This is a genomic window from Brenneria uluponensis, assembly GCF_032395385.1.
GTDB classification, from domain to species: Bacteria; Pseudomonadota; Gammaproteobacteria; order Enterobacterales; family Enterobacteriaceae; genus Prodigiosinella; species Prodigiosinella aquatilis.
Map to the genome: position 1 here is coordinate 1,668,100 of NZ_CP135917.1, position 57,671 is coordinate 1,725,770.

The window sequence follows — 57,671 nt, forward strand, 5'->3', positions numbered from 1 at the left end:
GCCGCGTTTTCACCAATACCACCGGTGAAGACAACTGCATCAAGCCGGCCTTCCATCAGCGCACTGTATGCCCCGATGTATTTAGCCAGACGATGGCAGTAAACGTTCATGGCGCGTTTGGCATTCTCTTTGGTGGTGTAGTTGTCTTCTACATAACGGCAGTCGCTAGTGACTTCTGTCAGACCCAGCAGACCTGATTCTTTGGTCAGCATTTTATTGATATCAGCAACGCTCATGCCCAGAGAGTCATACAGATGGAAAACCACTGCCGGATCGATATCACCGCTGCGGGTGCCCATAACCAGACCTTCCAATGGAGTCAAACCCATGGAGGTATCTACACACTTGCCGTTGAGGATAGCGGAAACTGAACCACCGTTACCCAGATGGCAGGTAATGACGTTCAATTCATCAACAGGTTTGTTAAGTACTTTAGCCGCTTCTTGCGTAACATAGAAATGGCTGGTGCCGTGAGCGCCATAACGACGAATATGATGTTCTGTATATAATTTGTACGGCAGGGCATACAGATAAGCTTCTTCCGGCATGGTCTGATGGAATGCGGTGTCAAAAACAACAACATTCTTGTCAACCAGTTTCGGGAAGGATTTCAACGCTTCGTCGATACCAATCAGATGCGCCGGATTATGAAGGGGTGCAAATGGGATGGCATCTTTGATACCCTGCAAAACGTCAGCATTGATAATAGCAGAATGAGTGAATTTCTCACCGCCATGCACGATACGGTGACCAATCGCAACCAGTTGAGCAGAAAGCTCCGGTTTCTGGCCGAGAATGGTGTTAACGATGAAGCTCAGTGCTTCGCTATGGGCAGCTCCTGCACCCAGCGCCGCTTCCTGTTTGCCACCATCCATTTTCCATTTGATTCGTGCTTCAGGAAGGTGGAAACATTCGGCTAGGCCAGACAGGTACTCGTCCCCGTTAACTGCATCAATGATGGCGAACTTCAGGGATGAACTACCACAGTTAAGAACCAGTACTAACTTACTCGACATGGAAGTACCTACTTGTTATACATGGTTAAAAAATGTCATACAGCACTCAGCATAGCGTACAAGGCGGTTGACATTTATGATTAACATCATGGCTTGGTAGAATTTACCAGTCATGACATGAAAAGTGCCGTTGCTTAGGTATCTTCTGACGCACGGAACGCCGATGAATGGCTGGCATCAACACTCTAAAACCTTCGATTGTTGAATGAGAACTGACTACTGCATATTTAGTATGGAGTAAAGAACGTGCCTTTACTCGGCATATAGTCATACTACGTTAGTATATCAGGGCCAATTAAGGCCGGATTAGAATACCGATAGCGAACATCAAACACAAAATATATTTTAAGGTTGTCAATTGAAGTTGGTTGTTTATACAAAAATTTTATTTTTTATATGTGAAGTTGAGGTTTGACAATGACGACAAAACCCACCGGCAAAATTGGCTGGTTACAGTTATTCCAGCGAGGCCAGCACTACATGAAAACCTGGCCGGCAGATAAGCGCCTGGGCCCTCTGTTCCCGGAAAACCGCGTCGTTCGCGTCACTCGTCATGGTATTCGTTTTATGCCGCCACTGGCGGTATTTACGCTGACATGGCAAATCGCTCTTGGTGGCCAGATAGGACCATCTGTTGCCACAGCGCTGTTTGCCTTGAGTCTACCCCTACAAGGGTTATGGTGGTTGGGACGCCGTTCTATTACACCGCTCCCACCTTCTTTATTGCATTGGTTTCATGAAATTCGTAGTAAATTATTGGAATCAGGCATATCGCTGGCTCCGCTAGAGGATAAACCTACCTATCAAATGCTGGCCGATGTGCTGAAAAGAGCCTTTAAACAGCTGGATAAAACGTTTTTTGACGACCTTTGATCTGGACTGGGTTTTTGCTTTGGATATTGGAATATTTTTCCATCCAATTCTGTTTTAAATCAATAAACCGGATGCTATTGCTACCGTGGCAACATCCAGTATGCGATTCTGCCGTCAATGTAATTTAGGCCGGAATGTGATTCAGGAGAGCACCATGGAAATGACAAATGCCCAGAGATTAATCCTTTCAAATCAATATAAAATGATGACGATGTTGGATCCGGATAACGCTGAGCGGTATCGTCGATTACAAACGATCATTGAACGTGGTTATGGCTTGCAGATGCGGGAATTGGATCGTGAATTTGGCGATCTAAGCGAAGAGGTTTGCCGCACGATTATTAATGTTATGGAAATGCATCATGCTTTGCAGGTGTCCTGGGCGAACCTGAAAGAAAAATCGGATCTGGATGAGCGTCGTCTGGCCTTCCTCGGTTTTGATGCGGCTACAGAAGCCCGTTATCTGGGATTCGTGCGTTTTATGGTGCATGTGGAAGGGCGCTACCCGCATTTCGATTCAGGAACACATGGATTTAACTCGCAGACCAAAATGTGGGATAAATACAACCGTATGCTGGCAGTGTGGCAATCCTGTCCTCGTCAATATCATTTGAGCGCAGTGGAAATCGCTCAGATTATCAATGCCTGAACATTAAAGGGGATGTCTGTGGAGTGTAAAGGTTTTCTGTTTGATCTGGATGGTACGTTGGTTGATTCATTACCCGCAGTGGAACGCGCCTGGAGTAATTGGGCAAAGGATCATGACATAGAACCACAAGAAGTTCTTGATTTTATCCACGGTAAACAGGCAATTACGTCATTGCGTCATTTTCTTGCCGGGAAAAGTGAGGCAGAAATTCAGCGTGAGTTTGTCGCGCTGGAAAACGTGGAAGCAGCGGATACCAAAGGGGTGACAGCGATGCCGGGTGCCATGGCATTACTGGAGCGTCTGAATGCATTGAATATTCCCTGGGCGATTGTCACTTCAGGCACGATACCGATTGCCCATGCCCGTCACCGTGCGGCAGGGTTACCACAGCCAGCGGTTTTTATTACTGCCGAGCAGGTGGCAAAGGGTAAACCAAACCCTGATGCCTATCTACTAGGTGCGGAGAAACTGGGATTCCTGCCTGCTGACTGTGTCGTGGTAGAAGATGCGCCCGCTGGTGTACTGTCTGGTCTGTCTGCCGGATGTCAAGTGGTTGCTGTCAACACCCCGGCCGATACACCTAAGCTGGAACAGGTCAGTCTGATATTACATTCTCTGTCATCACTGCGTGTTGAGCCCACAGCCGACGGTGTGAGTGTTATCGCATTTCCCTGAGTACAGCAAAGTGTAATGAAATATGATCAAAACCCTGCTTTGACAGGGTTTTTTTATGCCATGCTGAACCTATTCCATAAAAATTGTCCGCGTCAAGGTGGAGTATGCTGAATAGCGAACTTCTCTGGGTCTTATCCCTTTTGTTTATCACCATTGTGCTTTTTGCCACCAACAAGCTACGTATGGATGTGGTGGCGTTATTGGTGATTATTACTTTTGTGCTGAGTGGCACGTTAACGTTGCAGGATGCATTAGTTGGTTTCAGCGATCCGAATGTGATTCTCATTGCTGCCTTGTTTGTCGTCGGTGAAGGACTGGTCCGTACCGGGATAGCCTACCAGGTCGGAGATTGGCTGATGCATGTTGCCGGCCACAGTGAAATACGCATGCTGGTTTTACTGATGTTTACCGTTACCTGCCTGGGCGCGGTAATGAGTTCCACAGGCGTCGTGGCGATTTTTATCCCCGTGGTTTTAAACGTTTCGACGCGGATGAAAATCGCACCAGCACGGTTGATGATGCCTCTGAGTTTTGCCGGCCTGATCAGCGGTATGATGACGTTGGTGGCAACACCGCCGAACATGGTCGTCAGCAGTGAACTGATGCGTAATGGTATGGAAGGATTTCGTTTTTTCAGTGTCACGCCAATTGGTGTTGTCGTGTTGCTGATGGGGATTGTTTACATGTCCGTTGCCCGGTATTGGCTGGGTAATACTGAAAGTGATTCCCATAAAAAAATATGGAAAAGAAAAACCTTCCGGGATTTGATCCGTGATTACAAACTGACGGGCAGAGCCCGACGTTTAGCGATTAGGTCCGGTTCATCGTTTATTGGTCAGCGTCTGGATGACCTACGATTACGCCAGCGTTATGGGGCGAATGTGGTAGGAATCGAACGTTGGTGGAAATTCAGACGAGTAATGGTCAGTGTGGCTGGCAACACGGAACTGAACCTTAATGATGTTTTACTGATTGATATGTCGGCTTCTGACATGGATTTACGGGAATTTTGTACCTCTCAGCGCCTCGAACCGATGGTGTTGCGTGGGGAATATTTCTCTGCACAGGCGCGTGATGTCGGGATGGCCGAAGTATCACTTCTTCCTGATTCAGAACTGGTGGGTAAAACCTTGCATGAAGTGGCATTCCGCAGCCGTTATGGTTTGACCGTAGTCGGGATCCGTCGTAATGGGGAGGTCATGGAAGGCGTGCTGGCAGATGAACCCTTAAAATTGGGGGATATCCTGCTGGTGATCGGTGACTGGAAAAATATCCGTCAATTACATCAGCAAAAGTACGATTTTATCGTGCTTAATCTTCCTGCCGAAGTCGATGAAGTGGCCCCAGCGGCCAGCCAGGCACCGCACGCGTTATTCTGTCTGGCATTGATGATTGCCATGATGCTGACTGATGAAATCCCGAATGCAGTGGCAGCATTAATTGCCTGTTTATTGATGGGGCAGTTTCGTTGTATTGACATGGAAAGTGCTTACCGAGCGGTGCACTGGCCGAGCTTGATTCTTATCGTCGGCATGATGCCATTCGCACTGGCATTACAGCAAACCGGTGGTGTGGCATTGATTGTCCAGGGATTGATGGACGTCGCGGGGGATTCCGGGCCGCAAGTGATGCTGGCATGCCTGTTTCTTCTGTGCTCCGTGACGGGGTTGTTCATTTCCAATACCGCAACAGCCGTATTAATGGCACCGATAGCGATAGCCGCCGCTGGGCAAATGCATGTTTCTCCTTATCCCTTTGCCATGATTATTGCGATTGCGGCCTCAGCGGCTTTCATGACACCGGTATCATCGCCAGTGAATACGCTGGTATTGGCGCCTGGTGGTTATCGATTCGGGGATTTTGTGCGCATCGGCGTTCCTTTTACGCTGTTAGTGATGATTGTCAGCGTGATAATGGTGCCCTGGATCTATCCTTTTTAGCTGACGTCGCCTAGAGCGGTGAGTCCTGACTGATTTCATCCAGCGACAAACTGAAACTGGGAATGAATATCGTCACAAAATAATCCATCTCGGGACTTTGACGCTGTTGAAGCGTCTTTTCCAGACGCGCTTTCGCCATCAGGAATTCATTATTTCCAGCAGAAAGCTCTTCCAGACATTTCAGGTAAGCGCACAACGTATCCGCCTGCTTGACGATAGCGTGCTCATCTTCACTGGTAAATTTATCATCCAGCAACATGCTGTAATCTTGCTGTAGTTCTGCGGGCAGCATTTCGATTAACTTTTGCTGGGCGATTTTCTCTATTTTTTTATATTCGTGGGCAATCTGTGCGTTGTAATACTTGATCGGCGTAGGCATGTCGCCAGTGAGAACTTCACTGGCATCATGATACATCGCCAGCAAGGCAATCCTTTCTGCATTGAGATTACCATTGAATTTACGGTTTTTGATGACGGCCAGCGCGTGGGCGACAAACGCTACTTGCAGACTATGCTCTGAAACGTTTTCCATCCGTACATTACGCATCAAAGGCCAGCGGACAATCAGTTTCAGGCGGGATAAGTGAGCGAAAAAGTGACTCTGAACCATAAACAATCTCTCAGATAACAACAGGGAGGACTTCTATTGTGAGCGTCTGATGGTGAATAAGCAAATCAGTCACTGAACGGCCGAAGTGTCATAAAAGCAAGCCTGGGGTCAGGTCCGAGCTTGCTTTAAGGCATTAGATATTTTCTGGCTTATTGGCTAAAAAATTACTGATGGTAGCCTTCCAGGAAGCGCCCCAGTTTATGTATCGCCATATCCAGTTCATCAATTCGTGGCAATGTGACAATGCGAACATGATCCGGTTCCGGCCAATTGAAGGCCGAGCCTTGCACCAACAACACTTTTTCTTGCAGGAGTAAATCGAGAACCAGCTTTTGATCGTCGTGGATGTTAAAGCGTTTGGCATCAATGCGCGGGAACATGTACAAAGCGCCATCGGGTTTTACGCAAGAGACGCCAGGAATCTGGTTGATAAGTTCCCAGGCTCGGTTGCGTTGCTCATATAGTCTCCCTCCGGGATGAATAAATTCGCTGATACTTTGGTAGCCACCCAGCGCTGTCTGAATGGCATGTTGCATTGGCACATTGGCACACAAGCGCATCGAGGCCAGCATTTCCAATCCTTCAATATATCCCTGGGCGTGTTTTTTCGGGCCATTAAGCACCATCCATCCCTGGCGGAATCCTGCAACACGATAGGTTTTGGATAAACCATTGAAGGTAACCGTCAATAAATCCGGCGCCAGTGTGGCGATCGAGTGATGTTGAGCATCATCGTAGAGGATCTTGTCGTAAATCTCGTCCGCAAAAATAATCAGATTATGCTGGCGGGCGATGTCCACGATTTCCAGCAGTAGCGCTTTGCTATATACGGCTCCTGTCGGATTATTGGGATTAATAATAACTATGCCACGGGTATGGGGGGTGATCTTGTTGCGGATATCATCCAGGTCAGGGAACCATCCTGCTTCTTCATCGCATCTATAGTGAACCGCATTGCCACTCGATAACGAAACTGCTGCCGTCCACAGTGGATAGTCTGGTGCGGGCACCAGCATTTCATCACCCGTATTTAATAATGCTTGCATTGATTGAACAATTAACTCAGACACGCCATTGCCGATGTAGACATCTTCAACGGTCATATCACGCATATCACGAGCTTGGTAATGTTGCACAATCGCTTTGCGTGCTGAATAGAGCCCCTTTGAGTCACAGTAGCCTTGGGCTGTCGGTAAATTACGGATAACATCAACCAAAATTTCATCAGGCGCATCAAAGCCAAAGGGAGCCGGGTTTCCGATATTGAGCTTAAGTACCTTGTTTCCTTCTTCTTCCAATCGTTTTGCTTCTTTCAGTACCGGACCACGAATGTCATAACAAACATTTTCCAGCTTTTGGGATTTTTCTATCGGGGACATATACCAAGCCTTTTGCAGAGAACGCCTATTTTTCAGGTGGAGTAGCATAAGCGGCTTAATGTACTCCTCCTGTAGATACTTTTGAAGAATGATTCTTGGTTATGTCCGACATAGACAAAGTAATTATCTGCGTGGTTAAAAGTACCGCCATGGATACTAAATTAGGTTTTTATCACTATAAAAAGTCTTTTGTATTCATCATTAATGATAAATCTATGCATTAAAATAGAGATTTATTCGATGCTGACTTTGAGGGCTGTACCACGTTTCGGTTATGTGAATAATTTATGCTAATCACTCAAAAACGAATATTTCAAAAGTAAAACGATGCCACTATAAGCTAGAAAAGAGACTGTAACCGGTATCAGTAAATAGAAAATTGAACTTTTATAGTTTTTGCGCTCATTTATTTCTGTTGAAAGCAGCCATGTGGATGAAATGTTTTTTTTTAGTGAAAAGTTCATATGACTAATGCTAAACGTGTAAATTTGTTATGGACCAGGTAATAGAAAAGGGCCTTTTCTCCAATAGTGAAGACAAATCAGCCGACGAATAATAGCAGCTGCTAAAATTTTATTTCCCTCGAAACTATTTCATACGGGCTAAATTTGGATGAATGCAGAGTATTGAGTGAAATTTATGGAAATGAAAAACCTATGCCTGTTTGTTAGTTTGATGATGAAATCGGATATCGGTTCGCATTAAAAAAACTGTTTTAGAACGTCTGATTGATCTGCATTCAGTTGGTGTTTATTAATGTATTGCGTTGAAATATTGGTGTAACTATCTGATTGTGCTGAAAAAAAGATATTTCGTAACTGAGTGTCATTAATCTGTCCAATTGATTTTGTCAGAGATTTTATGGGTTAATATGAAATGAAGTTTCAATTCATGCAATGATTGGCTCGTGCATTAATCATGAAAAATGCCATCTCTTTCCTTTGTTTCTAAGCGATTATCGATTTCGGGATGCACAAAATATGTGTAAAAAGGTAAAAATAAGAAATGCTTGTATATTAATAAGGTAGGAAAACAGTAAACGAATGCGCAGTCAAAATCTTATATCATGACCCTTCACTTTTTTATGACAGAAGTGTGGTCTGGCATTCTGAAGGCTTTTATTTTATGATCTAAAACAAATAAAAAAGGTTCTTTTTACAGGATTAATAGCATAATAAGATAATCAATAAGGAGGTCGAGAGTAAAAAGGCGATTATGGTAACGAAGTATAAGTATTTTTTTGCCCTGATCGTTCGTCTGCGATATTGTCTTTCATTGTGTCGGACCTTACCGATGCAACGTATCAACACCAGGTATGTTTTGTTAAAAATTAAAATAGATAAGTGAAGAACCGTATGACAAATGCAAATCGCCCAGTACTTAATCTGGATCTAGATCTGTTGAGAACGTTTGTCGCTGTTGCAGATTTGAATACCTTTGCGGCAGCTGCCGTTGCGGTGTGCAGAACGCAATCGGCGGTCAGTCAACAAATGCAACGACTAGAGCAACTCATTGGCAAAGAACTCTTTGCTCGCCATGGGAGAAATAAACTACTTACAGAACATGGTATCCAGTTTTTGAATTACGCCAGAAAAATTCTGCAGTTTAACGATGAAGCCTGTGCATCTCTTATGTACAGCGATATTCAGGGCGTGCTGACTATCGGGGCCTCGGATGATACAGCGGATACTATTCTGCCTTTTATTTTGCAGCGTGTGACAACCGTGTTTCCCAAATTATCTGTTGAGGTAAGCATTAAACGCGGCACGGAAATGATGGATATGTTACAGGAAGGAAAAATTGACCTGATCATAACTACGGTCAACAATACTGATTTGCCACATGTCCTGTTAAGAACTTCACCAACTTTATGGTATTGCGCTGCTGATTATCAGTTTCAGCCAGGTGAGACGGTGTCGTTGGTGTTACTTGATGAGCCGAGCCCATTCCGTTCACTGGCATTAGAGCAACTTACGGCAGCGGGTATTCCTTGGAAAATATCCTACGTTGCCTCTACGTTATCTGCTGTCCGTGCTGCGGTAAAAGCAGGTTTGGGCATCACTGTTCGTTCGGTCGAAATGATGAGCCCGGAATTGCGTGTACTTGGTGAAGAAGAAGGATTGCCGAGATTGCCTGATACTCGTTATTACCTATGTAAAAATCCACAGCATGAAAACGAGTTGAGTACCGCGCTTTTTAATGCTATTGAGTCTGGTGCACGTTCTCATCTTCTTCCTGTCGGGATGTTACCGAATAATGATGTACGGGAACCACCTTTAGAGTAATGGTCGAAGGCGTGGCCTGACAGGGAAAATCGTGTTACCCCGATATGGAAAACATCGTTAATACGGATGGTGTGTTTTACTCTGTCACCATCCGTATTTTATCTGTCGGTCTCGGTTTTCCGCTTTTAATGAAACAAAGGTTCTTTTTTTTTAAATCTTTGTTACCAAAGAGTAAGCGTTAACATTAGCGTACTCATTTTGGTTTTTTTAATAACATAAAGGAGGAAAATGTGTTCTGGATCAAAAAATAACCCTATTAACCCTACGGGGGGAACGGTATTCGCTGCGAAAATGATATAGTGTTCATGCAAATAGACGTTTTTTGTCTTTAAAATTTGTTAACATGTGGTATCACTGACTCGATTTAGCTTAATAGCAGCACACAAAATGTTAACGAAAACCGCGTGCATGTGAAGTAATGTACTGTTAGTTTTAAAGAGGTTGAGAAAAGGTTACAAAACAAGGAATCAAACCATATTTTTATACCCACTTAACCCCATAAGTTGTGGTTCTTGATGTGGTGAAAAATCCTCCCTTTTAATCGATGTGGCGCATTAACTGCCGACAAAAGAGCAGGTGTACAGGCCACTTTTGATGAGTAAGCAAAGAGTATGTCAACAACTACTGAAGTTCTCGCCCACCATTGGGCTTTTGCACTATTCCTTATCGTTGCCGTAGGTCTCTGCGGTTTAATGCTGACCGGTGGGTTCTTGCTGGGTGGCCGTGCCAGAGGAAGATCTAAAAACGTTCCTTATGAGTCCGGGATCGATTCTGTAGGTTCAGCTCGTTTGCGTCTGTCCGCCAAATTCTATCTGGTCGCCATGTTTTTCGTCATTTTTGATGTTGAAGCCTTGTACCTTTATGCCTGGGCCGTTTCTATCAGAGAAAGTGGCTGGGTGGGTTTTATCGAGGCCACTATCTTCATTTTGGTGCTGTTGGCTGGTTTGGTCTATCTGGTGCGTATCGGCGCGTTGGACTGGACACCTGTGCGTTCCAAAAGACAGGTTATTAAATCAGACATTATGATCAACACCACCAACAATCATCAGCAGTAATAGCGAGGCATTAATAAAATGGACTATACGCTCACCCGCATAGACCCGGACGGTGAGAACGACCGTTATCCCCTTCAGAAGCAGGAAAGCGCCAGCGATCCTCTTGAACAGCATGTTCACCGCAGCGTATTCATGGGTAATCTGGAGCATGCTTTACATGATATGGTGAACTGGGGGAGAGGTAATTCCCTGTGGCCTTTTAACTTTGGCCTTTCCTGCTGTTATGTCGAAATGGTTACTTCGTTTACTGCGGTACATGATGTAGCCCGTTTTGGTTCCGAAGTATTACGTGCCTCGCCGCGTCAAGCCGACTTCATGGTGGTCGCCGGTACGCCGTTCTTGAAAATGGCACCTGTTATCCAGCGCTTATATGATCAGATGCTGGAGCCAAAGTGGGTGATTTCCATGGGCGCTTGTGCTAATTCCGGCGGGATGTATGACATTTATTCTGTTGTACAGGGTGTGGATAAATTTTTGCCGGTAGATGTTTACATTCCCGGCTGTCCGCCTCGTCCCGAAGCTTACATGCAGGCACTCTTGTTGCTTAAGGAATCAATTGGGAAAGAACGCCGCCCTCTGTCATGGGTGGTTGGCGATCAGGGTGTTTACCGTGCCAATATGCAGTCCGAACGGGAACGTAAACGTGGAGAGCGTATTGCAGTAACCAATTTGCGCTCTCCCGATGAGATTTGACCTGTGAATGATAAACCAGTAGTGGCTGCGTAATATTATGATAATAGTGTGTAGCCATTATCAGTCACAGAAATAGCACATTTACTGTGGTGACATAACTTATGACAGATTTAACGACGCAGGACCTCGCACTGCCTGCATGGCAAACTCGCGATCATCTTGACGATCCGGTGGTAGGCGAACTGTGTAACCGTTTTGGTCCAGAAGCGTTTACTTTTCAGGCGACCCGTACAGGAATACCAGTTGTTTGGGTAAAGCGTGAGCAGTTACTGGAAGTTCTCTCCTTTTTGAAAAAGCAACCAAAGCCTTATGTCATGCTATTTGACTTGCATGGTATGGATGAGCGGTTACGTACTCACCGTGAAGGTTTGCCATCAGCGGATTTTTCCGTTTTCTACCACATCATTTCCATCGAGCGTAACCGTGACATTATGGTGAAGGTTGCGCTGAGCGAAAATGATCTGTATTTGCCGACGATAACCAAACTCTTCCCTAACGCTAACTGGTATGAGCGTGAAACATGGGAAATGTTTGGTACTGTTTTTAATGGCCACCCGCATTTGACGCGCATCATGATGCCGCAGTCCTGGGAAGGACATCCATTGCGCAAGGATTATCCGGCGCGTGCGACCGAATTTGATCCTTTTGTTCTGACCAAACAAAGGGAAGATTTGGAAATGGAATCGCTCAAGTTCAAACCTGAAGACTGGGGTATGAAACGAGGTACAGAAAATGAAGATTTCATGTTTCTGAACTTAGGGCCAAACCATCCATCATCGCACGGTGCTTTTCGTATCATTCTGCAGTTGAATGGTGAGGAAATTGTAGACTGTATTCCTGATGTCGGTTACCACCATCGTGGCGCTGAGAAAATGGGAGAACGTCAATCCTGGCACAGTTACATTCCTTACACCGATCGTGTCGAGTATCTCGGCGGTTGTGTAAACGAAATGCCGTATGTGCTGGCGGTTGAAAAACTGGCGGGCATTGAGGTGCCGGAACGCGTCAAAACTATTCGCGTTATGCTGTCTGAGCTATTCCGTATCAATAGCCATCTGCTCTTTATCAGTACATTTATTCAGGATGTTGGTGCTATGACACCGGTGTTCTTTGCTTTTACCGATCGTCAAAAAATTTATGATCTGGTAGAAGCCATTACCGGTTTCCGCATGCATCCTGCCTGGTTCCGTATCGGCGGTGTTGCCCATGATCTACCGCGTGGCTGGGAGCGTCTGCTACGTGAATTCCTCGACTGGATGCCGGCACGTCTTGACACCTATGTGAAAGCTGCTTTGAAAAACACCATTTTAAAAGGGCGTTCCCAAGGTGTGGCAGCCTATAACGCGAAAGAAGCGTTGGAGTGGGGTGTAACCGGCGCCGGTCTGAGGGCAACGGGTATTGGTTTTGATGTGCGTAAATGGCGTCCATATTCCGGTTATGAAAACTTTGACTTTGAAGTGCCAGTTGGCGACGGCATTAGTGATTGTTATAGCCGTGTCATGCTGAAAGTCGAAGAGCTGCGTCAGAGTTTGCGAATTCTGGATCAGTGTCTGAAGAATATGCCGGAAGGCCCGTTCAAGGCTGATCATCCTCTGACCACGCCACCACCTAAAGAACGGACACTGCAGCATATCGAAACCCTGATTAACCATTTTTTACAGGTTTCCTGGGGGCCGATCATGCCCGCCAACGAATCATTCCAGATGATTGAGGGAACCAAGGGAATCAACAGCTATTACCTGACCAGTGATAACAGCACCATGAGTTACCGAACTCGTATCCGTACGCCGAGCTTCGCGCATCTCCAGCAGATTCCTTCAGTCATTCGAGGGTGCCTGGTATCCGATTTGATCGTGTACCTTGGCAGTATTGATTTTGTCATGTCAGATGTGGACCGTTAATTATGCATGATCATAACAACACTCAGGATCATATTGATGCGCAGGGGCAACCTGCTGTTGCGAATACGACGACGGGAAAGGATGTTTTTGTGTTAAGCGATGCTGAGCGCGATGCGATAGAGCACGAAAAACACCATTATGAAGATGCCCGCGCCGCTTCTATTGAAGCGTTGAAAATTGTGCAGAAGCGGCGTGGATGGGTGCCTGATGGCGCTATTAATGCCATTGCGGACATCTTGGGTATCCCAGCCAGCGATGTGGAAGGCGTGGCGACGTTTTATAGCCAAATTTTCCGCCAGCCGGTTGGCCGCCACATTATCCGGTATTGCGACAGCGTAGTTTGTCACATTACCGGCTATCAGGGGATTCAGGCCGCACTGGAGAAAAAATTGGCGATTAAACCAGGACAGACCACATTTGATGGCCGTTTTACGCTATTGCCGACGTGTTGCCTGGGTAACTGTGATAAAGGGCCGACGATGATGATCGACGAAGATACCCACAGTAAGCTAAAGCCTGAAGATATCGATTCGTTATTGGAGCAGTATCAATGAGTAAAAACATTGTTCTGACTGCTGAGCAACACCCTCTTACCTGGCGTCTGCGCGCAGATAAACAACCAGTATGGTTAGACGAGTACCGGAGTAAGAACGGTTATTCCGGAGCCCGGAAAGCACTGGGTGGAATGGCCCAGAATGACGTTGTTTCTCTGGTCAAAGATGCAGGACTGAAAGGGCGTGGCGGTGCTGGTTTTTCCACTGGGCTGAAATGGAGTTTGATGCCGAAAGACGAAAGTATGAACATCCGCTATCTGTTGTGTAATGCAGATGAAATGGAACCGGGTACATACAAAGACCGTCTGCTAATGGAACAACTGCCACATCTGCTGATTGAAGGCATGCTGATTGGCGCTTATGCACTCAAAGCCTACCGCGGATATATTTTCCTGCGTGGTGAATACATAGAGGCGGCGGCAAATCTGCGCCGGGCAATTGCTGAGGCAACGGAAGCCGGGCTGCTCGGTAAAAACATTATGGGCAGCGGTTTTGATTTAGAGCTGTTTGTTCATACCGGTGCCGGGCGTTACATTTGCGGTGAAGAAACCGCATTGATTAATTCACTGGAAGGGCGCCGTGCTAACCCGCGTTCCAAACCACCATTCCCGGCATCTGCTGGGGCATGGGGTAAGCCTACTTGCGTAAATAACGTAGAAACTCTGTGTAATGTTCCAGCCATTATCGAGCACGGCGTGGAGTGGTATCAGGGGATTTCTGCTGGTAAGAGCAAGGATGCGGGTACCAAATTAATGGGCTTCTCCGGCCGGGTTAATAATCCGGGATTGTGGGAGTTACCTTTTGGTACGACGGCGCGTGAGATTCTGGAAGATTACGCCGGTGGCATGCGTGATGGATTAAAACTGAAAGCTTGGCAGCCTGGTGGTGCGGGAACCGATTTTCTGACCGGTGATCATCTTGACTTACCGATGGATTTTGAGCACATCGGTAAAGCGGGCAGTCGTTTGGGAACAGCGTTGGCGATGGCAGTCGATAACGAAATCAATATGGTATCACTGACGCGTAATCTGGAAGAGTTCTTTTCCCGTGAGTCCTGTGGCTGGTGTACACCATGCCGGGATGGTTTGCCCTGGAGCGTGGAAATATTGCGTGCTCTGGAACATGGCGAAGGCCAACCGGGTGATATCGAAACGCTGGAACAGTTATGCCGCTTCCTTGGCCCAGGCAACACTTTCTGCGCGCATGCGCCGGGTGCCGTTGAGCCACTGCAGAGTGCAATAAAATATTTCCGGGAAGAGTTTGAAGCGGGAATCGCTCAAAAAACCAGCAACAATGCTAAACCCATTCGTGGAATTCAACCGAATCTGCTGAAGGCGCGTTGGTAGTTGGTCGGTAGCACGAGTGCTAAAACTCTCGTGTCGGGCGAGCTTGACTCTTATTCTGGTAGACAGAATTTTTTGATTAGTGCCTGCTATTAAGCGGGCCATTATGGAAGCATGCTGACTATGGCAACGATTCATGTAGACGGCAAAGAATATGAAGTGGACGGAGCAGACAACCTACTGGAGGCGTGTCTTTCTCTGGGACTTGATATTCCCTACTTTTGCTGGCACCCGGCGCTGGGGAGCGTCGGTGCTTGCCGCCTGTGTGCGGTTAAGCAATACCAGAACGCGGAAGATACCCGCGGTCGTCTGGTAATGTCCTGTATGACGCCTGCGACTGATGGCGCTTATATTGCTATCGAGGATAGCGAAGCCAAACAGTTCCGTAAAACCGTGGTGGAGTTTCTGATGACTAACCATCCCCACGATTGCCCGGTTTGTGAGGAAGGGGGGAACTGTCATTTGCAGGATATGACGGTAATGACTGGGCATAATACCCGTCGCTACCGTTTCACCAAACGTACTCACCATAACCAAGATCTGGGGCCGTTCATCTCTCATGAAATGAACCGCTGTATTGCCTGTTACCGTTGTGTGCGTTATTACAAAGACTATGCGGGCGGTACTGATCTGGGTGTTTATGGCGCGCATAACAATGTCTATTTTGGCCGTGCGGAAGATGGCGCATTGGAGAGTGAATTCTCCGGTAACCTGGTGGAAGTTTGTCCCACTGGCGTGTTTACTGATAAAACACACTCTGAACGCTATAACCGTAAATGGGATATGCAGTTTGCGCCCAGCATTTGTCAACAATGCAGCGTCGGTTGTAATACCAGCCCGGGTGAGCGTTATGGCGAACTGCGGCGTATCGAGAATCGATACAATGGTAGCGTTAACCACTATTTCCTATGTGACCGAGGTCGTTTTGGTTATGGTTACGTCAATCTGAAAGATCGTCCGCGCCAGCCGTTACAGCGTCGTGGTGATGACTGGATCGCACTGAATGCTGATCAGGCTCTTCAAGGGGCGGCAGATGTATTGCGTCAGGCGAAGAAAGTCATTGGTATCGGTTCTCCTCGCGCCAGTGTGGAAAGTAATTTCGCGTTACGTGAGCTGGTCGGCGCCGAGAATTTTTACACGGGTATTGCCCAGAGTGAGCAGAACCGGCTACAACTGATTCTTAAAGTATTGCGTGAAAGCGGTGTACACAGCCCATCCTTGCGAGAAATCGAAAGCTATGATGCCGTTCTGATATTGGGTGAAGATCTTACCCAAACCGGTGCCCGTATTGCACTCTCAGTCCGTCAGGCGGTAAAAGGCAAAGCCCGTGAAATGGCCGCCGCCCAGAAAGTAGCTGACTGGCAGATTGCCGCTATTCTGAATATCGGTCAGCATGCCAAGCATCCCCTGTTCATTACGAATGTAGACAGCACCCGCTTGGATGATATCGCTGCATGGCATTATCGTGCCCCGGTTGTCGATCAGGCTCGCCTCGGTTTTGCCATTGCTCATGCATTGGATAACGCCGCACCAGCAGTTACCGATCTGGCTCCAGATTTGGAGCAAAAAATAGATGTTATCGTGCAGGCGCTGGCTGGCGCGAAAAAACCGCTGATCATTTCCGGTACCAATGCGGGTAGCGAAGAAATCATCGCGGCGGCTGCCAATGTGGCGAAAGCGCTGAAAGGGCGTGGTGCTGATGTTGGTCTTACGTATGTGGCGACGGAGGCAAACAGTATTGGCCTCGCCATGGTGGGCGGCTATTCGCTGGATGAAGCATTGACCCAACTAGAGAGTGGCGACGCTGATAGTGTTGTGGTCCTTGAGAATGATTTGTACCGTCATGCGCCAGCGGCTCGGATAGATGCCGCCTTGGTGAAAGTAACCAACCTGCTGGTATTGGATCATCAACATACTGATGTTATGGACAAAGCCAGTCTTATCCTGTCATCAGCCAGTTTTGCCGAAAGCGATGGTACGGTAATTAATCAGGAAGGTCGCGCGCAACGCTTCTTCCAGGTATATGACCCCACTTACTATGATAACAACGTAGTGATGCTGGAAAGCTGGCGTTGGTTGCACGCATTGTATATTACTTACCATAGTCGTCAGGTTGACTGGACACAGCTCGATCATGTCATTGATGCTTGTGTTAGCGCACTGCCTCAACTGGCTGCGATCAAACAGGCTGCACCTGACGCATCCTTCCGCATCCATGGACAAAAACTGGCTCGCTCCCCTAATCGGTCCAGTGGCCGTACTGCAATGCGTGCCAACATCAGCGTGCACGAACCACGGCAGCCCCAAGATAAAGACACCATGTTCGCTTTTTCAATGGAAGGGAATAATAGTCCAACCTCCGATCGTCAGGAGATTCCATTTGCGTGGGCTCCAGGTTGGAACTCACCTCAAGCCTGGAACAAATTCCAGAATGAAGTGGGCGGACAGTTGCGTCATGGTGATCCGGGTGTACGTCTTATTGAAGCGGGTGACGATACCCTGGGATATTTTGACCATATTCCGGCACCGTTTGTGGTTCAGTCCGGGCAGTGGTGTGTCGTACCTTACTATCACTTGTTCGGCAGCGAAGAGATGTCTCAGCGTTCAGCTGTGATTCAGCAACGCATGCCACAACCTTATGTGATGGTGAATTCCGCTGATGCGGCTCAGTTGGGGGTTAATCCCGGGACCTTGCTGGAGATTATCTGTAATGGTCAAACGTTACGTTTACCTTTACGGGTGAGTGAAGAATTAGGTCAAGGGCAAGTCGGTTTGCCGTTAGGCTTCCCGGGTATCGCCCCGGTGCTGGCGGGTGCGACTGTTGAGAAGATGCAGGAGGCCGCGCAATGAGCTGGTTAACACCGGAAACAATGGATATTTTGATCGCTGTAGGTAAGGCAATTGTTATCCTGCTGGTTGTGGTGACGTGTGGAGCATTCATGAGCATGGGCGAACGCCGTCTGCTTGGATTGTTTCAGGGACGCTATGGGCCGAACCGGGTTGGTTGGGCTGGCTCATTACAATTGGTCGCTGATATGATCAAAATGTTCTTCAAGGAAGATTGGGTACCAAAATTTGCTGATCGGGTGATTTTCACCTTGGCACCGATGATTGCCTTTACCGCATTATTACTGTCCTTTGCCATCGTTCCGGTAAGTCCTACCTGGATGGTGTCAGACTTGAATATCGGATTACTGTTCTTTCTGATGATGGCCGGGCTCGCGGTTTATGCCGTGCTTTTCGCCGGCTGGTCCAGTAACAATAAATATTCGTTGTTGGGCGCGATGCGTGCATCGGCGCAAACCCTGAGTTATGAGGTATTTTTGGGGTTGTCGCTGATGGGGGTGGTCGCTCGGGCAGGATCCTTCAATATGGGGGTTATCGTTGATTCGCAAGCCCACTTATGGAATATCATTCCTCAGTTTTTTGGCTTCCTTACTTTTGCTATCGCGGGTGTTGCAGTCTGTCACCGTCATCCGTTTGACCAGCCAGAAGCCGAACAGGAACTGGCCGATGGGTATCATATTGAATACTCAGGTATGAAGTTCGGTCTGTTCTTCGTGGGCGAGTACATTGGTATTGTTACGGTTTCCGCATTGATCGTCACGCTGTTCTTCGGTGGCTGGCATGGCCCGTTCCTGCCGCCATTTATATGGTTCGCATTGAAAACGGCCTTTTTCATGATGATGTTTATCCTGATTCGTGCTTCTTTACCCCGTCCGCGTTATGACCAGGTGATGGCCTTCGGATGGAAAATCTGTTTGCCATTAACGCTCCTTAATCTGTTGGCGACAGCCGCGGTCGTTTTGTATAACGCTTAACAAGGGTGAATAAACCATGACATTGAAAGAGCTAGTGATTGGTTTCGGCACCCAGATTCGCAGTATCTGCATGGTGGGTTCCAACGCGTTCAAAAAACGTGAAACCAAGATGTATCCAGAAGAGCCAGTTAATCCGCCACCACGTTATCGTGGACGTATTGTACTGACGCGTGATCCCGATGGTCAGGAGCGGTGTGTTGCCTGCAACCTGTGTGCTGTAGCTTGCCCAGTGGGCTGTATTTCTTTACAGAAGGCGGAAATGACGGATGGGCGCTGGTATCCGGAATTTTTCCGCATTAACTTTTCACGCTGTATTTTCTGCGGGATGTGTGAAGAAGCCTGTCCAACCACGGCAATACAGTTGACGCCTGATTTCGAAATGGGTGAATTCAAACGTCAGGATCTGGTGTACGAAAAAGAAGATCTGCTGATCTCGGGGCCGGGTAAGTATCCGGAATATAACTTTTACCGGATGGCCGGCATGGCAGTTAATGGGAAAGGAAAAGGCGAAGCAGAAAACGAAGCCAAACCCATTGATGTCAAAGGCCTGCTGCCTTAAGGAGCCAAGCATGGAATTCGCTTTTTATGCAGCTGCGATAATTGCGGTATTGGCGACATTACGTGTCATTACTCATACCAATCCAGTACATGCACTACTTTATCTGATTGTTTCATTGTTAGCCGTAGCTGGTGTTTTCTTTTCATTGGGCGCCTACTTTGCCGGTGCATTGGAAATCATCGTTTATGCTGGTGCCATCATGGTGCTGTTCGTCTTCGTTGTAATGATGCTCAACTTGGGTAATTCCGTGGTAGAGCAGGAAAAAATATGGCTGAAACCCGGTGTCTGGATCGGCCCTGGCATATTGTCGCTGCTGCTGCTCGGTGTGATTGTCAAAGGTATCTTCAGCGTTACCGATCAAGGTATCGCGGGCAATATGGTCGATGCCAAGACTGTCGGTATCAGCCTGTTCGGACCTTATGTACTGGCCGTTGAGCTAGCATCTATGCTGCTGTTAGCCGGGCTAGTTGTGGCTTTCCATATCGGACGTGAAGACAAACATGGTGAATTGATCAGTAAAGAATCGGTGAATCAGGATGTTGATAAAAAAATAACGGGGGAACGGGCATGATTCCGCTACAGCATGGTTTGCTTCTGGCTGCCATCCTCTTCATTTTAGGGCTGACCGGACTGATTATCCGTCGCAACTTGCTGTTCATGTTGATCAGCCTTGAAATCATGATTAACTCGGCCGCGCTGGCTTTTGTTGTCGCCGGTAGCTACTGGGGACAGCCAGATGGTCAGATTATGTATATTCTGGCGATTACTCTAGCAGCCGCAGAGGCCAGTATCGGTCTGGCGATGTTGCTGCAGTTGTATCGTCGTCGTCATACTCTGAATATTGATACAGTCAGTGAGATGCGCGGATGAACTTACTCTATTTAACTATTTTATTTCCGCTAATTGGATTTCTGTTGCTGGCATTTTCTCGTGGTCGCTGGTCGGAAAATTTTTCCGCCACGATAGGTGTCGGATCCGTTGGTCTAGCGGCATTAGTGACGTGTTATATCGCTGCCGACTTCATTAGCCATCAGCATGGCGGCGGTGTTGTATTTTTCAATCAGCATCTGTGGACCTGGATGGCAGTCGGGAATTTTGACATCAGCGTTAACCTAACGCTGGATGGATTGTCTCTGACCATGTTGTCGGTTGTCACTGGCGTCGGTTTCTTCATTCACCTGTTTGCCTCTTGGTATATGCGTGGTGAAGAGGGGTATTCCCGCTTCTTTGCCTATACCAACCTGTTTATTGCCAGCATGGTAATACTGGTGCTGGCCGATAATCTGATGCTGATGTATCTCGGTTGGGAAGGTGTAGGGTTGTGTAGTTATCTGCTTATTGGTTTCTACTATTTGAACCCAAGCAATGGTGCTGCGGCGATGAAAGCTTTCATCGTAACCCGTATCGGGGATGTGTTTCTGGCGATTGCACTGTTCATCCTTTACAAAGAGCTGGGTACGTTGAACTTCCGTGAGCTGATGGTGCTTGCACCGCAGCGACTGGCAGAAGGTTCTTCGGTCATTACCTGGGCAACCTTAATGCTGTTGGGTGGCGCGGTTGGTAAGTCGGCTCAGTTGCCATTACAGACTTGGCTGGCTGATGCGATGGCTGGCCCGACCCCGGTATCTGCGTTAATCCACGCCGCGACTATGGTAACCGCCGGTGTTTATCTGATAGCCCGTACTAATGGTTTGTTCCTGATGGCGCCGGAGGTGTTGAATCTGGTCGCCTTGGTAGGTGCTGCCACCTTATTGCTGGCTGGCTTTGCGGCTTTGGTGCAGACCGATATTAAACGCGTACTTGCCTATTCCACCATGAGTCAGATTGGCTATATGTTTCTGGCGCTGGGTGTACAGGCGTGGGATGCCGCTATTTTTCATCTGATGACGCATGCATTCTTTAAAGCATTACTCTTCTTATCTTCCGGTTCGGTCATTCTGGCTTGTCATCATGAACAGAACATTTTCAAAATGGGTGGGTTACGTAAAACCATCCCACTGGTCTATGTCTGTTTCCTGGTGGGTGGCGCGGCATTGTCCGCGTTGCCATTATTGACGGCCGGCTTCTTTAGTAAAGATGAAATCCTTGCAGGTGCCTGGGCTAATGGCCATGTCAATTTAATGTTTGCCGGTTTGGTAGGGGCCTTTATGACCTCGTTATATACCTTCCGCATGATTTTCATTGTGTTCCATGGTGAAGCAAAGATAAAAGCACATGCTGGAAAAGGCCTTTCTCATCATCTTCCACTGTTGACCTTGTTGATATTATCCACCTTTGTCGGAGCATTGATCGTTCCACCGTTACAAGGTGTGTTGCCTGAAACGACTCATCTTGGACACAGTCAGGTACTGAGGCTGGAGATAACATCAGGTATCGTGGCGATTGTGGGTATTCTGGTGGCAGCGGCACTGTGGTTAGGGAAGCGTCAGTTGGTCAACAGTGTGGCAAACAGCGCACTGGGACGGTTCTTTACCATCTGGTGGTTCTATGCCTGGGGCTTTGACTGGTTGTATGACAAGATTTTTGTCAAACCGTATCTGGCTATCGGGAAGCTGTTGCGGCGCGATCCGTTGAATTCACTGATGAATATCCCGGCGGTGTTTGCCCGTTGGGGCAACCATAGCTTGATCGTCAGTGAAAATGGCCAATTGCGCTGGTATGTCGCTTCCATGAGTTTAGGCGCAGTTGTCGTGCTGGCGTTGTTGTTGCTGGTATAAACGGTGACGTGGTGATGTGAAGGGCGGGTTATCCCTGCAGGAATAACCCGCGGCAGCAAGTTTTCAGTTTTCTTTAATTTAGGGACACAAAACGCCATGCTACTACCTTGGCTAATTCTTATCCCCTTTATCGGCGGTCTGCTGTGTTGGCAGTTCGAGCGTTTCGGTACTAAAGTGCCGCGCTGGATCGCGCTGATTTCAATGGGATTGACACTGGCACTGTCTCTGCAGTTATGGCTGCAGGGGGGATACTCACTGGCGGTACCAACCGGTCTGCCACAATGGCAATCTGAATTTGATATGCCGTGGATACCGCGTTTTGGTATTTCAATTCACCTGGCATTAGATGGCCTATCACTGTTGATGGTGGTACTGACCGGCTTGCTGGGTGTGCTGGCTATTCTGTGCTCATGGCGTGAGATTCAGCGCTATCAGGGCTTTTTCCATCTGAACTTGCTTTGGATCCTCGGTGGTGTAATCGGTGTGTTCCTGGCTATCGACATGTTCCTGTTCTTCTTTTTCTGGGAAATGATGTTGGTGCCCATGTACTTCCTGATTGCCTTGTGGGGGCACAAAGGTTCTGACGGTAAAACACGTATTGCAGCGGCAACGAAATTCTTTATTTATACCCAGGCCAGTGGTCTGGTGATGTTGATTTCCATTCTGGCGCTGGTGTTTGTGCACTACAATGCGACTGGCGTCTGGACATTCAACTATGCGAATTTGTTGCATACCAAAATGTCTCACGGTGTCGAATACCTGTTAATGCTGGGATTCTTCATCGCGTTTGCGGTCAAAATGCCGGTGGTGCCGTTACATGGCTGGTTGCCGGATGCACATAGCCAGGCGCCAACAGCCGGTTCTGTTGACCTGGCAGGGATTTTGCTGAAAACCGCGGCTTACGGTCTATTGCGTTTTAGTCTGCCTCTGTTCCCGTATGCTTCACATGAGTTTGCACCTATCGCCATGTGGTTAGGTGTCGTCGGTATCTTCTATGGTGCCTGGATGGCATTTAAGCAGACCGATATCAAGCGTTTGATCGCTTATACCTCTGTCTCCCATATGGGATTCGTGATGATTGCCATTTATTCCGGCAGTCAACTGGCCTATCAAGGGGCCGTTATCCAGATGATTGCACATGGCTTGTCTGCTGCCGGTCTGTTTATTATCTGTGGCCAATTATATGAGCGTCTGCATACCCGTGACATGCGTCAGATGGGTGGATTATGGGCACGTATCAAATACCTGCCGGCGTTGTCTCTGTTCTTTGCTTTGGCCACATTAGGGATGCCGGGCACCGGTAACTTTGTCGGTGAATTCATGATCCTGTTCGGCAGCTATCAGATTGTGCCAATGATTACGGTTATTTCGACCTTTGGCTTGGTGTTTGCGTCTATCTACGCATTGGTCATGATGCAGCGTGCTTTTTATGGCTCTCCAAAATCTGATGAGCCGTTGCAAGCCATGAGCATACGTGAACTGTCGCTCATTATGCTACTGGTTGTTTTGCTGGTGCTATTGGGTATATACCCACAGCCGATTCTGGATACGTCCAGCGCAGCGATGACCAATATTCAGCATTGGTTCATGTCATCGGTCCCGGGTTCAATAATTTCAACAACAAGGCTGTAATTCGCCATGACAATAACTCCTCAACAACTGATCGCGCTATCGCCGCTGTTAATCGTTGGATTGACAGTAGTGGTTGTGATGCTGTGCATTGCGTGGCGACGCAACCATTTTGTCAACGCAACACTTACGGTTATTGGCCTGAATATCGCGTTGTTTTCCCTTTATCTGGTTAGTCAGGTAGGGCCAACAGACGTTACTCCACTGATTCGGGTTGATGGCTTTTCCATGTTCTATACCGGGCTGGTGTTGTTAGCCAGTCTGGCAACCAGTACTTTTGCCTATTCATGGCTGGAAGGCTATCCAGACAATCGTGATGAATTTTACTTGCTGGTTCTGATTGCAACGATGGGGGGCCTTTTGCTCGCCACCGCCAATCATCTGGCTTCATTGTTCATTGGTATTGAGCTTATCTCGCTGCCGTTGTTTGGTTTGGTGGGATATGCTTTCCGTCAGAAACGGTCACTGGAAGCAGGCATCAAGTACATGCTGCTCTCTGCTTCAGCATCGTCTTTCCTGCTGTTTGGTATGGCACTGATATACGCGGAGTCTGGCGATCTGAGTTTTGTCAGTCTGGGCAAAAGCCTGAGTGATCACCAACTACATGAACCGGTGCTGATGGTCGGGCTGGGTATGATGCTGGTGGGGCTTGGCTTTAAGCTGTCGCTGGTACCTTTCCACCTCTGGACACCAGACGTTTATCAAGGTGCGCCGGCACCCGTTTCAACATTCCTGGCAACGGCCAGCAAGATTGCTATCTTTGGTGCGGTTATGCGGTTGTTCCTGTATGCGCCAATGGTGGATAGCGAGTCTGTTCGGTTGACGCTTGGCGTGATTGCTTTCGCCTCTATCCTGTTCGGTAACCTGATGGCGTTGGCGCAGAGTAATATTAAACGTTTGCTGGGCTACTCTTCTATCGCGCATCTCGGTTATCTGCTGGTGGCATTGATTGCAGTACAATCGCACCAGCTGGCATTGGAAACAATAGGTGTCTATCTGGCAGGATATCTGTTCAGTAGCCTAGGCGCTTTCGGTGTCGTCAGCTTGATGTCCAGCCCATACCGTGGTTCAGATGCTGACTCCCTGTTCTCTTATCGAGGGCTGTTCTGGCATAAACCGATCCTGTCAGCGGTAATGACCGTGATGATGCTGTCCCTCGCCGGTATTCCGATGACCTTAGGGTTTTTCGGTAAGTTCTATGTGTTGGCTGTGGGTGTGAATGCCCACTTATGGTGGTTGACAGGCGCAGTGGTTGTGGGGAGTGCAATTGGTCTTTACTACTACCTGCGTGTCTTGGTGAGCTTGTATCTTAGTGCACCTCAGACGTTGAACCGTGATACACCGAGCAACTGGGCATTAACTGCCGGTGGTATTGTGGTGCTGATTTCCGCGGTTATGGTTCTGTTCTTTGGTCTGTACCCGCAGCCATTGATTTCTCTGGTGCAGATGGCTCAACCACTGATGTAACTGTCGTCACTGTAGATAGCTAAAACGCCGAAGGATAATACCGACGGCGTAATGAAATGGTCACTCCACCCTGTAGCGGTACGTTACAGGGTGTTTTTTTCTAAAGAGACTAGATTGTGAATACGATTGCATGTATTGATATCAATCTCGACAAGTATTCATTTCATATCCATCGCCAGAATAAATCTGGCTGGATTCATTGGGTTGGATGTTATTTCTTCGACTTCAATGAACAGGTATTGATTCCCATCAACGGATAGAGCGGACAAAATCCCACCACTCCCGTCAGAAATGGAATAACACCAATCCAACCCCACCATCCGATCGTGCCAGTTGCGACCAGTGCGATGAGCACCAGGCCAATAACGATACGGACGATACGATCCACGCCACCTACATTCAATTTCATAATTTTTCCTCATTGAAAACTTGATGACAAAACCGTTGTGATCTACCGGCACGTTGTCTCAGAGCCGGTTTATGCGGTGAGTACATTACAATTCTAGTGCATTATCAGCAACACGCGGACTATCTTGTAGTCATTTTCTTTTTATTACTTAGACTTATACAATTTAGGACATACTAATGTAATAGCAAGTCACATAGCCTGACCGGTTGGTGCGTAATTACGATCCCACCGGTTAGCACCTCACTTTCCTTATCCCATAAATACAATGATCCGACAGTCCTGTCTTAGTTGTGCGAAATTATCTATAGTTAACTCTGAGAGTAAAAAAATCTTTTACAAATAGGAGAATATCATGGCGTCGATCCATCAACAGCCTGGAGAAATCCATATTGAAGATGATTTGAAACTGCTATCTGAAATATTAGAAGAGATAGTGCGTTATTCGGGTGATTATGCAGATAAAACTTATCAAGAGCTGAAAAATAAAGCCGAGACTTCATTACAGCAGGTAAAGGCACATCTCAATGATATGTCTGATGGTTATTGCCAACGAGCAAAGCAGGTTGCTGATAAAGCGGATATTTATCTGCATGACAATCCCTGGTATGGGGTTGGAATCGGGGCAACCGTTGGTTTGGTATTAGGTGTTTTGCTGGCGAAAAGATAGTCCCTACCGATGTGCTAATTGCGATGGAAGCCTGCGCCACTTCTCATTACTGGGGCGCACTTTTCAATCAATGGGTTTTCTCGTCCGGCTTATTCTCACCCAACATGTCAAAGCATTAGCACATCATCAGAAAAACGATGTTAATGAAGCCCTGGCAATCGGTGAGACTTGCTGTACGCCGGTACTCATTTTGTTGCTATAAAAACCGTTGAACAACAGGATATTAAGGTTCTTCGTAGTGTCCGAGGCGAACCAGTCCTGTGCACTGGCAGTAGAACAAGGAGGTTCAGCCTGCTTGAGGGCAAAGACAATTTGCTCTTCGGTGAATAGTGACTTTTTCATCGGCACCACCTTCGTTCAGGGGACTCTTCATCATGCCAGAATTCTGTTTCTGAATGGGTCAGGATTCCGGGTCAGGATCAGTTCCAGTAAACCTTGAAAAAGAGATATTTATTTTTGAGAAAATCGGGGTATCTGATGATAGAGCAGTGTTACACCGTATACTCTGTGCCGACTTTTGTGCGTTGATTTTATAACGAATAGTCTGAGCATTGCTCACTAAATACGGAGGTAAGCGTTATTGTGAATAATTCAGAAGCGGATTTAATTACATTGGGGTTTCTTGACATAGAATAGGCTATATCCTAAAAATCTTACTAGTGTCTTTTTTTTTCCTTGCTCGGTTCAATGTATTTTTAGCTTTTAAAATACAACGAAATTAAATTTATTAGCCTGCTTTTAATTGGGGCGGAAATTACTGCACTCAACGTTAATCGTTAGAAAAAGGCGGGAATATACCGTGGAATCAAGGCTGACTAATTCACAGAAAGAACTACGTGAAAACTGTAAAACCTTTGTAGAACAGAATATTGCTGTCAGGGCAACGCAATTTGACATGACAAGAGAATTTCCCAGAGAAATTATTTATATAATGGGTGAGCGGGGTTTTCTTGCCCCTTTATTATCAAGGAAATTCAACGGTCTTGGCTGTAATGCTGTGAGTTTTAATTTAATTAATGAAGAAATTAATAAAGCCTGTTCGACGGCAAGAAGTTTAATTACGGTAATGTCAATGGTGTGCTATGCCATTGAAAGATGGGGCAGCGAAGAACTCAAAATAAAATGGTTACCCGGTTTGGCCTGTGGCGAATTTATTGGTGCCTATGCGTTAAGTGAGCCTGATATCGGTAGCCAGGCAAGCGGGGTGACACTGTCCGTCACCGAGGAGGGTGATCGCTTTATCCTGAATGGTACGAAAAAATGGATTTCGTTCGGCCAGATAGCGGACGTCTTTTTGGTGTTCGGGCAGTCAGCAGGCAAGTCGGTAGCTTGTCTGGTCGAGAGTAGCACTCCGGGGATTACCCTGAACCCGATTAATCACGTGATGGGCTGCCGGGCCAGCATGCTGGCGGAAATTCAGTTCCAGGATTGTGCCATAGACAAAAAAAACCTGATCGGTGGTCTGGGGCTGGGTATCTCCGCTGTGGCAATGTCGAGTTTATCAATAGGGCGGATGAGTGTTGCATCAGGCTGTGTGGGTATGGCACAAGCCGCAATGGCGGCGGCATTTGATTATGCTGCCGGGCGACGCCAGTTTGATCAAAAACTGATGAAGTTCCAATTGATAAATCGCATGTTGGCGGAGATGAAAACCAAGATTGCCGCTGCCAGAGCTCTCTGCTTTCAAGCCGCGGATGCATTGGATCATCATCTGGATTCAAGCAGTGAAGAGATCGTGATGTCCAAGTATTTTGCCAGTGGCATGGTGAATGACGTGCTGCGGGATGCGGTACAGATTTTTGGTGCCAATGGCTGCTGTGAAGGAACGTTAGTAGAGCGGTTTTTTCGTGATGCCAAGATCATGGAAATCATTGAAGGCAGCAACGAAATACTGCAGTTGAAGTTGGGGATGAAAAGATGACCGTCAAATCTCATCGGAACGACACCTTTCCATCTGCTACTGCGGCATGCTTACCGGCCAGTTTGTCCCAAAGGAAAAACAACAGACGGGTAAAATGTGTGGTGTGGGATCTTGATAATACCTTGTGGCAAGGCACGCTATTGGAGGGCGACTATTTGCACGTGACTGATGACGTGAGGAACATTATCAGGCAGTTGGATAGCCGGGGCATTCTGCAATCGATAGCCAGTAAAAATGATTACGACAGCGTACAGCATCGGTTGCAAGCGTTGGGTCTTTGGGATTATTTCCTTTACCCCCAAATTTCCTGGCAGCCTAAATCGGAATCCATCCAGAAAATTGCTCTTGCCATCAACATTAATCTTGATGCCTTTGCTTTTATTGACGATCAGGAATTTGAGTTGCGGGAAGTTGGCTATGGGTTGCCTGAGGTCTTGCTGATTAATAGTCAATCATTGCCAACGTTATTACAGCTACCTTGTGTTAATCCCGAATGTATTACGACGGAAAGTGCGCTGCGTCGCCATTACTATCAATCTGAGCAGCGTCGAACGTTAGCAGAGGAGAGATTTGATGGCCCGAACGAAGCATTTTTAGCGTCGCTGAATATGTCCGTTACGGTCACTCATGCTACCGCGCAGGATTTGATCCGCGCAGAGGAATTAACACAGCGCACGCATCAGCTCAATACCACGGGTTATACCTATAGCCAGTCGCAATTACAGGCATTCTGCAAGTCTGACAACCACCTGTTGCTGTTGGCGACGCTGTCTGACGATTTTGGCAGCTACGGAACAATCGGCCTTGCGTTGCTTGAGAAAAACCGTGATTTCTGGCAGCTCAATCTGTTTCTGATGTCCTGCCGAGTGGTCAGTCGGGGGATTGGTAATGTTTTGCTGGGCATTATCATGAAGATGGCGAAAAAAGCTGGCGTCAGCTTGCGCGCCGAGTTTGTTGCCAACCCGTACAATCGCCTGATGTATATCACTTATAAATTCAATGGATTCAACGTGTTATATGAACGTAATGGGTACACGTTGTTTGAACATAATCTAGAACAACTATCGGTCTTCCCTGCATTCATCAAAGTCAATACACCAGAGCTGGGCGATATCAAATAAGCCATCGGCAAGGATGCCGTGGCCTGAATATATGAAGGTTTCATAGCGTGCTGTTGGCTTAAATGGTGATGTTATCGTTAAAACCCTAAGTGGAGATAAACACATGTCAGTGAAGAATAAACTAACCCCAGAATTGAAACAGCGTTTTTTGGACAGCCTGGAAAAGCATGGCATTCCCCAGACAAAGGTCATTGCCAATGTTGTGACTACTGGCCCCAAAAACTATTTGAGTGATAGACCTGGTGTAGGCTCTCTTATTCCGGCAAACAAAATAGCAATCCATACGCTAGATGAGCTGAAAGCATTAGCAGGAAACTCGGATGACGATTATGCAAAAGGTGTGATGCAGGCACACTTACATGAAGACCTGCCTGCATGGAAGAAAAGTAAAAATGGGCATGCCCCAGACAAGCTTTCCGTTGAAGAAAATGAAAATATTGTAAAGGCCTTTAAGACCTATATTTATGGTGATTCAGCTAAGGTCGCGAGCTATAAGGATATTATTCACCAGCACTTCTTCCCGATGACGTTGGCGACTTATGCAGCGGAAAATCTAACCGTAAAATCGGGGGAGGTATTGACTGTTGATGGCAGCAAGGCCGTTGCGACATTCGGTACGGTTACCGTAGAGCAAGGCGGGTCAATCAGCTATGAGGTGGATGCTTCCTGGACCGTCCAAAGCATGATTTTTGAATAACACCCTGGTCACTATAACCCAAATTAATAATTGAGGAGAATACCCCATGGCAGGTGTAAGCAATATCGGCAAAGACGGTGCGAATAATACCACGCAGCCGCCACCACAAGGCTCGGTAAACCCTTCTGTCGCTGCATCTGGTAAAGCGGCATCGGACAGCGGCAAAAGTTGTGGAACCGAGGCGACCAACGGCACAGATGGCATCATCGGTTTGACCGGGATAACTGGCAGCAATGGCGGTAATGGCGGCAGTGCCAATATTATCAAATGGACCAATACCAATATGACCGGAACCTACACATTCGTCACGCAAGGCGGAAATGGCGGCAATGCCAGCCAGGGCGGGCAAGGTGGGCCAGGGCAAGAGGGCGGCGCGGGCGGCAGCGGTTCTAGCCACTGTGGTGCAGGGAACAAGGTAAAGGCGGCCCAGGGGCACCGGGGAACCGGGGGGTTGGTGGGAGTGGCGGCAATGCCAACGACATTTACATCACCTACCAAAACGATCCAGGCGTTCCTCCTCCATCAATTACCGCAACCGTGACCGCAGGTTCCGGTGGTACCAGCGGCACCGGTGGGCCGGGCGGTCCGGGGGGTAAGGGAATTACCACTGGGGGTACCGGCCAGACCGGACCATCAGGCGCTCCGTCCACCAACGGCGCTAATGGTCAGGTGTATGTTAACGGTAAAGCTATTGCCAGTAGTTGAGGATAACCTATGACTTTTTACAACATCATATTGAATGGTACTTCCGGCAACGCTGGCATCAATCAAGGGAACGGAAAAGATGCTGAACCGCTTGGCCCTTCTGGCGATGGCAAGGACGGTCAGCAAGGTGGCGGAGACCACAAGCCGAAAACTTGCATTCTATCGGCTAGCAACGGCAGTGCCGGCAACACTGGTTATGCGGCCCCGCCCGCGGGTAGTGGGGGACCAGGACAACCACCACCTTCATTGACACTCAAATGTGTTCAATTCAGCGGCACATTGAGTATCCAGACGGATGGCGGCAACGGGGGTAATGGTGCCAACGGAGGAACTGGCGGCAAAGGTTCTGCTGGCGGTAGAGGGGGCTCCCAACCCGAAATTTGCCTTAAAGAGTACGGCAATACGACCGGAGGCATCGGTGGTAATGGCGGGGCCGGCGGCGATGCGGGCAACGGAGGCAATGGGGGTCGCGGTGGAAATATTGATGCGACTTATAGCAACAGAATCGCTAATCCCATCAGTAGTTCCAGCAACCAGGGGGGATCTCCTGGCAATGCGGGGCAGATTGGCATAGGGGGAACCGGTGGCAAGGGGGGGCTGAACGGTGACGGAAAAACCTATGCGCCAGATGGTGGGCAGGGAGCCTTGGGTAAAACAGGCAACGCTGGCAACGGCGGTGACAGCGGTTCTTTCTCATGTTCGCCGGCAGAAACAACTGACTTTCAATTCATGCTAACCGTCAGTTAATTGCCTTATTAGATGTCTGGCTGTGTGCCGTTATTTATTTTCACCGGCATGACTGACGGTGTATATCCGCTATCTTTCAAATTGCAGAATATTGCCTGCGCTGAAAGTTCATCGGGTATTAATTTGCATTTAATAGCGGAATACAGCCCGTTTTTTATTTATCGACCAAACACGCAGGTGAAATAAGTCATTGTCTGATAGTAGACCACCTGTAATAGCAATGTTGGTGAAATAACTGGTGGAATAGACAATGAACTTTATCGGCAAGTGGTCATTTCAGCAAAACAACCATTATCTGACGTTGGATAGCACTTCCCAGCAGCTCACCATGTCGGGTACAACCGAAGGTGGCGCGCAAAAATGGAATGCCTATGGTACGGAAGAACAGTTTATTTTACAGGCGCCAAATGGGAAGTATGTTTCCTATGACGGTAGTGCATATAAAGCAAATTGGAATAGAGATGATGCAATTAGCAATTTTGCATTGGTGATAAAAGAAGGGCAAAACTGCAATATTGTCGATCTGGGCATTGACGGAAAAGGGCCTGACCAGTTTTGGTGGAATGTGAGCGGCACCAGTTTGGTGAGATTGGCCAAAACGGGGACGGCTCCGGATTCTGCGCTCTTGGTGCAGAATATTGTCACCGTCGGCATGGAGCAATTTCTGAATTTCGGATTCTCATCACCACAGCCGGATCTGACCTGGGTTTATCTGGCAGGAGAAGATCTCAGCAGCGCCACCGAACTTATCCAGGTCAATTTTACTCAGGCTAATTTGTCCGGTGCGAATTTGTCCGGCGTGCCAATGACCTCCAGCAACTTTACCAACGCCATCGTCACCAATGCCAATATGTCCGGTTTTGCCACTGATTTGACGAGCGCCACACTGACCAATGCCGATTTTACCGGCACCAGGCTCAACTCGGCACAATTGCTGGAGGTGAACTTTACCGGTGCCAACATGAGCAATGTCGATATGACAGACGCTAGCCTGACCAAACCCAACTTTACCGGTACCAATCTGACCGGGGTGAAGATGAGCAACCCCAGCACTGGAGGCGGTTTTGGCGGCAGTATCGACCTGACGGAAATGACGTTCGACAACAAAACCTGTTTTACCCTTTGCCAACTGCGTTATAACGACCTGAGAAACTGCAATTTTACCGGTATGGTATTTAACCATGCTGATTTGACCGGCTGCCGGATGGATAAAACGATCCTCGACTATGCCGAAATGTCGTACTGCAACCTGAGTGGCACGTCCGTTACCGGCAATGTTTCCATGGTGGGCACCAACTTTAGCAATGCAACCATGACCGGTGCCGATATGACCGGCGCACGGATGGGCTCAATCAGCTTGCGCTTCCGGGTTACCGGGAGCACTAACGTGAGTACGTTTGAAACCGCTCTGATCAACGACGATGTCGCAACCGTCCAAAGTATCTTCACTCAAAACGGCTACCCGCTTACGGGGAACATTGTAATTACCACATCGCCGTATGCTGCCGATCGCGTGTGGACAGTGCAGACCAACAGCGAAAACTACACTGTACGAAAAGAGGGATCGGGATCGGGGGTCAGTCTGGCTGTTTATCAAACCGTCGTTGCCGCCATTCTGGCGAATGCCTTTATGAAAGATGTCACTTTGACCTCTGCCAATCTGTTTAATGTCAGAGCTCCCGGCGCACAGATTTATGGCAGTGCCAAACTGGATGGCAACGCCATTCTGGAGGGGGCGCAATTTGATAATGCCAATATGGGCGGTATCAACCTGAAGCAGGCGCAGCTTTACGGCGTCAACTTTGACTATGCCACCTTGACCGGGGCCCAGTTTCAAGGAGCTGAATTGACGGTAGCGGCCACTGGCGGAGCAGTCAGCCTGACCCGAGCCAACTTACAGGGCGCAAATTTTTCAGACAGCAAACTTGCCGATGCCATTTTTACTGATGCGGCGGTGTCGGTGGCCAATCCTGCCAATGCCAGCGTGACCTGGGGCGTTTGGCTGTTTGATACGTTGTGCTCGCCGGGATTGTTAGGTGAAATACAAGCGGCGGTTAACAGCGTTGAATTGGCAACCGAGATCCTGCCTTACATCCAACAGGGGAAAATTAGCAAGCAGCTTCAGGCCGGTTTCAGGCAACAGGGCATTACTATCAGCGATAACGCACTGGTTACCATCCAACAATACGGCCCTTATTGGATCATTACCGACGGTAAAACCAACTATGTCGTCTTCCACAGTTGCGATTCCGAACAGTATCAGCCCGCTCTTGGGGTGGCATCAGGTACCAGTGACACGGCAGCACCGCAGTTTTTTATTCCGCTATACCTTGAATCTCAATTAAAAACCGGCACCGTCACGCCTGACGTCATCGCCGCGTTCAAACAAAACGGTCATGTTACGTTGAGCAGCAGCGCTCAGGTCGCCGCCTGTCAGGAGGCCACCGACTGGCTGGTTACCGATGTCGATATCTCTTACAACCTATGGCGCGGGCTCAATAAAATGTGCGAGCTGGCGCTGACGGCAAGAACCGCAATACCTAACTTGCTCTCGGTGTTTAATGTCAATTCTCTGCCGCTCAGCTCACGCGCACTGTTTAGCATCAATACCAGCGGCGGCTGGTTGCTGGACAATGATGCCGATAACCCGTTTAACGCGGTGATTAATTACATCAAGTTTACGCTGATCTCCGACACCACCACCGGCAACCTGAGCGTGTATGGACAGATGATGCGTGTCGTCCGGCTCTCTGCCCAGGGGCAACAGGAGTTTGAGAACCTACTGTGTGATGTCACGGTGCTTGGCAAAAATATGTTGCAGGCTTCAACGGTTTGTCCAAACAGCGCCCGCGCCGATGTAAATAATGCGGCCGGAACCCCGTTTATTACCTGGATGAGGGCTCAGGAAATGCCAAAAGCGCCTTTCTGCGTACCTTCTGCCGACGGTACCTATTATTGCCCGCAAAAACCGCCGTCCAGTCCTGTAACCCTTGAATGATCTCTCCGTTGGGCAACGTTTCCCGTTGCCCGATATTTGCTGTTGTCTGTTAAAGCACGGCCTGTGTCACCCCGAGTTATCAACAAAGGATACCGCTATGAGAGTCAATGAAAGTACGTTACTGCATTTTGATTTGAGCCATTGTCCGCAGGGTAAGAAATTCACCATCATCGGCGGAGATGGCAAGAACCATGAAGTGAAGTCCTATGCAGATCACCCTCAGAAATTTGAAGAGCACAGGAAAATTAACAAAGCCCTGGCGATGATCCCTAAAAGCCACCAGCATCTGATCACTCATTTTATTGAAGATGTACCAATGCCGAAGCACCAGGCATCTTTACGGCGGATTGTTTATGAGTCTCTGGATGATCACCCATTGCCGGAAATTGCCATGGCGTTTATCCATATTCCTAAAAAGGCCCATAAGAGCTCTCTGCATCCCAAAGCGAAAAAGACTGCACTACACCAGCACCCACTTTTCAGCTATTACGGCATGAATCTGGCGACGGTGAGTCAAGCCGATCATGAGGAACTGCTCAGTAGTGCCAACACCATCAAGCCCCCTTATGAAACCGCGCGGGCAATTATTTTACAGCACCCGGAGCTGGGTTCGGTAAACCCGGCTGTCAGTAAATATGTATTTGATAATTATGTAAATAATACCCAAGACTTTCAGGAACTGATTACTTACATCGAACATAATCCTCCTGGCTCGGATAGCTGTTGGTATAAGAAAGGCTGGATTATGTGGACCAATCCAGACACGCAGCAGTGGGAACCGATTCCGGCCAATATGGATCTGCAATATAAGGATGGTGGTAAAACCGACTGGCCGGTGAACCCGGACACTGGCACACCTGGTATTCCGAATTATGAACTGACGGATGATACAGGAACCGCGAATGATGCCGGGGTCATCGGTGCCGCTACGCCAGCGGTGCAGAAAGTCCTGCTGCTGACCAAACAAGACGATACCCTGAACGGCCAACTGTGGACCAGCCAGAACGGTGTGACTGAAAAATCCCATACCGACGTGCCGCCCAACCAGACTCTGGTTGCCAAAGCGGTCGGTCAGGCAACGGCCTCCGCGCAGGATAAGCCACTGTCGTTTGCGGCGGTTGAACAGACCGACAGCGCCAAAGGGTTCGGTATCAAGAACACCACCTCCAGCTATGGCCTGTATCTGTACGATCAGGATATGAGCTACGACGCGTCGAGCAGAAAGTTAACATTCCCGGTCAAGAACTGGCCAAGCCGCTACCTGAGTTGTTATGTGGAGTTTTTAAAACAGGACGGTACGCCGATTAAACGGGTGGATATTTCTGGTTGGCAGGATGGGCTGCCGGAGTTTTTGCAAGCCGCCTTTGAAGCCAGCCCGACCAAAAACTATCTCGACTGGCTCAGTTCGGGCAATGCCGTATTTGGTGTGCCGGTTCCACCATTGACCGGCAAGACTGATGTTGAGTTCCTGTGGCCAGAAGAAGCCAGTTCTGCTCGCGTCCTGCTGGGTGGCCTGGGGGCGGCTAACGGTTTTAAAGACTGGGATTCCGACGTTGATATCATTGGCGTATTGGGAACCGGGGTCGTTAACTACGGGATTTCGGTGTTAAGCATGCTGCTCACCGTCTATGTCGTTAACCCGTTTATTAGCGGCCTGAAAGGGGATGCCAAAATCGCCTTTTATATCATCTGCGGCTTTGGTGGCTCGGTAGCGGCGATCCTGGGGGGATTAGAGTATAAAACCAACATGGGCAAATATATTCTGGCGAAACTGTCTAACATCGCCAGCGGCATTATTTTTGGCGTGGTGGCCCAAAAAATCGTGGAGCAGGTCTATAAAGAAGCCATCGCGATTATCATTGCGGAAACCGTTGCTGAGATCACCACGGAAGAAGCGCTTGGACAAATCCCGATCGCGGGTTGGGCGCTGAAGGTGGCCAGCATCGCGGCCGATCTGGCGGCAATAACCGCCACGACGGTGGAGTGCGTACTGTCGCCGGCAACCTATGATCTGCAAGTCCTGCACACTATGGACCTGGCTGTGACCGTTAAGCCGGACCCACAGCACGGTACCGAACAGCAGGCACCGATTTGGCCAATGGTGAGTGACCATTATGTGATCCAGGTGAAATACCCGAAAGGTAACGGGCAGGATGGCGGTACAACCTATACCAAGGCCGGCCCGATGCCCGGTAAGCACGATCAGCCCATTCAGGTGACGTTTGCGGGCATTCCTGCTGGCGGCAAGATTGAGGTGGTGGCCAGTATTTACTCCAACAATGACTGGTTGGCGGGCGTCTACAACAGTGGCTGGATCAACGCCGATCCGGATGTCAATGCCAAACAGTCGGTAACCGGGGCGATCGTGGAGAATCTTGTGCCATTGACAGCCGACACCGCCTACAGCCAGAAACAGGCGTTGGCCTATACCGATGCCCGTAAGCACTACTGGGAAGTTACCCAGTTCACTGCCGATGCGGCACTGATCCCCGACTTTGATAAGGGCGGCAACCCGGATCAAGCCATTCGCGACGCGTTTGCCGCCAACGGTAATGATCTATCGGCATCCTGCCAAATCACTATTATTACCGCCGGTAGCGCCTGGACACTGAATGATCAGGGGGCAGGGATCGCTTACAGCGTGGTCAAGAAGCAGATTTACAGCGGAGACGGGCAAACGCTGTATGAACTGGCGGTGCAAAATACCACCCATCCGGCCCCAGGCCTACCGGCCGTGCCGAATGATTGCGGCTCAGACGGGCATCGTATGTGCGACCGCATGAATATCACCATCAACAACAAAGAGTATCAACTGGGTTATGCCTGGCGCGCTTCGGGCCAAAATATGCCTCTGGATTACGACAATACGGTCAGCAACGGCCAGATGTACACCTTCCAGAGCATTTCTACCTTGGCCAGCCCGCAGGATGCAATCATTGAGCCTAGCCGCGGCTTCTCTTCACCCACCTTTATTGCTTATGACCAGTTCGGGCTCACCTCGCTGTTTGAGTTGGACTACCAAACCTACTCCGCCGAGCTTAACCAGGGCGGGCCGGTGCCTGCCGGGGTCAGCAAAGAGTTTGCCGCTTTTAGTCTGCCTTTGCCGGAAGGGGCTACCGTCACCGTTGTAACGGCGAATCAGGATTGGACGATAGGCGTCAGTGGTCAAACTCCGGTATACGAGTTGGCTACTGAACGCGTGGTGATCGATGGTGAATGGGCCAGCGTTATCAGCGTGTTCTCTTATCCGGTGCCGAAATTGGATAATTTCTATCTGGACTCGAGAACCTACACCCAGACAAACCCGCTCTATTATTTGCGTGGTGTCCAGTTCGCACCGGGACAAACCACTTTCAACTACGACCAAACCAAAAGCTGGGGATCATTCCAGGATGTCACCATCAAGGGGCTGGCGGTACACCCGGAAGGTTATGTGGTGGGTGCCGATTATGATAATCACAAGCTGTTGACGCTGCGTCTGCCAGGGGAGGCGGTGGACAACGATCTGGCACCAGTGGCGATGCCGCTTTCTGGCGAAGGCCTGCGTGAAGGCTTGTTGCACCAGCCGGTTGCGTTAACCATCACCTCTACTGGGCGAATTCTGGTGTTGGAAGAGGGCAATAAACGTATCCAGGCTTTTGACATCAAGGGTAACGCCGTACCTTGCTTTACTGTCGGCCAGACCACCTGGCCAATGAGCACCAGCTTTATTCCACAGCTGGATGACAATACCCCGCAAACCGATATGGTGCAGCTGTTCCAGCACCATGTTATTCCGGCCCGTGCGCCTTGTTTTTCCGGTGAGATGAGCTCTGTTGGCGCATTGAATAATGGCCAGGTTGACAGCGCGTTAAGCGCAGATTTTGTCAATAACGGCTATTCATCCGGTGCAGATTCGCAGCCAAACTTCACAGTCGTCGTGACGGAAACAGACAAACTGTGGCTGGTTACCGATACCGATTCCGGGGCGGAGTTTGATGTCCGTGTGATGCCTGACGATCTCGACATCGATCATCTTTACGTATTCCGGGCTTTCAGTTTGAGCGTCACCATTAATGCGCGAGGATTACGTTGGGAAATTAACGACACCATGAACGCCATGAATTTCCAGGTCGTTAAACCGCTCAATGGAGACTTACAGGTAACACAGTTGGTGGCCCTGATGCCGCTGCGCGATATGGGGAAACAGAATGTCCGTTATCTGGATCTGGCTGTTGAAAACAAAGGTTATGTGTACGTATTGATGGAAGTAGGTAACAGTACACCGGTCTTTATGCTGGATATCTACAACCCGGATGGATCGGTTCTGTTGACAGAACCGCAGCAAGGGGTCAATGCGGCGCGATTGACAGTGGACCAATGGCGCACCCTGTTTACGCTGAACTATGACTTGTTCCTTGGGCCAAACCAACGAACGGAACCCGGTATCAGCACCTGGATCCCGTCAACTCCAGGTAAACCTACCGCGTAACGCTGGAAGATTCGATTGGCTGGTATCTGCCAGCCAATCTTTTCTGGTTCTCACTTGAGGAGTGCATCATGGCCGTTTTACCTCCGTCTCAAGTACCTGGCGCCGTTGCATCATCTTTTCCCGAGTTGTTGATGCTGGCTCCCAATATCCAAACCGTCATCTCCGGCATTATCAAGAACAGTGCTGGACTGCAATCTTTTCTACAGCTGATTGAGCAACAAGGCGCGCCCGCCAATACCAGCGGCTGGGCCTACACCCGAGAGCTGGCAGCGCAACCGTCTCTTTACCGCCTGGATCTCTCGCCGCAAACCTGCGCGGCCATCCCGGCGTTTATGCAACCGATCCTGAATCAGGCGATGGATTCGCCCGATCTGAAAAACTGGGTATGGACAGTGCAACAAGGCCGTTTGCCTGGCCCAACGCCTGGGCCTTCATCGATTCCCGACTGGGAGCTCACAACGTTAACCCCCCAGGGCGGTGTGATGTTCCCGAGTATAAAATTCAACGGTAACGGCAACGCATTTTCGCTTTCATTAACCAACCAGATTGCCAGGCACCTGGGTGTATATATCGAATTTCTTAGCGGCGGGAGCAGTGTGGTGCCCGCAGGCTGGCAGTCCCGATTACCTGCCGGCGTCACTTCGGCTTTTGAAACGACAACCATTAAATACCTCGGCTTACTGTTGCCCAATACCGCAGTCGCCGGGATTGAGGTTTCGCCAGCCGCGCAAACGTTTAACGTCGTATTGCCCGCCAATGCGGATACCATCCGGCTCTCCTTTGGTGGCATTGGCAACGGCAGCTGGCAAAATATCCAGGATAGCGCCGGCGCATTCGCTTCGTTTATTTATGATTACGCTGTGCCATTGGTGTTAAGCCGGGCCAAGACCGGTGGCGTGGATTTACCAAGCTGGTTTCAACAATTGTTGAGTAATCAATCAATTCTGGCTGACGTGCTAAATGCCGGTCAGGGGTTGCTTTCAACGACGGATTTCCCTTCGGTTACCCGTGTATTGCAGTGGCTATCGGACAATACCAGCGAGCTGTTCCTGGGGGATCCGTTGGCTGCGCTGAGAGAAGAGATTAATAAAAAGTTTGGCGATACGACGGTGGAGAATTCCGCTGCCTATTTGGGCTGGCCAGCGCAGACGCTATTATCCCTGCTGGACGATCTTCATAATCCTGGCGGGGGCTATGCCATTGCCACTACCAGCCGTCTGTTGGCCTTACCTCCGCAGTTTTCCCTTTCACTTTCACCCAGCACGCTGGTGGATTTACTGGTGACTATTCAACCTGATGCTGAATATGGCCAGTGGTTGCTACAGGCCGACAAGATGAACGCCGAGGTGGTCTATTGCGGCGGTTATAGCCAGCAACGACAGGCTGATATTCCTGTTACCGATCTGGCCAGACCGGTAACGTTGACCTTCGGTAGCGTCATCAATAAAAGCCAGATTAGCGGCCTGGTGAAGGTAAACGACAGCACGGGGAATCCAGTATCCACCGGCATCATTAGTGGACAACTGAACACCGCGGCAAGGCAGGCAGCGTGGTCCTTGCCGATCCTTGATACGCAAGCTGGCATCAGTACGACAACTCGCTATGATCACAAATGCAAACTAGTCTGTAGTGAGGGTGAATTTAGCTGGCAAAATGGGGCCGCACCCACGGCAACCCTGGCCAATTTAACTGCCAATTCCCCGTTGTCGCAATTGATTGATATCACGTTGCAGCAGGCACAATCCAGCCTTGGCTATACCTGGCGCACCACGGAGCAAGGGGTTAAGGATTGCAATAGCGGAGGCGTGTTGAGTAATCCTTATTACATCCAGAATATCGGTGTTGCCCAAGCGCAGGCCGGTTTGAAAATGGTCAACTGCGGGTTTGTGCAAAGACCAGCGTTAGTTTATGCAGATTCCCCCTCTATTTCTGGGCCGAGCAGTTTTTATCTGGATCCACGCAACGGTAGCTATTTACGTCAGGTCGATCTCTCGCAAGCTGGTAATTTTGATCTGAATACGCATCTGGCGGTTGCGCAATTTGAGGAAAGCAATCTGACAGGGTTCTCGCTTCATCCCGATGGTTTTGCGATAGCGGTTAGCTGGGCTAACGCCAAACTGGAGCGGGTGCTTCTGGCAGAGCAACCCGTCAGCGAGCAAGAGGCGCCCCAGGCACAAGTTCTCAGCGGGCCAGGGACACAGCCCGGATTATTAAGTGGCCCGGTAGCGACGGCCGTCACCCCCGCCGGGTTTATTCTGGTGTTGGAGAATGGCAGTAAACGGGTTCAGGCCTTCGATCGCTACCTTAATCCCGCCCCCATATTCAATGATTCTGCTTATTTACCTTTGCAGGCAACCAGCGGAGCGACATACCAGGATATTGCGGTGGCCCCGAACGGCTGTATTTATCTCTTGTTGTACGTCGGTGACGGTGCATCGGTTACCGATTACTGGCTGGATATTTATCAACCAGACGGCAGCTTTATCAGCCGTACCACCGGTGTTAACGGTGCGCGTCTGGTGGTAGATACTCAATGCGTTGTTTATACACTGAACTTTGAGGTTATCTCCGGACCCGACAATCGGAGACAGCCTTCCATCAGTAAATGGCTACCACAGGAATAGACAAATCATGATGTTGAAGACGAGAGACGCTAATTTACTGGATCATTTTCCGGGCTTACCCAGCTTTGATGATTTTTGCCGACACTATTTTGGGGTGTTGCGCTGGTCGTCAGCAGCTTTTCCAACCGCCAGAGTGGATACTGGTGAAAATGACGATGTAACCTGGTTGTCCAGGGATGTCCGTTTCCCCAGCTGGATTAAGGCGACTTACTTTCTGGTGGAAAATGTAGCATTGCAAAAGTCTCTTGGTGGCATTAGTGATGATATCTATCAGCAGGAGAGGCTGGTGGATCATGTGGTAACCCCGCTTCCATGGGACTCAGGCTGTAACAACTTTGCTGCGACCACAGCGTTAACTACGGCGCAAAAACATGCTATTTGCCAGGCTCATTCGGCCTTTATATTTGGTAATAGCCAGCATGTTGCCAGCTACCAGCAAATTATCGATCTGGTGCATTATCCCTGTCACTTGGCCATTTTTTCTGGGCAACAGCTAATCGTGCGCAAAGACCACCCACTGATCACCAAAGCTCAGTATGACGGTGAACCCGTTGTACTGTTTTTCGATCAACTGTTTCTTGAGTCAGGGGCGGTGATTAACTGTTTAGCCGACACGTCGATTTACGTGCGTGAACTGATCCAGTTTGCAGGCGAGATTAGCAATGTTGTCACTGAGGCAGATTTGGCCAATGTAGAGCCGGTGATGATCCAGAGCCTGGGGGAAGACGGGAAGCCAGCAAAGCCGGGAGAGGCTGGGGCCCACGGACAGGATGGTCAGCCTGGGCAACCGGCTCAGGATGGCAATATGTGCTGCGCTATGCCGGCGTCGATGGGCGGCCAGGGTTCCCCCGGTTTTCCTGGCAAACATGGCGGCAACGGCTCACGCGGTGAAGATGCCTTTTATATGGTACTGAAGGTTGGTTATCTCCACGCCAGAGTGGCATTAAGCAACTATGGAGGAAACGGTAGTGACGGTGCTGAAGGCGGCGACGGCGGTGATGGTGGTGATGGAGGAAGCGGTGGTGCACGATCCCGGTTTTGCCCTGCCGGTACGGTGGGGTTGGGCGCGGTCGGAGGAAACGGGGGGAATGGCGGCAACGGCGGTAATGTTGGCGATGGCCGCAATATCTACATTACCTGCTGGCGCTATGCTGAAAATAGCTGTTTTACTGTGCTGTCATCACGACAAAAGCCAGGCCGGGCGGGAAAAGGTGGTTCAGGTGGAAAAGGAGGATTGCCCGGGGGCATCGGTGGCCAACCTGGTGTTCAAGGGGAAAATGGCCAGCCGGGGCGACCATGCAAAGTCTTCGAGAATATGCAACTGCTTAAGCCAGCTTATGACTAATATAGCGAAACAGATGGTTTATCGTGTTGAAATTTTCTATATCCAGCTCCTGATTTTGCACGGTAATAGCGAAATTTTTTTCGACAAAGTTGACCAATTGCAAAGCAAATATGGAGTTAACCCAGCCTTGGGTAAAAATGTTGTCGTCATCCTGAATGTCAACATCGTGAATATGCTGAGAAAGAAAGTCTTTCAACTGGGATTTAATCATTGCTGTCATGTTAATTGCACCATGATATTACTTTTGGTTTTCATGGTAGTCCGTATTGAATTAATTGCAAAGATATAAGAATTAAAATAGCGACATGCAGACCCACTCCCCCAGCGGTAAATACGGATAAATAGGACGAGTGAGCGTGGTGGCTTTTATTTAATACATCATTTAATGCGTCATTCAGGTAACAGAGGCATCGCATGGATAAAATAAACGCTGGTCATCTTCTTGATAGCCTGTTCGCAAGCGCAAAAAGTGAAAAAGGGATGTTACTGTATGACAGGTTTTTGCAACCACGCTTTATTTCTTACGCGCAGTTATTACGGGATGCCAGTGTGCTTTGTCAAAGCCTTGGGTGTCGTGGCGTCCCCAAAGATTCACAGGTCATTATCCAATTAAGCGATAACCTGCAATTTCTTATCTCGTTTTGGGCCTGCCTGCTGGGCGGTTACGTGCCAGTTCCGTTATCCTGCGTGGCCAGTAGTGAAGCGGCAAAAAAGTTATGGCAGGTTTTCCAACAGAGTGAACGTCCCGTTATCCTCACCGGCCTATTACAACGAGAAAATATTGCTACATTTCTTGGTGAGCGATGTGAGCCACAGGACATTGAACGTATCTGTAAAGCGGTGCTGATAGTTGATGAACTGGTAGCTAATAGCCCATCGGACGGCGTTATCTTCCCAGACAACCATCGGCAGAAAACCGCGTTTATACAGTATTCATCTGGTTCCACCGGTGAACCGAAGGGCGTGGTACTGAGCCATGAAAATGTGCTCAGTAATATCAAGGATATCGGCGAAAGAATACGCATTACCGAGCAGGACAAGACGCTCAGTTGGCTGCCTTTAAGCCATGACATGGGGCTGATTGGCTTTCACCTGGTTCCACTGGTATTTGGTTGCGATCAAGTCATTATTGAAACAGCCAACTTTATTCGCCGCCCGGCTTGTTGGCTCGAACTTGTCAGTCAAACCCGCGCCAGTATTACCGTTTCCCCCAACTTTGGTTTGAAACATCTATCCAAGCAGGTGCCGCCAGAGAAAATAAGCCCGTTGCAATTGGCGTCTTTACGGCTGGTATTTAACGGCGCCGAATCGATTTCTTATCAGGTGTGCCGCGACTTTCTAGCAGTATATGAAGATCATGGATTAAATGCAGACTGTCTGTTTCCTGTATACGGAATGGCAGAGGCCAGCCTGGCGGTTACCTTCCCTCAACCCGGCTCCAGCCTGACGGTCACTACGTTTTTGCGAGAAAGCCTGGTGCCAGGGAAAACGGCAATTGCCCTGGCTGGGACAGAAAACCAAGAGCGTCATGATGCAATCACCCTGGTGGCGGTGGGCACGCCGCTTGCCGGTTGTAGCGTGAATATTATTTCGCCGCAGGAACACGTCTGTGCCGATGGACAGGTGGGCTACATTGCAATCAAAGGTAAAAATGTGACCCGTGGTTATTACCGAGCGGAAAAAGCCTTGGGCAACAAGTACGGCTTGAATACTGGAGATCTCGGTTTATTTTATCAAGGCCAACTCTATATTACCGGGCGAGCCAAAGAGTTATTTTCAATCAATGGGCAAAATTATTACTCAACTAATCTTGAGCAGTACATTGAGTCATTGGCTATCCAAGGGGCTGAGCATACTGCCGTTGTGGGCGTAATAAATGCACAGGGCCAAGAGGAGGTTATTTGTTTTGTGCGCTTCAAAGGCGCACCGGCTGACTTTATCCCTTTGCGCCGCGAAATATCCGCCGCTATTGCGGAAGCGTTTCATATGGAAATAGCCCATATTCTGCCAGTAAAACAGTTGCCAAAAACCACCAGTGGAAAATTAAAACGCACACTGTTGCAGCAACAATATCTCAATGGGCAGTTCGCCGATATTATCCAAAACCAGCACGATGCTGATGAGCGTTCGAGCCATAAATATACCCCTCAGCAGATCGCAGAGTCGATTTTATCGTTATTCAAATCATTGCTCAGTGAACAATCGATCGCCATAGATGATAATTTCTTAGAGATTGGTGGTGATTCAGCCTTGGCATTACGCTTAAAAACCCGCCTCAGCCAACGGTTTTCCATCGAATTGGAGGACAGCGTATTATTCAAATACCCAACCATTCGTACCCTTAGCCATTTTATCTGGCAACGATTGACGGGAAATAGCGAGGAACAACCGCCAGCCGCAAATGGCCCAACGCGCGATACCGTTCAGGATATTGCCATCATCGGCATCTCTTGCCGGTTTCCCGGTGCCAGGAACAGTGAAGAATTCTGGCACAACCTGAGCAATGGAGTGGACAGTGTCAGCCATTTCAGCCAACAAGAGCTTGCGGACAGCGGTATTCCTGAGCAGTGGCTTGCCAGGGAGAACTACATCCGAGCAAAAGGAATTATTGACGACAGTGACTATTTTGCTGCCGGATTCTTCAATTATTCACCTTCAGAGGCGGAGAAACTGGATCCGCAAATGCGTTTTCTGCATGAATGTGCCTGGGAAGCGTTTGAGTATGCAGGATATGATCCGATTAACTATGCTGGTCCGATTGGCGTCTATGTGGGAGCTTCACCCAATCCTGCATGGCAGGCCAAATGGCAATCCGAAGGCTCGCAGGATGCCCGGCATTTTCTGGATACCCAGTCGGCGGACAAGGATTTTTCCGCTACCAGGCTCTCCTACAAATTAAACCTCACGGGCCCCAGCGTCACCCTGTATACCGCTTGTTCCACCGGGCTGGCGGCGGTAGAGATGGCCTGCCAGGGGTTGCTATCCGGTAGCTGTGAGATGGCGCTCGCCGGTGCGGCTTCGGTATTGCTCCCCATAAAGCGCGGTTATTTTTACCAGCCGGGGATGCTATTTGCTCAAGATGGCGTTAATCGTAGTTTTGATGCCAAAGCCAGCGGCAGCGTTTTCAGTGATGGTGTTGGCCTGGTGCTGCTAAAGAAACTGGATCGGGCACGGCAGGACAACGACAATATTCTGGCCGTGATCAAAGGCATCGCGATTAACAATGACGGGCAGGGAAAGGCAGGATATACCGCACCGTCCATGCAGGGGCAGGCGCAGGTGATCGCGGCGGCGTTGCAAATCTCTGCGGTGGATGCCGAAACCATCAGCTATGTTGAGACGCACGGCAGCGCTACACCATTGGGGGATAGCATTGAGATTGATGCGCTCAAGCAAGCACTGGATCGGCCAGGAAACGTCACGCTGCCCCAGTGCGCGCTGGGTTCAGTAAAAAGCCAGGTCGGGCATATGAATACCGCCGCCGGTATCGGTGGCTTGATTAAGGTGGTGCTGATGTTGCAGCACCGTCAACTGCCCGCCAACTTGCACGTCAACCAGGTCAATCCAAATTTACAGTTGGAGAACAGCCGTTTCTATATCAACCAGCAACATCGCCCCTGGCAGGGCAATGTGTTGCGTGCTGGCGTCAGCTCTTTTGGTATCGGTGGAACTAACGTCCATGCCATTCTGGAGCAGGCGCCCGTTGCGACCTGCAACACCGAACCAACACGACCGTTGCTGTTTTTGCTGACGGCCAAGACGGCACAGGAGCTGGGTGCGCTAAAAGCGCTCATGCTGCAGTATATCAGCCAACAACCTTCTGCGTTGCTGGCCGATATTGCCTATACCCTACAGGTAGGCAGACATCATTTCCCCTTCAGAAGCTGTTTTATTTGCCAGACCAGGCAGGAGGTCCAAGACTATTTGTCAGGGGTACTGCCAGCCCGTCAACAACAAGTAACGGACGCTAAAATCCATCAGGTGCAGGGCGAATTAGAGCAGACGTTACTCTCGGCATCGGGCACACCGGCTTTCGCGGAGCAGTTACAGCAGTTGGCAACGGGATGGCTGGCCGGTGCCCGCATCGATTGGTCCTTATTGTACCCAAATCAACAACATCGGCGCCTGCCTTTACCCACCTATCCCTTCAGCCGTGAATGTTATCCGCTCACACCAAAGGTTCCGGCGAGCTATGCAGAGAATGCGAAGCAAACCTCGGTGCCGCAAGATATCGATATTTATTGTTATTACCCGGAGTGGCAGCTGGCAGAACAAACCGCGCCGCAGCCGGATGCCTCCCTGTTGGCAGACGGGGTAATACTCATTACCCAGCCAACGACGCTTGCCAGCATGTTGGAAAATGGCCTGGAGGATATCGGTGTAAAAAGCATGGTGCTGGCACAGGACAGCCTGGTAACTGAGGCGGATTACGGCAACGCTTTCGCCCGCATTATTGCCGAGCAGGGGCATTTACCCAAGCTTATCGTGCATCAGGCCAATATCGTTGAAAACCCGCTGACAGAGCAGGACAGCTATCAACGATTTATCTTGGCTTACCAGCGGGTTTGTTTACTGTTCAAAGCGTTGCAACCGTTGTGCCATGAGCACCGGGTACAAGTGATATTACTCAGTAACAGCCTGGCGGATGAGTTTGATTTTTCCCCCGAGCTGGCCGCTATCTCCGGGCCGTTACAGGCCATTCACCCAGAGGCGGGGAATATACACACCGGCGTATTGGAAATTGACTGGCCACAACCAACAGCCCAGGTTGCCGAACAGCTAAAACAGCAGTTACTGGTAGAAATTACCCGGCCGTTCGGCAACAGCGGACAAAAAATTCTGTTGCGCGGTCAACAGCGTTGGCTGCCACAGCTGAGAGAGATGATTGCGCCGGAATATAATGCCGCTGCTCCAGGGCTGAAAAAGCGGGGAGTTTACGTTATTCTGGGCGGATTAGGCGGGGTTGGTTATGCATTAGCGCAGTATTTGGCGCAACAATGGCAAGCCACCCTGATATTGATCGGTAAGACGCCGTTACCGCAAGCGGCGCAATGGGAAACCTGGCTAGCCGACCACGGCCACGACGATCGTATCAGTATCAAGATCCGCCAGGCACAACGGCTACGGAGATTGGGGGCCACCCTATGGACACTGAATGCCGATCTGGCAGATCCTCGTCAGATAACAGACGTATTTAGTCAAATTCATCGACGTTATCCCCGGATCCAGGGGGTGATTCATGCTGTCGGCGTTGCGGACGGTGCGCTAATCGTCAACCGTCGGCTTGACGCTGACCGTGCATTCTTTTCCAGCAAGGTTCAGGGGACGCTGGCGCTATCCCGGATACTGCAATCTGCGCCGCCGGATTTCCTGTTATTCTGTTCTTCTATCGCCGCCGTTTTGAATTTGCCGGGGCAGGCCGCTTATATCTCGGCCAATAATTTCATTGATGATTTCTGTCGCTACTTTTCTCAGCGGATCGTCAGTAAAGTCGTTGCTGTCAATTGGGATCACTGGCGCGATCTTGAATATTCCACTTTCAATCAGCACGATATTTTCAACCGTATTAGCGAGCAGCGGGTCGGTTTAAGCGCCGCGCAGGCGGGGCTGGCATTATTACGAGCATTGGCGGCAGAACAGTCCCAGATCGTCATCTGCGCCGCTCCCTTTACCACCAGACAGGCGCAAATTCAGCAGGTTATCAACGCCGTTACGAGCCATTCTCAGGTTAATATCCGCCCAAGGCCGACGCTGAATGTCAACTATGTAGCCCCTGGCTCTCACGAAGAGCAACGGCTAGCGACGATTATTCAGAAGTTCACTGGGTTGCAACAGGTTGGCATACATGACAACTACTTTGAGCTGGGGCTGACGTCGCTGGATATTTTTCAGATCAACCAAAACCTGATGCTGCAATTGGGCAGAGAGTTGCCCATTACCGCATTTTATACTTACCCGACAATACGGCTTTACGCCAATTTTCTGACCAGCAATGAAGCACCACTTGCTCCGCCAATCCACCGGTTGACACCGCCTCATGCCGAGGCTGGCGGCGGCATCGCCATTATCGGTATGGCTGGGCGGTTCCCTGGCGCAGTCAATGTCGAGGCATACTGGCAAAATCTGCTTGCCGGTATTGAATCCGTGCAATTTTTCTCACGAGAATCACTGTTAGCCGCAGGTATCGACCCCCTGTTATTGGACGATCCGAACTATGTTAGTGCTAAAGGCTATCTGGCCGATACCGACTGCTTCGATCACGAGTTTTTTGGGTTTTCGCCCAGGGAAGCGCAAGTGCTGTCGCCACAGGTGAGATTGACCTACGAGTGCGTCTGGAGTGCGCTGGAAAATGCCGGGTATCCGCCAGACAGTCACGAATTGTCCATCGGCTGCTTTTTGGGGGCGTCACACAATACCTATTGGGAAGAGCAGGTCAAACACTCTGCCGAAGGCGACAGTCTGGGCGAGTTTGTCAGCACGCTGCTCAGCCACAAAGCGTTTATGGCGACTCGAATCGCCCACAAACTCAACCTGAATGGCCCGGCCATCAACCTGTTTACCGGTTGCTCCACCTCGGCAGTTACGGTACATCAGGCTTGTCAAAGCCTGATGGCGGGGGAATGTGACATGGCGGTAGCGGGCGGGGTATCGGTGGAGTTCCCTGTCATCTCTGGGTATCTCTATCAGCCAGGTATGTTGTTTTCTCAGGATGGCCATTGCCGTTCTTTTGATGAACAGGCTTCTGGCTCCTGTTTTGGCGATGGTGTAGGTATTGTGGTGCTCAAACCGTTGCATCAGGCGCTAGCCGATGGTGATGTTATCACGGCGGTGATCAAAGGTTCGGCGATTAATAACGATGGTGCAATGAAAGTAGGTTATACCGCCCCCAGTGTTAAAGGGCAGGCGGCGGTTATTGCCAAAGCGCAGCACAATGCCGGTATTGTGCCCGATAATATCGGTTATGTTGAAACGCACGGTAGTGGGACCCCGGTCGGCGATCCCATTGAACTGACTGCATTAAATTCCGTTATCCCACGGCATTCCGATACGAAAGCGCCTTGTTATATTGGCAGCGTGAAAAGCAACATCGGCCATTTAAATACCGCTTCCGGCATCGCGGCACTGATCAAAACGGCCAAAATTATTCAGACCGGGGAGATCCCGCCCAGCCTGCATCTGACACAACTTACCTCCAGATTTGATTTTGCCAATAGCAGGCTGACAGTGTGTACGCAGCGGACACTATGGCCAAAGATTGCAGGCCCAAGACGAGCCGGTGTCAGTTCGTTTGGTATTGGCGGTACCAATGTCCATCTGCTGCTTGAAGAGGCACCACCGCAGATTGCTGCCCCGACGCAAGAGAAGGCTGGTTGTCTGCATCTTCTGCTGTTGCAGGCGAAAAACTTATCGGCATTACGGCAAATGGGGGCTCAACTTATTACCTTTTTGCAGCAGCAATCCGTTTGTCTGGCGGATCTGGCCTATAGCCTACAGGTGACCAGAACGCCGATGCCATGGTGCAGAATGGTCATTTGTCACGACAGGCAGGATGCCATTTCGCAGCTGCGGCAGGAATGGGAAACGCTGGAATTCATCAGGCAATGTGAGGACAGGTTTTACGTTTCTGTCTCCAGTACTGCCAGAACGGAAAACGCCATCGATCTTATGTTGTACCACCGTAATCTGCGGCAAGAGACCGAGCAAGTTCCTCGCTTACGGCAGTGTTTGCAAACCTTGCAACAGCAGGTGGGTGCAACATTTCGGTTACCGTCAGCATCAAGTATTGGCCGCCAAATCCTGCCGTTACCCACTTATCCATTTGCACGTCTAAGCCACTGGCTGGGAGCACAGCCAGCCGTTTCGCTAAAAGCAGAAAATGTAGAACAAACGCACAGTTACACGCCAATGTGGCTGGCTGATGGGGCCGTGACCGCCTGCGAAGGGGAAGGGTGTTGTTTATTGCTGTGCCAGCAGCAAGGGTTGCAAGGAAGCAACTTGCAGCAACGGCTGTGGGCGAGCGGTATGCAATCGTTGTTGGTGACCAATGGTGAGAAAGCTGGGCAAGACTCGGACGATAGTTTTACCGCCTGCTTTAGCGATGTACAGCAGTTGACGGCCTGTTTTCACAGACTGAAGCAGGCATCGCGGCTACCGAGGACAGTGGTGCACTATGGCTCTGGTGAAAATAGCGAGGACGCCCAGAAAGCATTATCAGGGCTGGTCAATATCATCCGGGCTTACAAGGCGGTGGACGGCGACGCAGAGCTGAAGCTGTTAATCATTACGCAATATCTTTACAGCGATAAAGGTGGCAGTGAATCGGCTTGTCAGGCGGTTAAAACCGGCTTTGCGCGGGTCATCAATCAGGAATACCGGGACATTCATTGCCAGCTTGTCGATTTTGAATCTGACAAGGTAGCCGATATTGCCGCTGGCCTGCTGTTTGAACTGGCTAACCCAAGCGGCCAGGTTATCGTGCTTTACCGCGCAGCACAGCGCTGGTTAGCGCACTGGCAGTCCAGCAGGTTAACCGGCCAGCAGTCCCCTGGCTTTCGCCAGGGTGGGGTCTATTTGATAACCGGGGGATTAGGCAATATTGGCTTCGCTTTGGCACTGCGCTTAATCCATAAGTTTCAGGCAAAAATCGTCATTATTACGCGTTCCGACGGGCTCAGTGACTATCAGCAACAACAGTTGTCGGGCAAGCAAAATAATCTATTGATCTGCCAGGGGTCCTGTGCCAACCCGGATCAGTTGCAACAGTCAGTCACTGAGGCCGAGCAGGTTTTTGGTCCGATCCATGGTGTTATTCACGCCGCTGGCTGGGCGAGCGAAGAGTCGGTCAGTGTTATTGAGAATATGGATGAGGCGTTCATCCGACGCCATTTCGATGCCAAAGTGGCAGGAACGCAGGCGTTGGTTCAGATATTCGCTGACAAGTCGCTGGATTTTTGTCTGTTGATGTCATCGATCTCCGCACAGTTAGGCGGGATTGGCATGGCGGCCTATGCCGGTGTTAATCACTATCTGGATTGCATGGCCCGTTATCAGATGAGTAAGGGGCTCCCCTGGATAAGCGTGAACTGGGATCGGTGGCAAGGCGCCAGAGGCTGGGATAATGCCTATTTAAAACGGGTGTTGGGGGAGCGGCAAATAGCCGTTGAGCATGGGTTGGATTGTATTGAGCACATTGTGCAGAACACGGCAAATTGCCAGCTACTGGTGTCCGGTAAAGATGTGCTTGGGCAACTCAATACTCAGGACCACATTCCCATCGCGTCGGCCACTGTTGCCGACGAAACCAACGGCCTACCGCTACGGGTCAAGGACAGAACCCATCTCAATAGTCGGTTTGTCGACGCCCGAAACCCGCTGGAACGGTTGATCACTGATGTTTTCGAGGAGCACTTCGGCTTTAGCGGCATCAGTATCCATGATAATTTCTTTGATTTGGGGGCCTCCTCCGTGGATTTGGTGCGGCTGCACCTGAAGCTCAATAAGCGGGTAGAGACGCCGCTGACGATTGCCAACTTTCTCAACTATCACAGCATTTATACGTTAGCGCGATTTATTGAAGGGGATGCGGCAACTGACGATCCTCAACTGTCTGGCGATGACCCAGAACCAAACGCCGATGAAAGCACCAAGCCGGGGGATAGCCCCCCTCCGTCCGTAGCCGACGAAATGGATATCGCCATCATCGGTATGGCGGCCCAATTCCCTGGCGCACCGAACATTGATACATTCTGGCAAAACCTGCTGGCGGGTGTCGAATCTATCAGCCGATTCAGCCCGCAGGAATTGCGCAGCGCTGGCGTGCCGGAATCCTTGATCCGCGATCCCAGCTATGTTCCGGCCAGAGGCATACTGCCGGAGTCTCAGTCGTTTGATGCTGCATTCTTTGGCTACAGCTTCAAAGAGGCGCAAACGATGGACCCGCAAACCCGCGTAATGCATGAATGCGCCTGGCGAGCCCTGGAGCACGCCGGTTACGATCCACAGGGTTATGCGGGAAAAATTGGCTTATATGCCGGAGGGGGGCCGCATCCCTATTGGTCGTCTGTTCACTCATCCGCTGTGGTCAGGTCTGATAAACCCTCTGAACAATACGCCACAGTACAGCTCTCTGATAAAGATTTCTCCGCCAGCCGTATCGCCTACAAACTCGGTCTGAAGGGCAATACCCTCAGCGTTTTTACTGCCTGCTCGACCGGGTTGGTCGCGGTACATCTGGCAGCCAGTAGCCTGTTGCAAGGGGAATGCGACATGGCGCTGGCCGGTGGCGCTTCGGTGTGGTTGCCACAAAAAATGGGCTATTTACACGAACAGGGCATGATACTGTCAGCTGACGGGCACCACCGGGCGTTTGACGCACAGGCTTCTGGGTCTGTTTTTAGTGATGGCGTCGGCGTCGTATTACTAAAAAAACTGACCAGGGCCATTGCCGACGGCGATTCAATCCACTGTGTGATTAAAGGCACAGCGATCAATAATGATGGTAACCGTAAGTTGGGATACACAGCACCCAGCGTGGAAGGCCAGGTCGAGGTAATCAACGGGGCGTTAGCCAGAGCGCGCATCACGCCGGCACAGTTAAACTATATCGAAACACATGGCAGCGCCACATCGTTGGGAGATGTGGTGGAAATTGAAGCATTGAAAAAAGTTTTTGCTGGCGATAATAACGTTGGTGCTGCTTGCGTATTGGGCGCGGTGAAAAGCAATATTGGCCATACCAACAGTGCTGCTGGTATGGCCGGCTTGATTAAAACGGCCCTGGTACTGAAATACCGCCAAATTCCACCCACCCTCCACTTTCACGAGCTTAATCCCAATATCAATTTGCAAGACGGTCGGTTACAGATAAATTCGACCTTGCAGCCGCTATCAGGCGGCGTGACGTCCTGTTTCGCCGGGGTGAGCGCCTTCGGTATCGGTGGTACCAACGCACATGTGATTTTGCAGGGATACGAAGATCACACTGTTACGGCAGACAGCGCCGGCCCCTGGTTATTGCCGTTGTCAGCCAAATCACCTTCGGCTTTGGCCGCTGCCAGCGCTAGCCTGGGCGATTATTTGCAGCAGAACCCGGCGATTAAGATGGCCGATGTAGCTTATACGTTGCAGGTTGGTCGTCCGCATTTTGAATATCGCACTACGGTGATGTGCCACTCTCTTCAGGAAGCGATTGACGCATTTACCGGTACCGGGGCTGGGAACATATTGTCAGGCCATTGCAAACGGGGTCCGCAGGCGATCGCTTTTATGCTGCCCGGGCAAAGTGCGCAATACATCAATATGGGAAGGGCGTTGTATGACCGGGAGCCGCTATTTCGGCAGGTGATGGATGCCTGCTTTAGCCACTATCAGACAATGACCGGCGAGGATATCGCTGAGGTGCTCTATCCGGCGCATCATGATATCGTCGCCTTGACCGACACTGCGCTGAGTCAGCCATTGTTGTTTATGTTTGAATATGCGCTTGGCCAACTGTTGATCGGCAAGGCTATCCGGCCTTCGTTGCTTATTGGCTATAGTTTTGGTGAATATGCAGCGGCCTGTATTGCGGGTGTATTCAGCTACCAGGATGCGCTGGATCTGATCATTATCCGTGGACGGCTGATGCAACTCATGCCGGCAGGTAAAATGCTCAGCACGACGCTGGCAAAAGAGCAGCTTACTCCGCTGTTAAGCGGTTCGTTATCCATTGCCATCGAGAATCCATCCAGTCTGATCGTCAGCGGTCTTGAAGACGATGTGCTGAAACTGGAAAAGGCGCTTAAAACACAGCGCTGTTTTTGCTTCCCGGTAGATATCCATCATCTGGCGCATTCCCCGCTACTGAAAAAAATACTGCCCGCGTTCAAGGCGGCGTTGGCTAACGTTCGTTTTCATGCGCCACAGATACCCTATATTTCCAACGTAACCGGTAAGCGGGTGACTGCCGAGCAGGCAACGAGCAGCGATTTTTGGTGCCAACATCTTACGCAGACGGTGAAATTCAGCCAGGGGCTGGATTGTTTGCTCGAACAGGTTGAGGGAGTGGCGCTTGAGCTAGGCCCAGGGCACGATTTGAGCGTCTTGCTGCGTTCTAAAGCGCCAACGGCCACTCGGCTTGTGGCCATCAATCTGGTGGCTAACAAACATGAAGCCGTCGATAGCTATGGGTACTTTCTGGCAAAAATTGGCCAGATGTGGTTGCACGGCGGCGTTGAAGACTGGCAGATACTTCATTGCGAAGCGAGAAAACGCATTCCACTGCCGGGATATATATTTGAGAAACAGTTTTTCCCACTTGAGCCGTCTATTTTGTCAGAAACCGCCTGGCAGGGCGTCACCAAGACGATCCATAAAACACCAGAATTACAACAATGGTTTTATCGCCCGACTTGGCGGCCGCTCGCGCTCGCGTCAGACGACGCGGGCACGCCGCCGCCAGCGGGCTGTATCCTGGTGTTTATGGATGACATCGGTGTCGCTAGCGAGGTATGTAGCATACTTTCCGCGCAGGGACATACGCCGATAGCGGTAGCCAAGTCATCTTCTTTCCGTCAATTCGGCGAACGTAGCTTTGCCATCAATCCGGCGTGTTTGCAGGATTATCTTGACCTGTTTTCCGCCCTGAGGGGACGTTTGGGCGAGGATCTACAACTGTATCACTTTTTTAGCCTGGGCAAGCCAGAGGATCCCCTTGATGCCGATGATATCGCTCCAATGATGTCTGTCGGTTTTTACAGCCTGTTGCATATTGCCAACGCGCTGGCAGAAACAACCAGCCTTCGGCAGGTGACGCTTAGCGTCATCAGCAATCATCTATATCAGATCGCTGCCGAGCAGCACACAGCCGGTGCGAAAGGTGCGTTGCAAGCCGCCTGTCTGGTCATTCCGCAAGAACACCCGCATATTCAGTGCCACAGCATTGATGTGATGGTTCCTGACCACCCGAGACAGCGTTCCCGGCTGATCCAGCAGCTATGTCGTTTCCTGATGGCGAAAAGCTCACGGCCGGCAGCGGCGATACTACGGGACAACAGCTTATGGGGCCGGAGTTACGAGCGGCTAGCCGCCAATGCGGCTCAAACCACAGCGACACCGATCCGTAAACGGGGCGTATACCTTATTACCGGTGGTTTTGGCGGTATCGGCCGGTTGCTGGCAAGCCACCTGGCAACCCAGTATCAAGCCAGTGTGATCCTGAGTACCAGGGGAATGGATGACAATACGGAAAAAGGACGTGAGAAACACCAGTGGTTACAAACGCTGAGAGCGTCGGGAGCACAGGTTGAGATTATCTGTGCCGACGTGACAGATTATCACGCGATGGAAAAAGGGCTGGCTGTGGCCGAGGAGATATGTGGTGCCGTTAACGGTGTCATACACTGTGCTGGCTTGGTCGGTCAGATGTATCTGAAGCCGACGGCGAGTTTAACTCCGGCAGATTGTGAGGAGATATTCGCCGCCAAAATAACCGGTGTTCAGGTGCTTGCCGCCCTATTTGAAGGTAAAAAACCGGACTTTTGTTTGTGCATGTCGTCGATCTCCAGCGTGTTAGGCGGATTGGGGCACGCGGCTTATATCGCCGCCAATATTTATATGGATTATTTTGTACAACAACAAAATCTGACTGCCGATTTTCGCTGGTTAAGTGTCAACTGGGACGGTTGGCAAACTGAACGTATGCAAGCACAGCGTGAAGGAGTAACCATTACCCAGGACAAGTTCGCCATGTCGCCAGCCGAAGGGATCGCCGCCTGTGAGTGGGCGCTGGCACAGAACGAGACGGATTTGCTGGTACACTCCACAGCTGATCTTGACGCGCGTATTAAACAGTGGGTAACGCTGGATAGTCTACAGGATCAACCCCGGTCCGTTTTCCCCAGGCCACAGTTGGATACGCCATATGTTGCACCGGAAGATACCTTGCAGCAGGCATTGTGTACCATGATGCAAGAACGACTGGGAGTGGATAAGATTGGCATCAATGATGACTTTTTCCAGCTGAATATGGATTCGTTCATTATTGTGCAAATAACCAACATGATAAAAAAGCAGCTGAATGTCGATATTCCGGTGGTGACATTTTATAAATATCCCAACATCAATGTGCTCTCTGCCATTATTCAGCAGTTGGGATATGGGGCTGAAAATAATGGATAACGCTCAGGGACGTCTTTAACTGGTGTTGTTTACTCAACACGAGTGGCAAATACGACCAGTGAATAGCGTTTGCCTTCGCAGATGTTGCTGACGCCGTGGATCAAATTGCCGGCATGTAGCACCGCGTGGCCAGTTTTCCATGGGGCGATCCGTAATTGATCATCGTCTGCCATCATCAGAAATTGGCCGCCGCTGAATTCCTGATGGTCATTAAGGGCGATCACACAGGTATAAGTACAAATATCTGAGTGAAAGGCGATATAAGGTCGGGTTTGTGCTGAATAAATCCGCAGAAACAGATTGAATTGTAGCGTTTCGTTTTCGCCTTCAGATTGACCATCGTGAAGTAAAGAGGGCAAGTTGAGCAGTTTATCCAGGGTTTCTTGATTCAGCAACGCTGTCAACTGTGCAATGGATAGATTGACCTGATACTCGGGGTAGCCGTCTACTGAATCGGGCACGACGGCGGTAATGTGTCGATCGAGGTACGCTTTCAATTGACTGCACTGTTGCGCTGACAATACCGGAACCTGCTCAATCACGCGGGTTTGTCGGTAATCCTGCTGCTGCAAACCGTGTTGCCGAATTAACTGAATTTCCTCTGGCGTGGCGGTGGCGGGTTCGGCATTATCGATCAAGAACC

At 49.6% G+C, this 57,671-nt stretch carries 37 protein-coding genes (2 of these 37 only partly in view); 30 read left to right on the forward strand and 7 right to left on the reverse strand.

Annotated elements, in window-relative coordinates:
• Positions 1-1,016, reverse strand: the 5' portion of a protein-coding gene (gene ackA, locus RS889_RS07790; protein ID WP_315710110.1) for an acetate kinase. It extends 187 nt beyond the left edge of the window; only the first 1,016 of its 1,203 coding nucleotides appear in the window; it begins with the start codon at positions 1,014-1,016; the stop codon falls past the left edge of the window.
• Positions 1,017-1,433: 417 nt separating this feature from the next.
• Between ackA and yfbV the strand changes: the two genes are divergently transcribed.
• The 4 genes from yfbV to RS889_RS07810 all read left to right on the forward strand — a co-directional run bounded on the left by yfbV (position 1,434) and on the right by RS889_RS07810 (position 5,153).
• Positions 1,434-1,889: a terminus macrodomain insulation protein YfbV gene (yfbV, locus tag RS889_RS07795; RefSeq protein ID WP_021016647.1), complete on the forward strand. Its 456-nt coding sequence runs from the start codon at positions 1,434-1,436 to the stop codon at positions 1,887-1,889.
• Positions 1,890-2,043: 154 nt separating this feature from the next.
• On the forward strand, positions 2,044-2,538 hold the full coding sequence (locus tag RS889_RS07800; protein ID WP_021016646.1) for a YfbU family protein: 495 nt from the start codon (positions 2,044-2,046) through the stop codon (positions 2,536-2,538).
• An 18-nt stretch (positions 2,539-2,556) separates the two neighbouring features.
• Positions 2,557-3,213, forward strand: a complete 657-nt coding sequence (locus tag RS889_RS07805; protein ID WP_315710111.1) for a sugar phosphatase — start codon at positions 2,557-2,559, stop codon at positions 3,211-3,213.
• 104 nt (positions 3,214-3,317) lie between these two features.
• Positions 3,318-5,153 carry an SLC13 family permease gene (locus RS889_RS07810; protein ID WP_315710113.1) on the forward strand — a complete coding sequence of 612 codons (1,836 nt, stop codon included), beginning with the start codon at positions 3,318-3,320 and terminating at the stop codon, positions 5,151-5,153.
• A gap of 10 nt (positions 5,154-5,163) precedes the next feature.
• Here RS889_RS07810 and yfbR read toward each other — a convergent pair whose 3' ends face one another.
• Together yfbR and RS889_RS07820 are read right to left on the reverse strand one after the other, a co-directional pair.
• The gene (yfbR, locus tag RS889_RS07815; RefSeq protein ID WP_021016643.1) at positions 5,164-5,763 is read right to left on the reverse strand and encodes a 5'-deoxynucleotidase; all 600 of its coding nucleotides are present in this window, start codon (positions 5,761-5,763) and stop codon (positions 5,164-5,166) included.
• A 164-nt stretch (positions 5,764-5,927) separates the two neighbouring features.
• Positions 5,928-7,142, reverse strand: a complete 1,215-nt coding sequence (locus RS889_RS07820; protein WP_315710115.1) for a pyridoxal phosphate-dependent aminotransferase — start codon at positions 7,140-7,142, stop codon at positions 5,928-5,930.
• A gap of 1,355 nt (positions 7,143-8,497) precedes the next feature.
• On the opposite strand from RS889_RS07820, the gene lrhA reads away from it, so the two are divergent.
• From lrhA to nuoN, 14 genes are all read left to right on the forward strand, one after another.
• Positions 8,498-9,427 (forward strand): transcriptional regulator LrhA, encoded by a 930-nt coding sequence (lrhA, locus tag RS889_RS07825; protein ID WP_021016641.1) that lies wholly within the window; start codon positions 8,498-8,500, stop codon positions 9,425-9,427.
• A gap of 611 nt (positions 9,428-10,038) precedes the next feature.
• The gene (locus RS889_RS07830) at positions 10,039-10,482 is read left to right on the forward strand and encodes an NADH-quinone oxidoreductase subunit A (RefSeq protein ID WP_021016640.1); all 444 of its coding nucleotides are present in this window, start codon (positions 10,039-10,041) and stop codon (positions 10,480-10,482) included.
• An 18-nt stretch (positions 10,483-10,500) separates the two neighbouring features.
• Complete coding sequence (locus tag RS889_RS07835; protein WP_021016639.1) at positions 10,501-11,175, forward strand: NuoB/complex I 20 kDa subunit family protein; 675 nt, start codon at positions 10,501-10,503, stop codon at positions 11,173-11,175.
• Positions 11,176-11,276: 101 nt separating this feature from the next.
• Positions 11,277-13,076 carry an NADH-quinone oxidoreductase subunit C/D gene (gene nuoC, locus RS889_RS07840; RefSeq protein ID WP_315710118.1) on the forward strand — a complete coding sequence of 600 codons (1,800 nt, stop codon included), beginning with the start codon at positions 11,277-11,279 and terminating at the stop codon, positions 13,074-13,076.
• A gap of 2 nt (positions 13,077-13,078) precedes the next feature.
• On the forward strand, positions 13,079-13,630 hold the full coding sequence (nuoE, locus tag RS889_RS07845) for an NADH-quinone oxidoreductase subunit NuoE (protein WP_021016637.1): 552 nt from the start codon (positions 13,079-13,081) through the stop codon (positions 13,628-13,630).
• Positions 13,627-14,976, forward strand: coding sequence for an NADH-quinone oxidoreductase subunit NuoF (gene nuoF / locus RS889_RS07850; RefSeq protein WP_021016636.1), 1,350 nt, complete (start codon positions 13,627-13,629; stop codon positions 14,974-14,976). Before nuoE ends, nuoF begins: the two co-directional genes overlap by 4 nt.
• A gap of 120 nt (positions 14,977-15,096) precedes the next feature.
• Positions 15,097-17,823: an NADH-quinone oxidoreductase subunit NuoG gene (gene nuoG / locus RS889_RS07855; protein ID WP_315710119.1), complete on the forward strand. Its 2,727-nt coding sequence runs from the start codon at positions 15,097-15,099 to the stop codon at positions 17,821-17,823.
• Positions 17,820-18,794: an NADH-quinone oxidoreductase subunit NuoH gene (nuoH, locus tag RS889_RS07860; RefSeq protein WP_021016634.1), complete on the forward strand. Its 975-nt coding sequence runs from the start codon at positions 17,820-17,822 to the stop codon at positions 18,792-18,794. Before nuoG ends, nuoH begins: the two co-directional genes overlap by 4 nt.
• Positions 18,795-18,810: 16 nt before the next feature.
• Positions 18,811-19,353, forward strand: coding sequence for an NADH-quinone oxidoreductase subunit NuoI (nuoI, locus tag RS889_RS07865; RefSeq protein WP_021016633.1), 543 nt, complete (start codon positions 18,811-18,813; stop codon positions 19,351-19,353).
• 10 nt (positions 19,354-19,363) lie between these two features.
• Entirely contained in the window at positions 19,364-19,924 is a 561-nt protein-coding gene (nuoJ, locus tag RS889_RS07870; protein WP_021016632.1) for an NADH-quinone oxidoreductase subunit J, read from the forward strand.
• Positions 19,921-20,223 (forward strand): NADH-quinone oxidoreductase subunit NuoK, encoded by a 303-nt coding sequence (gene nuoK / locus RS889_RS07875; RefSeq protein ID WP_021016631.1) that lies wholly within the window; start codon positions 19,921-19,923, stop codon positions 20,221-20,223. Before nuoJ ends, nuoK begins: the two co-directional genes overlap by 4 nt.
• Positions 20,220-22,070 carry an NADH-quinone oxidoreductase subunit L gene (gene nuoL, locus RS889_RS07880; RefSeq protein ID WP_021016630.1) on the forward strand — a complete coding sequence of 617 codons (1,851 nt, stop codon included), beginning with the start codon at positions 20,220-20,222 and terminating at the stop codon, positions 22,068-22,070. The genes nuoK and nuoL overlap by 4 nt, the downstream gene beginning before the upstream one ends.
• 96 nt (positions 22,071-22,166) lie before the next feature.
• Entirely contained in the window at positions 22,167-23,702 is a 1,536-nt protein-coding gene (gene nuoM / locus RS889_RS07885; protein WP_021016629.1) for an NADH-quinone oxidoreductase subunit M, read from the forward strand.
• A 6-nt stretch (positions 23,703-23,708) separates the two neighbouring features.
• Complete coding sequence (gene nuoN, locus RS889_RS07890) at positions 23,709-25,166, forward strand: NADH-quinone oxidoreductase subunit NuoN (RefSeq protein WP_315710121.1); 1,458 nt, start codon at positions 23,709-23,711, stop codon at positions 25,164-25,166.
• 211 nt (positions 25,167-25,377) lie between these two features.
• Here nuoN and RS889_RS07895 read toward each other — a convergent pair whose 3' ends face one another.
• Positions 25,378-25,575, reverse strand: coding sequence for a YgaP family membrane protein (locus tag RS889_RS07895; protein ID WP_021016627.1), 198 nt, complete (start codon positions 25,573-25,575; stop codon positions 25,378-25,380).
• A gap of 361 nt (positions 25,576-25,936) precedes the next feature.
• On the opposite strand from RS889_RS07895, the gene RS889_RS07900 reads away from it, so the two are divergent.
• Positions 25,937-26,242, forward strand: coding sequence for an ElaB/YgaM/YqjD family protein (locus tag RS889_RS07900; RefSeq protein WP_237160224.1), 306 nt, complete (start codon positions 25,937-25,939; stop codon positions 26,240-26,242).
• Between the two features lie 126 nt (positions 26,243-26,368).
• Here RS889_RS07900 and RS889_RS23775 read toward each other — a convergent pair whose 3' ends face one another.
• Positions 26,369-26,584 (reverse strand): hypothetical protein, encoded by a 216-nt coding sequence (locus RS889_RS23775; protein ID WP_425475118.1) that lies wholly within the window; start codon positions 26,582-26,584, stop codon positions 26,369-26,371.
• Positions 26,585-27,041: 457 nt separating this feature from the next.
• Between RS889_RS23775 and RS889_RS07910 the strand changes: the two genes are divergently transcribed.
• From RS889_RS07910 to RS889_RS07955, 10 genes are all read left to right on the forward strand, one after another.
• Entirely contained in the window at positions 27,042-28,163 is a 1,122-nt protein-coding gene (locus RS889_RS07910) for an acyl-CoA dehydrogenase family protein (RefSeq protein WP_315710123.1), read from the forward strand.
• A 98-nt stretch (positions 28,164-28,261) separates the two neighbouring features.
• Positions 28,262-29,284, forward strand: a complete 1,023-nt coding sequence (locus RS889_RS07915) for an HAD-IIIC family phosphatase (protein ID WP_315710124.1) — start codon at positions 28,262-28,264, stop codon at positions 29,282-29,284.
• A 103-nt stretch (positions 29,285-29,387) separates the two neighbouring features.
• Positions 29,388-29,981 (forward strand): hypothetical protein, encoded by a 594-nt coding sequence (locus tag RS889_RS07920; protein WP_315710125.1) that lies wholly within the window; start codon positions 29,388-29,390, stop codon positions 29,979-29,981.
• A gap of 46 nt (positions 29,982-30,027) precedes the next feature.
• On the forward strand, positions 30,028-30,522 hold the full coding sequence (locus RS889_RS07925) for a hypothetical protein (protein WP_315710127.1): 495 nt from the start codon (positions 30,028-30,030) through the stop codon (positions 30,520-30,522).
• On the forward strand, positions 30,519-30,686 hold the full coding sequence (locus RS889_RS07930; protein ID WP_315710128.1) for a hypothetical protein: 168 nt from the start codon (positions 30,519-30,521) through the stop codon (positions 30,684-30,686). The genes RS889_RS07925 and RS889_RS07930 overlap by 4 nt, the downstream gene beginning before the upstream one ends.
• 9 nt (positions 30,687-30,695) lie before the next feature.
• Positions 30,696-31,433, forward strand: coding sequence for a hypothetical protein (locus tag RS889_RS07935; protein WP_315710129.1), 738 nt, complete (start codon positions 30,696-30,698; stop codon positions 31,431-31,433).
• 250 nt (positions 31,434-31,683) lie between these two features.
• A complete protein-coding gene (locus RS889_RS07940) occupies positions 31,684-34,431 on the forward strand; it encodes a pentapeptide repeat-containing protein (protein ID WP_315710130.1) in 2,748 nt (915 codons plus the stop codon).
• Between the two features lie 97 nt (positions 34,432-34,528).
• Complete coding sequence (locus tag RS889_RS07945) at positions 34,529-38,902, forward strand: NHL repeat-containing protein (RefSeq protein WP_315710131.1); 4,374 nt, start codon at positions 34,529-34,531, stop codon at positions 38,900-38,902.
• A gap of 68 nt (positions 38,903-38,970) precedes the next feature.
• Positions 38,971-41,526, forward strand: a complete 2,556-nt coding sequence (locus tag RS889_RS07950; protein ID WP_315710133.1) for an NHL repeat-containing protein — start codon at positions 38,971-38,973, stop codon at positions 41,524-41,526.
• A 7-nt stretch (positions 41,527-41,533) separates the two neighbouring features.
• Entirely contained in the window at positions 41,534-42,871 is a 1,338-nt protein-coding gene (locus tag RS889_RS07955; RefSeq protein ID WP_315710134.1) for a collagen-like triple helix repeat-containing protein, read from the forward strand.
• On the opposite strand, the gene RS889_RS07960 is transcribed toward RS889_RS07955, so the two are convergent.
• Complete coding sequence (locus RS889_RS07960; RefSeq protein WP_021016615.1) at positions 42,852-43,091, reverse strand: acyl carrier protein; 240 nt, start codon at positions 43,089-43,091, stop codon at positions 42,852-42,854. The genes RS889_RS07955 and RS889_RS07960 overlap by 20 nt on opposite strands.
• 194 nt (positions 43,092-43,285) lie before the next feature.
• Here RS889_RS07960 and RS889_RS07965 point away from each other — a divergent pair, with 194 nt between their 5' ends.
• On the forward strand, positions 43,286-57,028 hold the full coding sequence (locus tag RS889_RS07965; RefSeq protein ID WP_315710136.1) for an SDR family NAD(P)-dependent oxidoreductase: 13,743 nt from the start codon (positions 43,286-43,288) through the stop codon (positions 57,026-57,028).
• A 29-nt stretch (positions 57,029-57,057) separates the two neighbouring features.
• Here the strand turns inward: RS889_RS07965 and RS889_RS07970 are convergent, their stop codons facing one another.
• On the reverse strand, positions 57,058-57,671 hold the 3' end of the coding sequence (locus RS889_RS07970; protein ID WP_315710137.1) for a 2OG-Fe(II) oxygenase. Its footprint extends 742 nt past the window's final position; 614 of the gene's 1,356 nt are visible here — the last part of the coding sequence; its start codon lies beyond the right edge, outside the window — the gene reads right to left on this strand; it ends in the stop codon at positions 57,058-57,060.

Bases quoted from the DNA above. Each gene is read 5' to 3' on its own strand.
- yfbV (WP_021016647.1), top strand. From the start codon at position 1,434: ATGACGACAAAACCCACCGGCAAAATTGGCTGGTTACAGTTATTCCAG.
- RS889_RS07800 (WP_021016646.1), top strand. From the start codon at position 2,044: ATGGAAATGACAAATGCCCAGAGATTAATCCTTTCAAATCAATATAAA.
- RS889_RS07810 (WP_315710113.1), top strand. From the start codon at position 3,318: ATGCTGAATAGCGAACTTCTCTGGGTCTTATCCCTTTTGTTTATCACC.
- yfbR (WP_021016643.1), bottom strand. From the start codon at position 5,763: ATGGTTCAGAGTCACTTTTTCGCTCACTTATCCCGCCTGAAACTGATT.
- RS889_RS07820 (WP_315710115.1), bottom strand. From the start codon at position 7,142: ATGTCCCCGATAGAAAAATCCCAAAAGCTGGAAAATGTTTGTTATGAC.
- lrhA (WP_021016641.1), top strand. From the start codon at position 8,498: ATGACAAATGCAAATCGCCCAGTACTTAATCTGGATCTAGATCTGTTG.
- RS889_RS07830 (WP_021016640.1), top strand. From the start codon at position 10,039: ATGTCAACAACTACTGAAGTTCTCGCCCACCATTGGGCTTTTGCACTA.
- RS889_RS07835 (WP_021016639.1), top strand. From the start codon at position 10,501: ATGGACTATACGCTCACCCGCATAGACCCGGACGGTGAGAACGACCGT.
- nuoC (WP_315710118.1), top strand. From the start codon at position 11,277: ATGACAGATTTAACGACGCAGGACCTCGCACTGCCTGCATGGCAAACT.
- nuoE (WP_021016637.1), top strand. From the start codon at position 13,079: ATGCATGATCATAACAACACTCAGGATCATATTGATGCGCAGGGGCAA.
- nuoF (WP_021016636.1), top strand. From the start codon at position 13,627: ATGAGTAAAAACATTGTTCTGACTGCTGAGCAACACCCTCTTACCTGG.
- nuoG (WP_315710119.1), top strand. From the start codon at position 15,097: ATGGCAACGATTCATGTAGACGGCAAAGAATATGAAGTGGACGGAGCA.
- nuoH (WP_021016634.1), top strand. From the start codon at position 17,820: ATGAGCTGGTTAACACCGGAAACAATGGATATTTTGATCGCTGTAGGT.
- nuoI (WP_021016633.1), top strand. From the start codon at position 18,811: ATGACATTGAAAGAGCTAGTGATTGGTTTCGGCACCCAGATTCGCAGT.
- nuoJ (WP_021016632.1), top strand. From the start codon at position 19,364: ATGGAATTCGCTTTTTATGCAGCTGCGATAATTGCGGTATTGGCGACA.
- nuoK (WP_021016631.1), top strand. From the start codon at position 19,921: ATGATTCCGCTACAGCATGGTTTGCTTCTGGCTGCCATCCTCTTCATT.
- nuoL (WP_021016630.1), top strand. From the start codon at position 20,220: ATGAACTTACTCTATTTAACTATTTTATTTCCGCTAATTGGATTTCTG.
- nuoM (WP_021016629.1), top strand. From the start codon at position 22,167: ATGCTACTACCTTGGCTAATTCTTATCCCCTTTATCGGCGGTCTGCTG.
- nuoN (WP_315710121.1), top strand. From the start codon at position 23,709: ATGACAATAACTCCTCAACAACTGATCGCGCTATCGCCGCTGTTAATC.
- RS889_RS07895 (WP_021016627.1), bottom strand. From the start codon at position 25,575: ATGAAATTGAATGTAGGTGGCGTGGATCGTATCGTCCGTATCGTTATT.
- RS889_RS23775 (WP_425475118.1), bottom strand. From the start codon at position 26,584: ATGAAAAAGTCACTATTCACCGAAGAGCAAATTGTCTTTGCCCTCAAG.
- RS889_RS07920 (WP_315710125.1), top strand. From the start codon at position 29,388: ATGTCAGTGAAGAATAAACTAACCCCAGAATTGAAACAGCGTTTTTTG.
- RS889_RS07925 (WP_315710127.1), top strand. From the start codon at position 30,028: ATGGCAGGTGTAAGCAATATCGGCAAAGACGGTGCGAATAATACCACG.
- RS889_RS07935 (WP_315710129.1), top strand. From the start codon at position 30,696: ATGACTTTTTACAACATCATATTGAATGGTACTTCCGGCAACGCTGGC.
- RS889_RS07940 (WP_315710130.1), top strand. From the start codon at position 31,684: ATGAACTTTATCGGCAAGTGGTCATTTCAGCAAAACAACCATTATCTG.
- RS889_RS07945 (WP_315710131.1), top strand. From the start codon at position 34,529: ATGAGAGTCAATGAAAGTACGTTACTGCATTTTGATTTGAGCCATTGT.
- RS889_RS07950 (WP_315710133.1), top strand. From the start codon at position 38,971: ATGGCCGTTTTACCTCCGTCTCAAGTACCTGGCGCCGTTGCATCATCT.
- RS889_RS07955 (WP_315710134.1), top strand. From the start codon at position 41,534: ATGATGTTGAAGACGAGAGACGCTAATTTACTGGATCATTTTCCGGGC.
- RS889_RS07960 (WP_021016615.1), bottom strand. From the start codon at position 43,091: ATGACAGCAATGATTAAATCCCAGTTGAAAGACTTTCTTTCTCAGCAT.
- RS889_RS07965 (WP_315710136.1), top strand. From the start codon at position 43,286: ATGGATAAAATAAACGCTGGTCATCTTCTTGATAGCCTGTTCGCAAGC.